The organism is Variovorax sp. EBFNA2 (assembly GCF_033802765.1).
Lineage (GTDB): Bacteria > Pseudomonadota > Gammaproteobacteria > Burkholderiales > Burkholderiaceae_C > Variovorax > Variovorax paradoxus_H.
Genome location: NZ_CP138497.1, coordinates 1 through 56,472 on the forward strand (window position 1 = coordinate 1; position 56,472 = coordinate 56,472).

Annotated in this window: 52 protein-coding genes (1 of these 52 only partly in view); 29 read left to right on the forward strand and 23 right to left on the reverse strand. The window is 65.2% G+C overall.

Annotation, left to right across the window (positions count from 1 at the left end; all coding sequences use genetic code 11):
* Positions 1-795, forward strand: a complete 795-nt coding sequence (locus RZE79_RS30445; protein WP_319361972.1) for a LuxR C-terminal-related transcriptional regulator — start codon at positions 1-3, stop codon at positions 793-795.
* A gap of 152 nt (positions 796-947) precedes the next feature.
* Here the strand turns inward: RZE79_RS30445 and RZE79_RS30450 are convergent, their stop codons facing one another.
* The 4 genes from RZE79_RS30450 to RZE79_RS30465 all read right to left on the reverse strand — a co-directional run bounded on the left by RZE79_RS30450 (position 948) and on the right by RZE79_RS30465 (position 5,902).
* Complete coding sequence (locus RZE79_RS30450) at positions 948-1,601, reverse strand: glutathione S-transferase (RefSeq protein WP_319361973.1); 654 nt, start codon at positions 1,599-1,601, stop codon at positions 948-950.
* 121 nt (positions 1,602-1,722) lie between these two features.
* Complete coding sequence (locus tag RZE79_RS30455; RefSeq protein WP_319361974.1) at positions 1,723-2,766, reverse strand: hypothetical protein; 1,044 nt, start codon at positions 2,764-2,766, stop codon at positions 1,723-1,725.
* Positions 2,767-3,223: 457 nt separating this feature from the next.
* Positions 3,224-4,234: a helix-turn-helix domain-containing protein gene (locus tag RZE79_RS30460; protein WP_319361975.1), complete on the reverse strand. Its 1,011-nt coding sequence runs from the start codon at positions 4,232-4,234 to the stop codon at positions 3,224-3,226.
* Positions 4,235-4,969: 735 nt separating this feature from the next.
* Positions 4,970-5,902: a LysR family transcriptional regulator gene (locus RZE79_RS30465; protein ID WP_319361976.1), complete on the reverse strand. Its 933-nt coding sequence runs from the start codon at positions 5,900-5,902 to the stop codon at positions 4,970-4,972.
* Positions 5,903-6,042: 140 nt separating this feature from the next.
* On the opposite strand from RZE79_RS30465, the gene RZE79_RS30470 reads away from it, so the two are divergent.
* From RZE79_RS30470 to RZE79_RS30495, 6 genes are all read left to right on the forward strand, one after another.
* Positions 6,043-7,038, forward strand: a complete 996-nt coding sequence (locus RZE79_RS30470; protein ID WP_319361977.1) for a tripartite tricarboxylate transporter substrate binding protein — start codon at positions 6,043-6,045, stop codon at positions 7,036-7,038.
* A 64-nt stretch (positions 7,039-7,102) separates the two neighbouring features.
* Positions 7,103-8,626, forward strand: a complete 1,524-nt coding sequence (locus tag RZE79_RS30475) for an altronate dehydratase family protein (protein ID WP_319361978.1) — start codon at positions 7,103-7,105, stop codon at positions 8,624-8,626.
* Between the two features lie 34 nt (positions 8,627-8,660).
* Positions 8,661-10,133 carry an NAD-dependent succinate-semialdehyde dehydrogenase gene (locus RZE79_RS30480; RefSeq protein WP_319361979.1) on the forward strand — a complete coding sequence of 491 codons (1,473 nt, stop codon included), beginning with the start codon at positions 8,661-8,663 and terminating at the stop codon, positions 10,131-10,133.
* A gap of 37 nt (positions 10,134-10,170) precedes the next feature.
* Entirely contained in the window at positions 10,171-10,983 is an 813-nt protein-coding gene (gene hpaI, locus RZE79_RS30485) for a 4-hydroxy-2-oxoheptanedioate aldolase (RefSeq protein ID WP_319361980.1), read from the forward strand.
* 3 nt (positions 10,984-10,986) lie between these two features.
* Positions 10,987-12,435, forward strand: coding sequence for an FAD-binding oxidoreductase (locus RZE79_RS30490; RefSeq protein ID WP_319361981.1), 1,449 nt, complete (start codon positions 10,987-10,989; stop codon positions 12,433-12,435).
* 457 nt (positions 12,436-12,892) lie between these two features.
* The gene (locus RZE79_RS30495) at positions 12,893-13,150 is read left to right on the forward strand and encodes a type II toxin-antitoxin system Phd/YefM family antitoxin (RefSeq protein ID WP_319361982.1); all 258 of its coding nucleotides are present in this window, start codon (positions 12,893-12,895) and stop codon (positions 13,148-13,150) included.
* 276 nt (positions 13,151-13,426) lie between these two features.
* Here RZE79_RS30495 and RZE79_RS30500 read toward each other — a convergent pair whose 3' ends face one another.
* The 6 genes from RZE79_RS30500 to RZE79_RS30525 form a co-directional block, all read right to left on the reverse strand.
* Positions 13,427-13,777 carry an RNA-binding protein gene (locus tag RZE79_RS30500; RefSeq protein WP_319361983.1) on the reverse strand — a complete coding sequence of 117 codons (351 nt, stop codon included), beginning with the start codon at positions 13,775-13,777 and terminating at the stop codon, positions 13,427-13,429.
* A 102-nt stretch (positions 13,778-13,879) separates the two neighbouring features.
* Positions 13,880-14,104 carry a hypothetical protein gene (locus RZE79_RS30505; protein ID WP_319361984.1) on the reverse strand — a complete coding sequence of 75 codons (225 nt, stop codon included), beginning with the start codon at positions 14,102-14,104 and terminating at the stop codon, positions 13,880-13,882.
* Positions 14,105-14,551: 447 nt separating this feature from the next.
* Positions 14,552-14,863 (reverse strand): type II toxin-antitoxin system RelE/ParE family toxin, encoded by a 312-nt coding sequence (locus tag RZE79_RS30510; RefSeq protein ID WP_319361985.1) that lies wholly within the window; start codon positions 14,861-14,863, stop codon positions 14,552-14,554.
* A complete protein-coding gene (locus tag RZE79_RS30515) occupies positions 14,860-15,162 on the reverse strand; it encodes a YlcI/YnfO family protein (protein ID WP_319361986.1) in 303 nt (100 codons plus the stop codon). Before RZE79_RS30515 ends, RZE79_RS30510 begins: the two co-directional genes overlap by 4 nt.
* Positions 15,163-15,823: 661 nt before the next feature.
* The gene (locus RZE79_RS30520) at positions 15,824-16,606 is read right to left on the reverse strand and encodes an SDR family oxidoreductase (RefSeq protein WP_319361987.1); all 783 of its coding nucleotides are present in this window, start codon (positions 16,604-16,606) and stop codon (positions 15,824-15,826) included.
* A complete protein-coding gene (locus RZE79_RS30525; protein WP_319361988.1) occupies positions 16,603-16,932 on the reverse strand; it encodes a nuclear transport factor 2 family protein in 330 nt (109 codons plus the stop codon). Before RZE79_RS30525 ends, RZE79_RS30520 begins: the two co-directional genes overlap by 4 nt.
* Before the next feature lie 99 nt (positions 16,933-17,031).
* On the opposite strand from RZE79_RS30525, the gene RZE79_RS30530 reads away from it, so the two are divergent.
* Entirely contained in the window at positions 17,032-17,931 is a 900-nt protein-coding gene (locus RZE79_RS30530; RefSeq protein ID WP_319361989.1) for a LysR family transcriptional regulator, read from the forward strand.
* A 401-nt stretch (positions 17,932-18,332) separates the two neighbouring features.
* The gene (locus RZE79_RS30535; protein ID WP_319361990.1) at positions 18,333-18,602 is read left to right on the forward strand and encodes a hypothetical protein; all 270 of its coding nucleotides are present in this window, start codon (positions 18,333-18,335) and stop codon (positions 18,600-18,602) included.
* A gap of 290 nt (positions 18,603-18,892) precedes the next feature.
* Here the strand turns inward: RZE79_RS30535 and RZE79_RS30540 are convergent, their stop codons facing one another.
* Together RZE79_RS30540 and RZE79_RS30545 are read right to left on the reverse strand one after the other, a co-directional pair.
* Complete coding sequence (locus RZE79_RS30540; protein WP_319361991.1) at positions 18,893-20,158, reverse strand: HAMP domain-containing sensor histidine kinase; 1,266 nt, start codon at positions 20,156-20,158, stop codon at positions 18,893-18,895.
* Positions 20,155-21,720, reverse strand: coding sequence for an ATPase domain-containing protein (locus RZE79_RS30545; protein WP_319361992.1), 1,566 nt, complete (start codon positions 21,718-21,720; stop codon positions 20,155-20,157). The genes RZE79_RS30540 and RZE79_RS30545 overlap by 4 nt, the downstream gene beginning before the upstream one ends.
* 121 nt (positions 21,721-21,841) lie before the next feature.
* Here RZE79_RS30545 and RZE79_RS30550 point away from each other — a divergent pair, with 121 nt between their 5' ends.
* Both RZE79_RS30550 and RZE79_RS30555 read left to right on the forward strand, forming a co-directional pair.
* Positions 21,842-22,204 carry a hypothetical protein gene (locus RZE79_RS30550; protein WP_319361993.1) on the forward strand — a complete coding sequence of 121 codons (363 nt, stop codon included), beginning with the start codon at positions 21,842-21,844 and terminating at the stop codon, positions 22,202-22,204.
* A 290-nt stretch (positions 22,205-22,494) separates the two neighbouring features.
* Positions 22,495-22,773, forward strand: coding sequence for a hypothetical protein (locus tag RZE79_RS30555; protein WP_319361994.1), 279 nt, complete (start codon positions 22,495-22,497; stop codon positions 22,771-22,773).
* Positions 22,774-23,075: 302 nt separating this feature from the next.
* Here RZE79_RS30555 and RZE79_RS30560 read toward each other — a convergent pair whose 3' ends face one another.
* From RZE79_RS30560 to RZE79_RS30570, 3 genes are all read right to left on the reverse strand, one after another.
* Positions 23,076-23,936: a prephenate dehydratase gene (locus RZE79_RS30560; protein WP_373696595.1), complete on the reverse strand. Its 861-nt coding sequence runs from the start codon at positions 23,934-23,936 to the stop codon at positions 23,076-23,078.
* Positions 23,937-24,224: 288 nt separating this feature from the next.
* Positions 24,225-25,175: a zincin-like metallopeptidase domain-containing protein gene (locus RZE79_RS30565; RefSeq protein ID WP_319361995.1), complete on the reverse strand. Its 951-nt coding sequence runs from the start codon at positions 25,173-25,175 to the stop codon at positions 24,225-24,227.
* Positions 25,176-26,126: 951 nt separating this feature from the next.
* The gene (locus RZE79_RS30570) at positions 26,127-26,429 is read right to left on the reverse strand and encodes a YlcI/YnfO family protein (RefSeq protein WP_319361996.1); all 303 of its coding nucleotides are present in this window, start codon (positions 26,427-26,429) and stop codon (positions 26,127-26,129) included.
* Positions 26,430-26,555: 126 nt separating this feature from the next.
* Here RZE79_RS30570 and RZE79_RS30575 point away from each other — a divergent pair, with 126 nt between their 5' ends.
* Entirely contained in the window at positions 26,556-27,017 is a 462-nt protein-coding gene (locus RZE79_RS30575) for a carboxymuconolactone decarboxylase family protein (protein WP_319361997.1), read from the forward strand.
* 75 nt (positions 27,018-27,092) lie between these two features.
* On the opposite strand, the gene RZE79_RS30580 is transcribed toward RZE79_RS30575, so the two are convergent.
* Both RZE79_RS30580 and acs read right to left on the reverse strand, forming a co-directional pair.
* Positions 27,093-27,290: a hypothetical protein gene (locus RZE79_RS30580; protein WP_319361998.1), complete on the reverse strand. Its 198-nt coding sequence runs from the start codon at positions 27,288-27,290 to the stop codon at positions 27,093-27,095.
* 163 nt (positions 27,291-27,453) lie between these two features.
* Positions 27,454-29,454, reverse strand: coding sequence for an acetate--CoA ligase (gene acs / locus RZE79_RS30585; protein ID WP_319361999.1), 2,001 nt, complete (start codon positions 29,452-29,454; stop codon positions 27,454-27,456).
* A gap of 298 nt (positions 29,455-29,752) precedes the next feature.
* On the opposite strand from acs, the gene adh reads away from it, so the two are divergent.
* The gene (gene adh / locus RZE79_RS30590; RefSeq protein ID WP_319362000.1) at positions 29,753-31,273 is read left to right on the forward strand and encodes an aldehyde dehydrogenase; all 1,521 of its coding nucleotides are present in this window, start codon (positions 29,753-29,755) and stop codon (positions 31,271-31,273) included.
* 11 nt (positions 31,274-31,284) lie between these two features.
* Positions 31,285-31,692, forward strand: a complete 408-nt coding sequence (locus RZE79_RS30595) for a DUF779 domain-containing protein (RefSeq protein WP_319362001.1) — start codon at positions 31,285-31,287, stop codon at positions 31,690-31,692.
* A gap of 19 nt (positions 31,693-31,711) precedes the next feature.
* On the opposite strand, the gene RZE79_RS30600 is transcribed toward RZE79_RS30595, so the two are convergent.
* A complete protein-coding gene (locus tag RZE79_RS30600; RefSeq protein ID WP_319362002.1) occupies positions 31,712-32,557 on the reverse strand; it encodes a transporter substrate-binding domain-containing protein in 846 nt (281 codons plus the stop codon).
* A 27-nt stretch (positions 32,558-32,584) separates the two neighbouring features.
* Positions 32,585-33,124: a cytochrome c-550 PedF gene (gene pedF, locus RZE79_RS30605; protein ID WP_319362003.1), complete on the reverse strand. Its 540-nt coding sequence runs from the start codon at positions 33,122-33,124 to the stop codon at positions 32,585-32,587.
* Positions 33,125-33,366: 242 nt separating this feature from the next.
* On the opposite strand from pedF, the gene RZE79_RS30610 reads away from it, so the two are divergent.
* The 13 genes from RZE79_RS30610 (at position 33,367) to RZE79_RS30665 (ending at position 46,972) form a co-directional block, all read left to right on the forward strand.
* Entirely contained in the window at positions 33,367-35,499 is a 2,133-nt protein-coding gene (locus tag RZE79_RS30610) for a sigma-54-dependent Fis family transcriptional regulator (protein WP_319362004.1), read from the forward strand.
* 266 nt (positions 35,500-35,765) lie between these two features.
* On the forward strand, positions 35,766-35,840 hold the full coding sequence (gene pqqA / locus RZE79_RS34790) for a pyrroloquinoline quinone precursor peptide PqqA (protein ID WP_081781751.1): 75 nt from the start codon (positions 35,766-35,768) through the stop codon (positions 35,838-35,840).
* A 56-nt stretch (positions 35,841-35,896) separates the two neighbouring features.
* Positions 35,897-36,829 carry a pyrroloquinoline quinone biosynthesis protein PqqB gene (gene pqqB / locus RZE79_RS30615; protein WP_319362005.1) on the forward strand — a complete coding sequence of 311 codons (933 nt, stop codon included), beginning with the start codon at positions 35,897-35,899 and terminating at the stop codon, positions 36,827-36,829.
* A 62-nt stretch (positions 36,830-36,891) separates the two neighbouring features.
* Positions 36,892-37,608, forward strand: a complete 717-nt coding sequence (gene pqqC, locus RZE79_RS30620) for a pyrroloquinoline-quinone synthase PqqC (protein WP_319362367.1) — start codon at positions 36,892-36,894, stop codon at positions 37,606-37,608.
* Positions 37,605-37,868 (forward strand): pyrroloquinoline quinone biosynthesis peptide chaperone PqqD, encoded by a 264-nt coding sequence (gene pqqD, locus RZE79_RS30625; RefSeq protein ID WP_319362006.1) that lies wholly within the window; start codon positions 37,605-37,607, stop codon positions 37,866-37,868. The genes pqqC and pqqD overlap by 4 nt, the downstream gene beginning before the upstream one ends.
* A gap of 8 nt (positions 37,869-37,876) precedes the next feature.
* The gene (pqqE, locus tag RZE79_RS30630; RefSeq protein WP_319362007.1) at positions 37,877-39,082 is read left to right on the forward strand and encodes a pyrroloquinoline quinone biosynthesis protein PqqE; all 1,206 of its coding nucleotides are present in this window, start codon (positions 37,877-37,879) and stop codon (positions 39,080-39,082) included.
* A complete protein-coding gene (locus tag RZE79_RS30635) occupies positions 39,076-39,789 on the forward strand; it encodes an ATP-binding cassette domain-containing protein (protein WP_319362008.1) in 714 nt (237 codons plus the stop codon). The genes pqqE and RZE79_RS30635 overlap by 7 nt, the downstream gene beginning before the upstream one ends.
* 59 nt (positions 39,790-39,848) lie before the next feature.
* Positions 39,849-40,826, forward strand: coding sequence for a PQQ-dependent catabolism-associated beta-propeller protein (locus RZE79_RS30640; protein WP_319362009.1), 978 nt, complete (start codon positions 39,849-39,851; stop codon positions 40,824-40,826).
* Positions 40,819-42,021, forward strand: coding sequence for a branched-chain amino acid ABC transporter substrate-binding protein (locus tag RZE79_RS30645; protein ID WP_319362010.1), 1,203 nt, complete (start codon positions 40,819-40,821; stop codon positions 42,019-42,021). The genes RZE79_RS30640 and RZE79_RS30645 overlap by 8 nt, the downstream gene beginning before the upstream one ends.
* Positions 42,018-42,857, forward strand: coding sequence for an ABC transporter permease (locus RZE79_RS30650; RefSeq protein ID WP_319362011.1), 840 nt, complete (start codon positions 42,018-42,020; stop codon positions 42,855-42,857). The genes RZE79_RS30645 and RZE79_RS30650 overlap by 4 nt, the downstream gene beginning before the upstream one ends.
* A 10-nt stretch (positions 42,858-42,867) precedes the next feature.
* Entirely contained in the window at positions 42,868-43,842 is a 975-nt protein-coding gene (locus RZE79_RS30655) for a tripartite tricarboxylate transporter substrate binding protein (protein ID WP_319362012.1), read from the forward strand.
* Complete coding sequence (locus RZE79_RS30660; RefSeq protein WP_319362013.1) at positions 43,842-45,947, forward strand: 4Fe-4S binding protein; 2,106 nt, start codon at positions 43,842-43,844, stop codon at positions 45,945-45,947. The genes RZE79_RS30655 and RZE79_RS30660 overlap by 1 nt, the downstream gene beginning before the upstream one ends.
* Positions 45,944-46,972 carry an FAD:protein FMN transferase gene (locus tag RZE79_RS30665; RefSeq protein WP_319362014.1) on the forward strand — a complete coding sequence of 343 codons (1,029 nt, stop codon included), beginning with the start codon at positions 45,944-45,946 and terminating at the stop codon, positions 46,970-46,972. The genes RZE79_RS30660 and RZE79_RS30665 overlap by 4 nt, the downstream gene beginning before the upstream one ends.
* On the opposite strand, the gene RZE79_RS30670 is transcribed toward RZE79_RS30665, so the two are convergent.
* The 4 genes from RZE79_RS30670 to RZE79_RS30685 all read right to left on the reverse strand — a co-directional run bounded on the left by RZE79_RS30670 (position 46,954) and on the right by RZE79_RS30685 (position 53,481).
* Positions 46,954-49,482, reverse strand: a complete 2,529-nt coding sequence (locus RZE79_RS30670) for a TonB-dependent receptor domain-containing protein (RefSeq protein WP_319362015.1) — start codon at positions 49,480-49,482, stop codon at positions 46,954-46,956. The two genes, RZE79_RS30665 and RZE79_RS30670, sit on opposite strands and share 19 nt — an antisense overlap.
* Positions 49,483-49,855: 373 nt before the next feature.
* Positions 49,856-50,197: a high-potential iron-sulfur protein gene (locus RZE79_RS30675; RefSeq protein ID WP_319362016.1), complete on the reverse strand. Its 342-nt coding sequence runs from the start codon at positions 50,195-50,197 to the stop codon at positions 49,856-49,858.
* Positions 50,198-50,206: 9 nt separating this feature from the next.
* Entirely contained in the window at positions 50,207-51,997 is a 1,791-nt protein-coding gene (locus tag RZE79_RS30680; protein ID WP_319362017.1) for a PQQ-dependent methanol/ethanol family dehydrogenase, read from the reverse strand.
* A 962-nt stretch (positions 51,998-52,959) separates the two neighbouring features.
* Positions 52,960-53,481, reverse strand: a complete 522-nt coding sequence (locus RZE79_RS30685) for an XRE family transcriptional regulator (RefSeq protein ID WP_319362018.1) — start codon at positions 53,479-53,481, stop codon at positions 52,960-52,962.
* Positions 53,482-54,048: 567 nt separating this feature from the next.
* Here RZE79_RS30685 and RZE79_RS30690 point away from each other — a divergent pair.
* The gene (locus RZE79_RS30690) at positions 54,049-55,086 is read left to right on the forward strand and encodes a PQQ-binding-like beta-propeller repeat protein (protein ID WP_319362019.1); all 1,038 of its coding nucleotides are present in this window, start codon (positions 54,049-54,051) and stop codon (positions 55,084-55,086) included.
* A gap of 798 nt (positions 55,087-55,884) precedes the next feature.
* On the forward strand, positions 55,885-56,472 hold the 5' portion of the coding sequence (locus RZE79_RS30695; RefSeq protein WP_319362020.1) for an acyloxyacyl hydrolase. 12 nt of this gene lie beyond the right edge of the window; 588 of the gene's 600 nt are visible here — the first part of the coding sequence; it begins with the start codon at positions 55,885-55,887; its stop codon lies beyond the right edge, outside the window.

Consider the following 56,472-nt stretch of genomic DNA (forward strand, 5'->3'; position numbering starts at 1 on the left):
ATGCACCTTTCCACGACACAGACGCGCGCCCTGGGTGACGTCATGCGGCTGCTGGCCGAAGCGAGCGACCCGGACGCCTTGCGCGCCGACCTGGCGTTGCCCATGCTCGACCTGCTGCATGCCGACACCTACGCGTCCTTCACCTGGGATACGGCCGCGCACTGCTTCGCGCGCGTGAAGGCGCTGAACATGTCGGAGGACAACCTGCGCAGCTGGGACGAGCACTACCGCTTCGTCGACCCGCTGACCTTTCCGATGATGGAACGGCGCCATCCCACGCTGGCCACGCAGATCCTCTGCCAGCAGGACCTGTCGCGCACGGAGTTCTTCAACGACTTCCTCAAGCGCGACCGCATGCACTGGGGCGTGAACGTCTATGTTTTCGCGGATGGCGAATGCACCGGCGACATGCGCATCTGGCGCCACCGCGAGCGCGGCAACTTCGATGTCAACGAGCTGGAGGTGCTGCGCCTGGTCGAACCCGCGTTCGCGGCAGCGCTTGCGCGTTTTCGGTGGGAAGCCAAGCCGGCCTCGTTGCCTCGTGCGCGCGAAGGGGTGAGCGAGCTGCTGCAGCGCAGGTCCGCGCTGAGCCAACGCGAAGCCGAGGCCGCGGCGCTCATCCTCTCGGGATGCCCCGACAAGCTCATTGCCAAGCGCATGGAAGTGGGACTCGCCACCGTCCGCTTCCATCTGACCAATGCGTTTCGCAAGCTGCACGTGGACAACCGGACCCAACTCGCCGCGCGGGTGCAGGCGCTGGTCAACGCCGAGGCCTCAGCGCTGGGCACGCAATGACGACGCATCGAACACACATGCTTGCCGCGTCTGCCGTTGCGACATGGGCCTGCCCTCGGGACCCCGCGAGTCCTTGAACGAGTTCCTGCGTGTCGTGTGCCACACCGGCAGCCCTCACCAACGAGCGTGCCCCTGAAGAAGGTGCAGGAGCTCTACGACGGGCCGTGACCGTGAGGATCCACTTTCTCGACAGCGAGCGCCTTCACCACCGAAGGCCGGCTTGCAAGGGTGCGTCCCAGGGCGGCGAACTTCGGATAGACCTGATCCATGTCCATGCCGATGCCGTTACCCCATCGATAGAAAACGTAGAGATATGCGTCGGCCGCGCTGAACGCCTCTCCGATGGCAAACGGGCCGATGATCCGCCGTTCGATGGTGGCAAAACAGTCCACGACAGTCTGCCGGCCCTTCTTGACGATGCCGGCGGACGCTGCCGGGTCGTCTGAGTAACGCTGAGGGCGCCAGATGCCCCCGAACCCGATGCCGTGCAGCGAAGTGGACAGCCAGACCATCCACTCATAGACCCTTGCGGTTTCGAGTGCGTCCCGCCCCATCAGAAATCGCTCGGGCGCCATGCCGGCAATGACGGTAGCGATCGCGGGCACCTCGGTGAAGACCTGCCCGTCGACCGATATGACCGGCACGCTCATTTTGGGATTGATGACTTCGAAACCATCGGGGAACCTTGCCCTTTCGGCGGTGATTTGCGCTTCGACACCCTCGAACTCGGCATTGATTTCGTGCAGCAGAACGTGGGGTGCAAGCGAGCACGCCCCTGCGGCGTACCAAAAGCGAATCTCTGACATGAGCCATCTCCAAATTGAGTTCTGTCGAGCCGCCGGACCGGTCCTTGCATTTTCCAGGTCCGGCCTTCAACGGGTGACAGTGAAAGCGGGCGTCGGCTCCGGCCGCAGGGCTGTCCACTGTTCAGGGTGTCGAGCGAGTCGGGCGCTTGGGAATCCGCACCGCTTCATAGATGTCCAGGCCACCTTTGCCACCGGGGCGGTCGGACGCGAAAGTCACAACCTTGCCATCGTGCGTGGGAGCCGGAACTTGATCTTCAAAGGCCGAGTTGATCGGCGCTGGCAACAACACCGGGTTTGTCCACTTGGTTGGATCGCGCTGTCTTTCTGAATTTTCGAACTTGTAGATGTCGCTGCCGCCCATGCTGTTGGGATAGGCTCCCCATACGTACCCGTGCACGGGATCGATGTGCGCATCCATGAAGGCTGTGCTGTTCGGCAGGGTCTTGCCCATCGATGCGCGTCCCGTTTTGACGTCGAAGGTGGTGCCCTTGAAGTCAATATTGGCAGGGTCGTCGTCCTTCGCCGAGGTCCAGTACAGGTTGCCCTTGTTGTCGAAATTCGGGCACGAGTCGATGCCGGGTCCGTTCGGGCCGCCATCTTTCTCGCAGCCGAGATTGCGCGGCTCGCCCCAAGCCATGTCGTCCTTGGTGTTCGCACGATGGCTCACGTAGATGTCCAGTCCGCCGCAGCCCCCGGGTCGATCGCTGGCAAAGAACAACCAATGACCGTCGTCAGACTGCAACGCACTGTGTTCACTCGACGTGCTGTTGACTCCTTTCGACAGCAGCTTGGGCTTGCCCCACGGGGACGATCGCTTGGCACGATGACTGACATAGATGTCGTAGCGGGTGGGCGTGCCATCTTTTCCGAGGTACCAACCGTCCTCGAGCTTCGCTTCCGAGAAGCCTCCGGGACGATTCGATGAAAAGTAGAGCGTCAAACCATCGCCAGTGATGGTGGCCCAGCCGTCCTGGTAGGCACTGTTGATCGTCGCGCCCATGTTCTTGACTTTCCACTCCGGTTGCGCATCAGCGGCGAAGACCAAGTTCGAGGTGGCGAATCCTGCGCACAGGACAAAGGCCCACGTCATGCAACGGTGGGCGATCCTGACGAAGCTCATCTGAAGAAGAGGCGGGAGTGAAGGTCTATCGGCAATCAAGCGCATGGCAGCGTCCAATCCTGGTGATTTTTTCTTAAGCTGCCCCTTTGGAAGATGACAGGCCAATCCCATGCCGGCGCAACGAAGACCTTGCAAGGCCATTCGACGCATGGATTGCCATGGGATGGCGTAATTTATGACGCTGCGACTCAGATCTCTTGCCCCGGACTCTCGCTGCTCTTGTCTCGGATTCCCCTGTTCGTGCGCCTTGCTGCGCGAGCACTTCGTACTGCATCGGATCAGTACATGCTCGCGTTCCGGCAACGCCTTTCACGCGCCCCTGGATGGGTCTGCCTGCAGCGCAATGCGCATCATTGACTGGCCGCAGGGCGCTGCTGCGCGCATTTGACGGCGCCGCGACGGGCTCACCCTTTCCGCGCCGCTGGCCGGCGATCAGACAGCACTTGTCGAAGTCGCCACCGCGCGCCACGGCCACGCACTTCGTCGCGCTTCAGCTTCAGTTCTAGCAGTTGGCTTGCGCGCTCGCCGCGCCCGCATCACGCACTGTCTGTGATCCGTCAACGACCTGTGCATTGCGCCGCCAGTCAGTTGGCGTGCAGCCAAACCGGTCCCGGAAGGTCCGGCTGAAGTGCGCAGCGTCGCTGAAGCCCCAGCCATAGGCAATCTGCGCCACAGGAATTTTCTTCCTTCGCTCATCGAGAAGTTCGCGACTGCAGCCTTCGAGGCGCTCATTCCAGACGTATTGCGCCGGCGAGAGCGGCTCGGTCTTGAACAGTCGGTGCAGATGGCTGGTGGACATTTCGAGCTGGGAGGCAATGGATTCGAGCGTGAGCTCCGGGTCGCGCAGGCGTTCGTTGATACGGTGCTTGATGCGTGCGATGTGATACGCGCTCATGGACGACAACTCGGTATGTGCACACGCTGGAAGGGATTGAAGGCCGGCGACAACCAGATTCACGAAGCCGCTCGCAACCGCATAGGCGGAAGCAGGCTCCAGGGTGTCTATTTCGCCGCGCAGCGCCTGGGCCATGGCCACGAGCAGGCGACCCGCCCCGGTCCGACCAGAAATGGTGGTGGCTGTGAGATTTTCCGTGCCCTGCACCAGGGTCCTGAGCCGTTTGCCTGGAAGTTTCAGCACGAGTTCCTCGAAGTCGTTTTCAAAGGAAAGCGTGTAGGGCCGCGTGCTGTCGTACATGGTGAAGTCCCCGGGAGAAATCACTGCGTCGCGTCCGTCTTGCGAGACAAGGCCCTGTCCATGCGTTTGCACGCTCACGATGAAGAAATCCTCTGAGGCACAGGCAATTTTCCTGGGCGTGCGCATGACACGTTGCGCACGCGATCTGATCGTTGTCAGCTCCAGTCCGGCCAAGCACTGCTTTTCGATCGAGCCATTGAAATCGTGCCCGATCTGCGAGTCGCACTCGAGTTCGACGTACGTCGAGCAGATCATGTCGTTCCAGTACGCGATGCGCTGGTTCGGTGCAACCGATGTCGTTGTCAAAGTTTGCTTCAAACACGCCTCCTGACTGGCAAGACCCGATCACTGGCCGCTTGCATCGTGCATCGACGCAGCAGCACAGACGGCGCCATGAAACATCTGCATTGAGCTCGACCCGTCTACGAATGGCTTGTCGTGATGCTCGTGTGAATTCACACCCGCCCCCATAGGCCCTTCGATGCGATCTCAGCGTGGAACGCGGTGAACTGCGTGCGCCTGCGGGTCGAAACTGTAGGCCTGTCACGACAAACACGCTGTCGACATCCGTGGCAATGCAATGGACTCTATGAGGCGGATGGACTGCGGCCCATCGGCGCCATCTCTATTACGCATTCACCGCATCAATGGCTCCAGCAGCAGATGATGCGCGTGGACCCATATGCGCGCCACTGCCCTATGCGGGATGTCGCCTCCCGGCTCTGCAACGAGCTTGCGCATCGACCAATGCGTCGAGCCGTTCGCGGGCTGTGTCTGGTTGGACGCCTATTTGCGTCAACTCGAAGGCGAGCATCGGGTGTTGCGCGCTCAGGAACTGCATCGCGCAACTCTCGTAGGCCTGCGACGGCGAGCCGCCTCAGCGAGATGCGCGCCAAGCTGGATGAGTTCGGCATCCGGGCCATGCCCATGGCGTCCGCTGCGTTCGCCAACTTCGCGCGCTCGCAGCAGAAGGTCTGCAGCGGCCTGACCAGCGCAGTCCATATCTGCCTCGAGCAGGGAGTGCGGCCTGGCGCGTGGCTTGGACAAGCCTTCCTAGCGCGATGTCGCCGTCTCTCGCAGGCAGTCCATCAGCAGTTGGCTGGCTGGCGTTTGCGCGCGCCCCCGCAAAGTGATGATGCCCACCGGAGGGAGTTCGATCGGCACCTTGATCTTCAGGATGCACAGCAGCCCTTGCCGGGCGAAGTGCTCCGCGACGCTTCGCGCCAGGAACCCGATGGCGGGTCGCTGGTGCACACCCGACAGCGTGACGAGGAACGACGCGGTCTCGACGATGTCTGCCGGCGGCACGAGCCGGTGCTTGTAGAACATCTGGGCCAGCTTCGAGCGCGATGAAGCCCATGGCGGGGGCACCACCCAGGGCAGCCCCGCCAGCATGGCCCAGCTCGGCCTTGGCGCCTGCGCCAACGGGTGCGCCGGGCTCACCACGATGCACATCGGCTCCGTGTAGAGCGCTTCGGTCTCCAGGTCCGGCGAGGCATAACCCGGCTCCAGCCGGCCGACGATCAGGTCGAGCTCCCCCACGCGAAGGCGCGGCAGCAGCCGCGTCAGATCCCCCTCCTCTACCATGACGGTGGTCAGCGCGGACCGCTCCTTGACCCGCTGCAGGGCCGGCATGAGCAGACTGGGCGTGGCCACCACCATGGCGCCCACGCTGGTTCGACCGCTACCGCCGCTGGCCACCGCGCTGATCTCGTCGCGCGTGCGCTGGTAGTCGGCCAGCACGGAGCGGGAAAAGCGCACCACCGTGACGCCGTGAGACGTAGGCTCGGTGCCACGCGTGGACCGAGTGAACAGCTGCAGCTCGAACATCTTCTCGATCTCCACCAGCATCTTGGAGACCGCCGGCTGCGTGATCGAGAGGAATTCCGAGACCCGCCCCAGGTGGCGAAACTCGTCCAGCGCCACCAGCAGTTGCAGGTGGCGCAGCTTCAGGTTGGAACGAAGCACGCGATCGATCTGGCTCATGGTGTCTGGACGTCGTGGTTGGGGGCATTCTTCTTCATAACCTTGAGCTCATGAAGAGAGTCCGCTATTTCATTGGATGGTAATCCTTGTCTCCGGAAGAATCCGCCTTGCCTGCCGAAAAACGATTTCTGGAGACAACGATGAAAACCCCTCGCAACGTGGCACGACGCCATCTCGTGCTGGGCGGCCTCGGCGCCGCCACGCTCGCCACCGCTCCCTTGCGCGCGCTGGCCGCCAGCTACCCCGAACGCCCCCTGACCTTCATCTGCCCGTGGCCCGCGGGCGGCACCGCGGACCGGTCGATGCGCATCATCTGCCAGATCGCCGCACGTGAACTCGGGCAACCCATCGCGCTGGAGAACCGCGCCGGCGCGTCCGGCATGATCGGCACCAAGACCCTGGCTTCGGCACGGCCCGACGGCTACACCATCGGCCAGATCCCGATCTCGGTCACGCGCTTCTCGCAGATCGGCACGGTCCAGCTCGATCCGCTCAAGGACCTCACGTACCTGGCGCGCACATCGGGCCAGACCTTCGGCATTGCGGTACCCGCACGCTCGCCCTTCAAGTCGCTGCGCGACGTGGTGGCGCAAGCCAAGGCCCAGCCCGGCACCGTGACCTACGCACACGCCGGCATCGGCGGCGCCACGCACGTGGGCATGGAGCAGTTCGCACAGGCTGCCGGCGTGAAGTTCAACGCCATCGCCTACAAAGGCGGTTCGGCAGCGCTGCAGGACGTGCTGGGCGAACAGGTCGACCTGCTGGCCGACAGCAGTTCGTGGGCCCCCCATGTGGAAGGCGGCAAGCTGCGCCTGCTCGCCACCTGGGGCGAGACGCGCACGCCGCGCTTCAAGGACACGCCCACGCTCAAGGAACTGGGCTTCGACGTGGTGGTGGAAGCGCCCAACGGCATCGGTGCGCCCAAGGGCCTGCCGCCGGCCATCGAGAAGCGGCTGCGCGATGCGTTCCGCACCGCCATCAACAGCGAAGAATTCCTCAAGATGGCGCAGAGCATCGACGCGCCTGTGATGTACCAGGATGGACCCGACTACCAGAAGTACGTCCAGACCGTGTACGGGCAGGAGACCGAGCTGATCCGCAAGCTCAACCTCAAGGAGCTGATGGCCAAGGGCTGATGCCCGCGCCTTCGTTCTGCCCCTTTCCATCCGCTTGCCGCCCTCGCGCAACTGCGCACCCCTCATGAACGACAGCCCCCTGCTTCGCCTGCATCCGAACGACAACGTGCTGGTCGCCAAGAGCGCCATCGCCCTGGGCGAGGCGATCGCCGAGTTCGGCGTGCGCGCCCGGGCGCAGATCCCCGCCGGGCACAAGATCGCCTCGCGTGCCATCGCGGCCGGCGAAGAGGTGAAGAAGTACGACACGGTGATCGGCGTGGCCTCGCGCGACCTGCAAGCCGGCGACTATGTGCACAGCCACAACCTCACGCTGGTCGACAGCTACCGCGATCCGGCCTTCTGCCAGGACGTGCGCCCGGTGGACTTCGTTCCCGTCACCGAACGCGCGACCTTCATGGGCTTCGAACGACCTGGCGGTGGCGTGGGCACGCGCAACTTCATCGGCATCCTGTCATCGGTGAACTGCTCGGCCACGGTCATCAAGCGCATCGCCGCGCACTTCACGCCCGAGCGCATGGCGGCCTTTCCCAACGTGGATGGCGTGGCCGCCTTCGCGCAGACCAGCGGCTGCGGCATGTCGTCGCCCAGCGAGCATTTCGATGTGCTGCGCCGCACCCTGGCAGGCTATGCGCGCCATCCGAACCTGGCCGGCGTGCTGATCGTGGGCCTGGGCTGCGAGCGCAACCAGGTCGATGCGCTGGTCGATTCGCAAGGGCTCAAGGCAGGTCGCCTGATGCGCACGATGGTGATGCAGGAGGTGGGCGGCACGCGCCAGACCATCGAGGCCGGCATCCGCGCCATCGAGGAGATGCTGCCCGAGGCCAATGCGGCGCGGCGCACGCGCGTCGGCGCGCACCACCTGAAGATCGGGCTCGAATGCGGCGGCTCCGACGGCTTCTCGGCCATCACGGCCAATCCCGCGCTCGGCGCCGCGATGGACGTGCTGGTGCGCCACGGCGGTACCGCCATCCTGTCGGAAACACCCGAAATCCACGGCGTGGAGTTCATGCTCACGCGCCGCGCCGCCACGCCGGAAGTCGGACAGAAGCTGCTCGACCGGCTGGCATGGTGGGAGCGCTACGCCGCCGGCCAGAACGCGCAGTTCAACGGCGTGGTGGGATACGGCAACCAGGCCGGCGGGCTGGCCAACATCTTCGAGAAATCGCTGGGCTCTGCCATGAAGGGCGGCACCACGCCGCTGCGCGCGGTGTACGAATATGCCGAGCCGATCGACGAGCCCGGCTTCGTCTTCATGGACTCGCCGGGCTACGACCCGGTGGCGGCGACGGGGCAGATCGCCAGCGGCGCACAGCTGATCTGCTTCACCACGGGACGCGGCTCGATGTTCGGCAGCAAGCCCGCGCCGACGATCAAGCTCGCGAGCAACACGCCGATGTTCCTCCGCCTCGAGGAAGACATGGACATCAACTGCGGCGTGGTGATCGACGGCGAACTCTCCGTGCCCGAACTCGGCCAGCAGATCTTCGAACAGATCCTGCGCCACGCATCCGGCGAGCCGACCAAGAGCGAGACGCTGGGCCTGGGCGACCACGAGTTCGTGCCCTGGCACCTGGGCATCGTGAGCTGACCCGCCTTTTTTCTTCCCCTTCATGTCTGTCCCCATGCCCCTGACCCTTTCGCGTCCCGAGCTGCAACGCGCGGCGAACTTCATCGCCGGCGAATGGCTGCGCGCCGCCCCTGGCCACACCTTCGACGTGACCGATCCGGCCACCGGCGCGCTGATCGCGCAGGTGCCCGATTCAGATGCAGCGGCCGCGCGCGCCGCCGTCGATGCAGCGCATGCTGCGTTTCCTGTCTGGCGCAAGACGCCGGCCAAGCAGCGCGCGCAGATCCTCAAGCGCTGGAACGACCTGGTCCTGGCGCACCAGGAAGACCTGGGCCGGCTCATCTCGCGCGAGCAGGGCAAGCCGCTGGCCGAAGGCCGTGGCGAGGTCGCCTACGCGGCCAGCTACATCGAGTGGTTTGCCCAAGAGGCCACGCGTGCCAACGGGGACGTGATTCCGGCACCTGTGCCCGGACGGCGCATGTTCGCGCTCAGGGAGCCCGTGGGCGTGGTCGCCGCCGTCACGCCGTGGAACTTTCCGGCCGCGATGATCGCGCGCAAGATCGCCCCGGCCCTGGCCGCTGGCTGCACCGTGGTCTGCAAGCCCGCCGAAGACACGCCCCTAACCTCGCTGGCCCTGGTGGCGCTGGCCGCCGAAGCCGGTGTGCCGCCGGGCGTGCTCAACATCGTGACCGCATCGCGCGAACGCACGCCCGAGGTGGTCGACGCCTGGCTCGACGATGCACGCGTGCGCAAGATCACCTTCACCGGATCGACTCCCGTGGGCAAGCACCTGGCCCGCCGCTCGGCCGACACGCTCAAGAAGCTCTCGCTCGAACTCGGCGGCAATGCGCCGTTCATCGTGTTCGAGGATGCCGACCTCGAGGCCGCGGTGGAAGGCCTGATGGCCGCCAAGTTCCGCAATGGCGGCCAGACCTGCGTGTGCCCCAACCGCGTGTTCGTGCATGAGACCGTGCACGAGCGCTTCGCCGCGTTGCTCGTGGCCCGCGTTGCCGCGCTTCAGGTCGGCCCGGCCAGCGATGCAGCCTCGCAGATCGGTCCGATGATCAATGCGCGCGCGGTCGAGAAGATCGAGCGCCATGTGCAGGACGCGGTGGCGCGCGGCGCGCGCGTGCTCACGGGCGGCACACGGCTGCCCGCGCTGGGTGCCAACTACTTTGCGCCCACCGTGCTCGCCGGCGCCGATGCCACCATGGCTTGCGCCTGCGAAGAGACCTTCGGCCCGGTCGCGCCGCTGACGAGCTTCACCGACGAGGCCGAGGTGATCGCACAGGCCAACGACACGCCCTTCGGCCTGGCCGCCTACTTCTATTCGCGCGACGCGCGCCGCATCTGGCGCGTGGCCGATGCACTGGAGACGGGCATCGTCGGCGTCAACGAGGGGGCGCTGGCCGCGGAGGCCGCGCCCTTCGGCGGCGTGAAGGACTCGGGCTACGGCCGTGAAGGCTCGGTGCACGGGCTGGACGACTACCTTCACACCAAGTACGTGTGCCAGGGGCAGCTCGACTGATCCCCGTATCGATTCACTGACATTCCCACACGACCCCATGCCCGCTCACAACCCCTTCAAGGCCGCACTGGCCGCCCGCCAGCCGCAGGTTGGTCTCTGGCTGTCCATGGCCGATCCGTACCTGGCGGAAGTCAGTGCAGGCACCGGTTTCGACTGGCTGCTGATCGACGGCGAACACGCCCCCAACGACTTGCGCTCCACGCTGGCCGCACTGCAGGCCGTGGCGCCCCACAAGGCACAGCCCGTGGTGCGCGCGGTGCAAGGCGACACGGCGCTGATCAAGCAGCTGCTCGACATCGGTGCCAAGACCCTGCTCGTGCCGATGGTCGATACGGCTGAACAGGCGCGCAGCCTGGTGTCGGCGACGCGCTATCCACCGCTCGGTATCCGGGGCGTGGGCAGCGCCGTCGGGCGGGCGTCGCAATGGAGCGCGCGCGCCGACTACCTCGACGCGGCCGACGACGAAGTCTGCCTGCTCGTGCAGGCCGAGACGGTGCAGGCGCTGGGCAACCTCGAAGCGATCTGCGCCGTCGATGGCGTGCATGGCGTCTTCATCGGCCCCGCAGATCTCGCCGCTTCCATGGGCCATCGGGGACGCCCTGGGCATCCCGAGGTGCAGGCGGCCATCGAAGGGGCCATGAGGACCATCGTGGCTTCGGGCAAGGCGGCCGGAACGCTGACCTCGGACCCCATGCTGGCGCGGCGCTACCTCGAGCTCGGCTGCACCTTCGTTGCCGTCGGCGTGGATGTCTTGCTTTATGCCAATGCCGCGCGCAAGCTGGCGGCCGATTTTCTCGGTGCGCCGGCTGCTGCAACAGCCCCGTCGTCCGAATCGCGCGCAGCGTACTGAGCCATGGCCGACACCGAAACCGACACCACCGTGATCAACGGCCTGCGCGCCATTGTTGGCCCGAAGGCCTGCCTGGAAGCCGCGGCCGACATGCAACCCTTCACCACCGACTACCGCAAGCTGTACCACGGCAAGGCGTTGGCGGTCGTGCTGCCGGCCTCCACGCAACAGGTCAGCGAGGTGCTCGCGCTGTGCGCGGAGCACGGCGTGCCCGTGGTGCCGCAGGGCGGCAACACCTCGCTCATGGGAGGCGCCGTGCCCGATGCGGCCGGCGACGCCGTGGTGCTCAACCTGCGGCGCATGAACCAGGTGCTGGAGATCGATGTCGTCAACGACACCATGACCTTGCAGGCCGGCGTGACGCTGCAGGCCGCGCGGGCCGCCGCCGAAACGGCCGGGCGGCTCTTCCCGCTGCGCATCGGCTCGGAGGGTTCGTGCCAGATCGGCGGCAATCTCTCGACCAACGCGGGCGGCACCGCCGTGCTGCGCTACGGCAACATGCGCGATCTCACGCTCGGCATCGAGGCCGTACTGCCCGATGGGCGCATCTACTCATCGCTGCGTGGCCTGCGCAAGGACAACACCGGCTACGACCTAAAGCAGCTTTTCATCGGTTCCGAAGGCACGCTGGGGATCATCACCGCGGCCGTGCTCAAGCTGATGCCGTTGCCCAGCGCAACTGCCGCAGCCTGGGTTGCCGTGAAAGACCCGCATGCGGCTGTGCAGCTGCTGACGCAAGCCAAGCGCACCGCGGGACAAGCCGTCACTGCCTTCGAGCTGATCTCAGCGCCGGCGCTGGCGCTGGTGCTGCAGTCGATGCCGCAACACAGTGCGCCGCTGCCCGGCATGCACGACTGGATGGTGCTGATCGAGCTGAGCTCGGGCGGCGACGCCGAAGGCCTGGACGCCACGTTGATGGCGATCCTCGAGCAAGGCATGGAAAGTGGCCTGATCGTTGATGCGGCAGTGGCCGCCAGCATGGCCGACGCACGCGCCTTCTGGCTGCTGCGCGAAGAGATTTCGGACGCCCAGACGCGCGAGGGAGGCAGCATCAAGTGCGATATTTCCATTCCGCTGTCCAAGATCGCCGACTTCATTGGCGATGCGTCGGCGCAGGTGCTCGCGCTGGCGCCCGACGCGCGCATGGTGATCTATGGGCACATGGGAGACGGCAACGTGCACTTCAATCCGTTGCGGCCCAAGGACACTCCTGCAGCAGAATTTCTGGCCGCGCACTACACGCGCGTTTCGCAGGCAGTGGACGCACTCGCGCACCAGCAAAACGGCTCCATCTCGGCCGAGCACGGCATCGGCGTCGCCAAGCGCGACGACCTCATGCACTGCAAGACGCCCGTGGAGCTGGCGTTGATGTGGCAGATCAAGCGCGCATTGGATCCGCAAAATCTGCTCAATCCCGCGAAGGTGCTGCCACTGCCGAACACAACGCAATAGCGCATTGGGGTTGTCGTAACGACCGGGACATCCCAGTGCGCGGCGAACACCCCATCTCTGTTGGATTTGTCCGATCTCTGGTCCCAGGTTTCCATCGAAGACGGACTCACCTGCTTTGTGAGCCTGAAGGCTTCACGGTGTGGACAAGCACTTGATGCTCACGCCCCCGCAATAGACGGAGTTCCAGTCGCGCTTGGGGTGACGTTCTTGATCGACAGACGAATCTCGAACATGAAGGCCAGCGTGCGTCCAGGCAGTGCGGCTTCAGTTCGGCAGCGCTTGCACGTCATCAGCGCCGGCGAGATATCGGGCCATCTGGTCGGTCGTTCAAGTCGAAACACCGTTCCTGAGAAAGATCGGCATTCTCGATCCTTGCGGGGGAAGCCACAGGAATGCAGGCAACGTAGACAGGTCCGAATTCTGTCTACGTTATATCCTTGGATCCCAAGGAGTCACCATGTCCCTCGCAGAACAAATCAGGCCCCTCAGCTACCTGAAATCAAGTGCGGCAGAAATCCTCAAGGAATTTGCCGTCAACCCTGAACCCATCATCATCACCCAGAACGGTGAAGCCAAGATGGTCGTCATGGACATTGGCGAATATGAGAAGCAGCAAGAAACATTGGCGTTGCTGAAGCTGCTGGCATTGGGCAAGAAGGAATTCAACGAAGGAAAGTTCAGCGATGCAGAAGCCTTCCTTGGTGAATTGGGATGACTGGCACGCAACGCGCCTGCTTTAACAAGAGGTGCGTCGTACGCCAGCGCTGTCAATACGACGCAAACGCGCCCTGCTCTTACAAGGCCTCTGCGCCTTTAAAACCGCTGATCTGCCGCGCGCAGAGGTCCGCAGCAGGCCCGCAACGCGCGCGCTTGCACAGCACTCATGGCGAAAACTGTCGGGCGAGCCGGAAAAGTATGGAGTCGGCGCTTGGCGAATGGACGAAAAAAAACCGGCTCAGGCAGGCCGGTCTTTCAGAAGGCGTTGCCCAAGTCAGTAACGACCACCACCAAAGCCGCCATTGCCGTAACCAACGTCCGAACGTTTTGCTGTGCTGTAGCCAGCTGCGCTATAGCCCCCCGAGCCGCCCCCCTCTTCGCGGGGACGGGCCAGGTTCACCACAATCGAGCGTCCATCGACGGACATCCCGTTCAGAGCCGTGATGGCGGCTTGAGCAACCTCGGCAGAGGCCATTTCTACAAATGCGAAGCCCTTAGAGCGGCCGCTTTCGCGGTCCATCATGACCTTCGCCGTAGAAACTCGGCCGAACTCGGCAAAGTTGCCCTCGAGGATGGAATCGGTCACGGAAAAGGGAAGGTTACCCACGTAAATTTTGACGCTCATGGAAAGAGCCTTTCTGAATGAAGGTGCGCGACGGTTGCCGCGACGGTGGAACTCGGATCTTCGGATCGGAAGTCCGCAGCAAATGGCAGGAGTGAGTGAGATTTATGCCGGCAGATTGCCGGCACTCAGCGGGTGCGGCATGCACGTTTGCAGCCAGGCCTGCGTGACTGCAAGAAGCCGGGCGGCTTCGCGTGAAGCAAAGGCTTTATCGAGCTGGAATACGCGGCATGCGCTGCCGTCACTCTGAGATCGATGGACCGAGAAAGAGGCGCGAAAACGGCCACAGTCGGTCGGGTGTGTCGAGGGCGAAACGACGAACTTGCCCATGGGAATGCCGATATTTGGAATCTAATTTATCCGGGATTCGCAGGTTTGAACCAACCTGCGTGAGCTAACGAGGTACTCGGTTGGCTGCAGCTCTACAGACAACAAGGCGACGAAGGTCGCAATACGGAGCCTGCATGGGGAGAGTTTCACCGCATGAACAGGAGTTGCGATACGGCACGAATAACCCACTGCCGCGACAACCGGCTCCATTATAACTTCGATCGACAATTAATTTCGATCATTAGTCTTTTTGATGCTAAGGGCCACTTCGGCACGCCCGCTCCACGTTGCAGCCTGTGCTCCAGTTTCACTTTCTTCGGCCGACGCGAGGCAAACAAAGTGGGATGGCACGCCTGAAACTCGCCGCCTCTCGGGCGATGTACCGGACAGTGACCGCGCACATGGGTAACAGGTTCTCAATGCCCGACGGCGTGGACGACCTCATGGTCAGTGATAGTCGTCCTCTCGCTGATGTCGGATGGCAGACACCACGATCTCGCGTTCACTGACGATATGGAACAAGGCAACGTAGCCCGAGGCACCGAATGGAATGACGAGTTCTCGCTCCAATCGGTCGTCGAAGGCAATTCGGCAGGTGAAAGGATTGGACTCCAGGATGCGGAACTCTCGCCGGATAGCCAAGAGTGCGCGATCGGGCAGTTCCCAGTCGCCGTGCTGGAGAGCAACCTCGAGAAGAAAGGCTTCAAGGCGCTGCAGATCCTCCAACGCGTCGCGCGTCAAGCGAACAACGTATTTCACGCGCGCCGTTTGGAGATGCCACCACGTCCCTTTTCGGCAGCCTTGCGCGCGATGTCGATCCGAGACTTCATCGCATCGAGCACATCGTCTGCCACATAGGACTCGCCTGATTCGAGTGCATGGGCAAGCGAGGCGCGTCCACGCGCCACGAAATCTTGCTGTGCCTTGCGGCGACGAGCAGCATCGGTCGCCGCCTGCTCGACAAAATGCGACAGCGTTTCGCCTTCGAGCAGCACGCCCTCTATCTGTTCTCGAACGGCAGCCGTCACACGAATCGGGGGAAGTTGAGCCGTCTTCATGACCGAATTGTATAGCAATTGCTATGCATCATCCAGTTGCAGCTTCACGGCAGACACGTGCTTCATTAATACGGTGCGTTCTCAAGCTGAAGCGTCGGCGAGTGCAAATGCCAGCCCCATAAACATCGCCCCAGTCAGCCTCTCCGCAAACTGCTAGATGTCAGAGTCGAAGATCGAACGCAGCCTGCGAGTGCCTGCTGGGGGTGCGCTTGGACCCGGGAACTTCATACCAATCGCGGTCAGTCTTGGGTCGGAAACCGCCCTGGGCCAAAGCCCATGTTTCGAGGCATTCCCAACGTCAGATATGCGCTGGTTAGGCAGACGCGGGTCGTCTACGAGTTCGACGAAAGCCTGGTGCTGATTCACATGCTCATCCACACCAGAAGGGATTTCAGAACCCACCTCTTCAAGCGACTGTTCAATCAGTAGTCGGCCCTGCAAAAATCACCAAGACGCGGTGCGGGTTGACTCGAGCACCATCGCGACGATTCCGTCCGTCGCGACTTGCCGCACGTCCATACGGTTGCGGCCCCGTGCAGCGATGACCGGGGATTCGGCAACACGAAGTGATCGAGCACCGGCACGCCATGAGCGCGCTAATCCCCTGTCAACGGGCGCGGGTGACGCATGATGCCGCCGTGTTGAATCCCCATCCCTCCACCTAGACCGTCGGCACAGTCCCCCCGTCGATCGAGTGCTCCGAGCCGCAGATCGAGCCTGCGCGCGGCGACACGAGGAACGTGATCAGATCGGCAACCTCTTGCGGCCTGGCCGGCCGGCCCAGCGGAATGCCACCGAGCGATTGCATGATGATTCGCTTGCCGCCCTCGTAGTCCGTGCCGGCCTGGTCCGCCAGCCGCTCGGCCAGCGCCACCGACGCCTCGGTCTCGACCCATCCGGGCGACACGCGCAGCACGCGCACGCCCTTGGGCGTCACTTCCTTCGACAACGCCTTGCTGTAGGTGGACAAGGCCGCCTTGGCCGCGGCATACGCGGTGGTGGATTCCGGCAATGGCAGCAGGCGCTGGATCGAGCTGACGTGGACGATGACGCCCGAACCTCGCGCGAGCATGGCCGGCAGCAGCGCGCGATCGAGTCGGACGGCCGGCATGAGGTTCTGGTTCAGTTCGGCGAACCACTGCGCATCGTCCAGGGCCGCGAAGCCGCCGCCCGGTGCGCTGGAGCCGCCGACCACGTGGACCAGGATGTCGAGGCCGCCCCAGTGCTCGAGCACCGAATGCGCCACCTTGGCGGCGCCTTCGGCCGTCGACACGTCGGCGGTGACGTGGATCACGCCCTGCGCCGCCCGCACAGGTTCTGAGCGGGCCGTGGTCATCACCTGTACACCGGCATCGAGCAGGGCCTGGACCACAGCGGCGCCCACACCTTTGGTGCCGCCGGTGACCAGCGCTCGCTGACCGTGGAGTTGAAGATCGAAGCTCATGCCGTGATCTCCAGCGACGCGATCAGGCCGCGTTCGAGGCCAAAACGATATTGAAGATCGACCGGACTGCCAGGGAAATCGCCGGCCACATGCGCGCTGACGACCTCCACGTCCTGCGCGTGGTCCAGCGCAAACGGCTCGACCGTGTAGACGTACTTCGTGGAGGCATCGCGCTTCCATGCCTGGATGGCCGGGCGACCGACATGGGTGTGGCCTTCGTCCTTCACGGTGGCCTGCGGCGTGAAGCAGCGGGCCACGGCCTCGGCACTGTGCTGGTCCGCAGCGAAGTAGGCGCTGATGGGCGCGGGAAGGATCAGGGTGCTCATGGTGACGACTCCTAGGATGAGAAGCCGTCAGGATGCGCGTGCGAGACCATGAAGTGAATCTCCTAGAATCTTCATGAGCTATGAAGAGGACGATACACAATGCGCGGATCGGATTTTGCCGAGCTCAAGGCTTTTGCCGCCGTGGTGGAGCGCGCGAGCTTTGCCCGGGCCGCTGAGCATCTGGGGCTGTCCGCTTCCGCGCTGAGCCAGACCATCCGGCAGCTCGAATCGCGGCTTGGTACGCGGCTGCTGAATCGCACCACCCGCAGCGTCGCGCCCACGGCGACCGGGGCGCAGCTGTACGGGCGCATCGCGCCGCTTTTTCAGGACATGGCCGATGCCGTGAACGAAGCCAGCGCCATGGCAGGGCAGGCGCGCGGCACCCTGCGCATCAACACCCTCGGGATGGCCGTCTGGCAGGTGGTCGGCCCGCGCCTGGGCCGCTTCCATAGCGCGCACCCGCAGGTCACGCTGGACATCGTGGTCGACAACGGCCTGAGCGACGTCGTCGCGGGCCGGTTCGATGCGGGTATCCGCGTCGGGGGCAAGCTGGAGAAGGACATGATCGCCGTGCGCTTGACGCCGGACGTGAAGATGGTGGCCGTGGCATCGCCGGACTACCTCGAGCGTCGCGGCACACCACGCGCACCGTCCGATCTGCACGAACACGCCTGCATCAACTGGCGGCTGCAGGACGACGGGAGTGCCTACCGCTGGGAGTTCGAGAAGAAGGGCAAGCGGATCGACGTGGCGGTGGAAGGACCCCTGGTCACCAATCATTCCGACACGGGCGTCGCCGCCGCCGTGCAAGGCCTGGGCATCGCCTATGCCTTCGATCGCGAACGTGTGGATGCACTGCTTGCCGAAGGGCAGCTGGTGCAGGTGCTTGCCGACTGGTCCGTCACGCGGCCCGGGCTGTTCCTGTACCACCCCAGCCGTCGCCACGTCCCTGCGGCGTTGCGCGCCTTCATCGACTGCATGCTGGACAAAGACGCCTGAGCGGATTTCTCCTCCCGGGGCGTTCGCACAGGGCCAGGATCCAAGTCGATCGCGCGAACGTCTGCAGCGGCCACCGAAACCCCCTTCGTGGACGGTCAGCAGCAGCGTGGTCTTGTCGCTCCGGCCTGCAAGGGCGCGAGGACGATCTGCGCATCCACGGCAGCGCTCACGGCATCACCGCTGGAGCGATCCGAGCAGCTGTCCCACAGGTCGACCCGGGCAAGGACCACCGATGAGCAAGCAGGAAGCCCTAACCTCGTCTACAACAGAAAGCTCAGGTTTTGCCGTGGCCCTCATCGCTTTCCTCGTGGAAGACAACAAGACGATACGTGATCAATTAATTCCAACGCTTGAGGAATTGACGATGGCGCGCGTGGTCGACACCGACCGAACTCGACGCCTTGCACTGGCTGGAAGAACACAACGGAACCTGGGATATTGCGGTTGTCGATCTCTTCCTGAAAACGGGGTCCGGTCTTGGTGTACTGCGGGGTTGCGAAGGCAGGAAGCCTCATCAGCGTGTTGTGGTCCTCTCGAACTATCCAACGGCGGAGATGCGAACGCAGTGTCTGGCTCTGGGCGCAGATGCCGTCTTCGACAAATCGACCGAGCTGGAAGGTCTTTTCAGTTTCATGGAAGACATGCGCGGCGGCCAAGCCGGCCCGTCATAGAAAGTGCTGCCATGCGCGCCGCGCATCAAAATGCCGATGCGCCGAGCAAGTACTCAATGAGCCTGCGCCATTCGCTTGCCTGAGGGACGTGCGCCTTGGAATACGGGCAAAACGCCCAATGGCGCATTCGCAGGCAAGGCTGAGCGGTGCAAGGGCCGCTCGATTCGTCTTCGCAGTGGAACAGCCTTCGCGCAGCGCAGTGCCTGAGCGTGACGCCGCTCACGTTCGCCGAGGAATCCACCGGTTTCCAGCTTCCTGTGCGACGGGCCGGTCCCGGCGCGCATCGCTGCCTATGGTGCGTCGGTTGCCGGCGGCAAATTCACTGGCAGCGTGACATGGAACGTGGCCCCAGCATGAGGGCCGGCACTTTCCACACGGATCGTCCCGCCGTGGTGCTCGACGATGTGGCGCGCGATCGAAAGTCCAAGGCCCAACCCTTGGGCGTTCGCCTTGAGCTGCTTCGTGAAGGGAGTGAACACGTGCGGGAGCAGCGCTGCTTCAATGCCGCTGCCCGTGTCCGCCACTGACACGGTGTACGTCTGCGCGTCGCGATGCAACCGCATTTCGATGCTTCCGGACGCCGGGGTGAACTTGACTGCATTGGACAGAAGATTCCAGAACACCTGTTGCAGACGATGCGGGTCGGCAATGAGTGGCAGCTGGCCAAGGTCGGCCAGCTCTGGCATTGCGAGGGAAATCTGCTTGGCCTCAGCATGCGCCGCCACGGCGGAGACCGCGGCCTTGAGGATGTCGCGAAGCGACGCAGGGTGCATGTCCATGCGCAACTGCCCGGTGCGCGTTCGCGCCGCCTCGATGAGATCTTCGATCAACCGTGCTTCGGTATTCACGTGGTGCTTCATGTTAATCAAAGAGGCCCTGATGGCCTCCGGATCGGCGAGCGCACCGCGCAGCAGGATATCGATTCGCATGCCAATCACCGACAACGGCGTGCGAAGCTCGTGCGACACACTGGCAAGAAAGACCTCGCGCAGTCGACTGAGCTCTTGAAGGCGCTCGACCGCCTCGGCATGGCGGACCGTGGACTCGATCATGGTCTCGAGCAGTTCGGTATACACCGTCATGCGCGACTCGGGAACGGGTGACTCCAGGCGCACCTCCCCCCAAAGTCGTGCACCGTTGACACCGAGCAGGCGCCCGATGCGCTCGCATCCCAGCGGCGTCCCGAAGGTGACGAACGCCCATCCATACACGATGACGCCACGCACCTGGCCCCCCACCAGCAACGGGACGGCCTTTAGGCGCAGCTCGTCGCCTGCACTGGCGCTCCCGGCTTCGCCCGTCGCAAGTACCTGCGCGGCGAGCTCCCGCTCGATCTTGTCGCCCAGGCGTCCCTCATCCCATATACCTGCGGTAGCCAGCAGGCGCGCGACTTTCGACGAGGCAAATGGCCCGGCCTGCCTTTCGCAGTCCAGGTCGTAGGCGCTGACGCAAAGCTCGGTCGCCGCAGCGAAACGCGCCAAGGCATGACGCCAGCCCTCCCAGTCCAACCCCGTGGGTCGGTTCTCAGGGCTCCTGGCGTCGGCGCTGACGTTCACTTGGTCGTCTCGGGCGGCAACTCCGGCGAATCCGGCAACGCCTTGCCATGCGCGACAGCGTCCTCGATCACCGGGCTCTTGCGCGACGGCGAACGCGCCAGCAGTCCGTAGTAAGAAGAGAACGGCAACTGCGGCACGGGCGCGGCGTCCTCTTCCTCGGCCGCCGATTCGTCGAGCAGGGAGATGCCCCCAGCTCCGATCACGTACTCGCGCGTCGTCTGGATGTTCTTGCTCCCGCGCACCTTCGGCACGGCGATCGCACGGCGCAGGCGCGTGGAGATTTCCACGTAGCTCAGCAAGATGATGTTGTCGACCAGGTGCGAACCCTTGAGCTCCTGACTGATCTGCGAGACGCCCAGGAGTTCGGGACTCTCGTAGTTGAAGAACGCCGTCGCGAGCCGGCCCTTGACGAAATCAGCCAGCGCATAGAGAAAGTCGGAGGCCTGGTCCGGACTCGCCATCTCGTAGACGGCCACCGAGTCGAAGACGATGCAGTCGATGCCTTCCTTCTCCACCAGTTTCGTCACCCGGTCGAAGTGCACGTCCAGCTCCAGCTCCAGGGGCGATTCGTAGTGGATGAAGAGCGAGCCCTGCTGCACGAGGCCCTCCAGGTCGAAGCCCAGGCTGGCCGCGTTGCGGACCAGTTGGCGCGGATGCTCGTCCAGGGTCACCAGCAGCGCCCGCCGTCCGGCCTGTACTGCCGTTGTGAGAAACTGCACGCCCAGAACCGTCTTACCGGTACCGGAGATGCCGGTGACCATGGTGATCGAGCCCTCGTAAAGCCCGCCGGCCATCATCACGTCGAGCGCGGCGCATCCCACGGACACGCGTTCGCTTGACGTGGGTTGGTCCTCATCGACCTTGGGCCGCGACTGGGCACGCCGATACACGTGAATACCGGCGTCGGCCTCGATGCGCATCGAATGGCTTCCGCTGATGAAGTCCTGGCCGCGCGACTTGACGACCGCCAGGGTCCTGTGAACCCGGCGACGCACTTCGCTGCGGGTCAGCGAGATGATGGTGTCGAAGACGAATCGCTCGTGTGCATGGGCCTCGAACTTCGTTTCCGCACGTTCTGCGGTAACGAGTGTCGTCACGCCGAGCCGGGCGAGACCTTCGACAAGCAAATGAACATCCTCGCGAAACGGCTTGTCATTGGCCTCGGCATAGAGCCGAAGCGGCGTCAGACCATCGATCATCAATCTGCGCGCACCGATGGCGGCCAGCTCTGCCGTGAAAGCGCCGTCGGCGGAGCGGAATTCATTGAGGAGAACGGCCGGCGAGGTCTGGATGATCTTGACCTTGCCCTCATCGATGAGCCGTTGCAGGTCCCAGTTGAACCCCTTGGCGTCCCGCAACAGCTTTTCGGGATCGAGTTCGAAGGAGACGATCACGCCGGGTTCGTCGTACAGGGCTGCCCCCGCGTGAATGAAGCCCAGTCCCAGGGTCGTCTTTCCGGCGCCAGGCGCGCCTTCCACCAAGATGTTGTTGTTGCGTTGAACACCGCCCAGAAGTACCTCGTCCAATCCTGGGATCCCGGTGCGCACGGGGTCTTGCTTCATCTCGTCCCTTCCTTGAATCTCCGTTTTTGAGAAGACAACTTTACCCTTAGGTACATCTTCCCTGGGTAGGACGTTGCGGATTTCGCAGACGCAGGGGGCGCCTTGCGGGCCGGATAGTGGCATGCATCAGATTGGGGCCATTGCAATCTTCAGTGCTGCTTTGAAGGCCACTGTGCAGGCGCGCCGTGTCACACTGCTTGGCTTTGCACGAAAGAGCATCATGTCCCAACTTGCGGTTCAGGAAGCGATCGCCACGCTCACAGGAGATGGCCGTGACGTGGGCGTTGAAGCGGTGGCAGTCACGCTGTACAACGGCATCGTTCTCAAGGGAATATTCAAGTACGCCGCCGAGCAGCGCACGGCCTGCGTGACCGGTTCGTCCACAGCCTTGGGCGATGCCAATACGCATGTCAGCACATTCTTCGATTTGGAAGACGTCGTGAGCTTCACCTATGCGGAGAAGAACCAGCGCATCGAGTACTGAAGGCGAGGGCTCTTCCAGACGATTGGTCTGAAGCTATCGACGTGGCTGCTGGGTCCTGTCGCGCCAACCGCGCCACGCCTGCATGCGTATTTCGCCCGATATGGAGTAGCCCGTTCCATCGGATCCGATCACGCGTTCCATTTCTACTCGGCCGCCGGTTCCGGTCGAAGCGAGTCACCGATCCCACCCACCGCTGTTTGCCTTGCGACTTCAACCTTGTATCTCTGTGTCCTTCCTCTCGTGAAGTAAAGTCAGATGTCCTCAACACGGAGCCCGCAAGGGAAGACGAAATGATCACACCGGAAGAGGAAACGGCAACGGCAACGGCTTCGGCTGCCAACGTTCTTGGGACGGAGATGGCGCTGACCGCAGCGTTGAGAGCGCTCATCAAGACGCACCCCCAACCCGCCCTGCTGGCGCAGGAACTGACGCAACAGCGGCAGTTTTCGCAGGCTCACCTGGAAGCGAGTCCAGTCCCGGAAAAAGCGCTGATGGGCTTCGAGCTGACATGGGCACTGATCCTCGATCAGGATCCGGCGCAAGAAGTGCGCCTTGTGCCCGCCCAGTAGACACAAGAAAACGACGCGGGGGCGCAGCCCCCGCGCCGCGTGTTTTCTCGCGCACGAATTCATCACAGCGCATCGCTCGACCGCGACTCTCATCGCGCAACTTCAGCGGGGCGAAGCGCGTTTGCGAAAGTCGTGCGGCCGCCCGGCACGCCCAGACCCTCTGGTACACCACGAGGTCGTCCAGGTCCTTTCACCTGGCCTGGGTCGAGCATCTGCAAAGCGCGAGAGATGACTGGCTCTCTTTCGAGCGCAACTCGATCCGCTGCGTGAATCGAGCGCCCTGCGTGTGCCTCAATGGCGTATCAATATCTTCGAGGATAGGAGCCGAGAAGTCGGAACTCCGAATGGCCCGCCAGCAGCCGCACGATCTTCGGCTGCGAGGCATGGCCCACGACGTCGACGACATACCGGTGCCCGTCCAGTGATTTCTTTCCCGGGCGTTCGTAGAGGGCCAGGACCTGGACCGATCGCGTGAGCGCCTGCAGCGACCGCTGCAAACCTGCCTCATCCACGGTCAGCAGCAGCGTGGTCTTGTCGTTGCCGCTGGGTGCAGGCAGCCCTCGCCCCAGCACCCACCAGCGCGTCGTGTTGTGGGGTCCCTCCTCGATGCCGTCGACGATCGGGGCAAGGCCGTAGAGCCTTGCCGCGCTCGGCGGCCCCATCGCTGCGATGTCCGACGTCGTCCCCTCCGCCACCGATTTCGCGGCGGCGCCGCCGCTTGTCGCGGGACGGCGTTCGACATCCGGCATCTGGCGGTCGAGCCAGGGCTTGACCTCCTCCAGCGCCACCGGATGCGCAAGCACGGCGCGGATGTCCTCCTTGCGGGTGCCCGGCTTGGCCAGCAGGCTGTAGCCCAGGGCCTTCGGATACTCGCCCACCACGTGCACGGCATCGAGCGCCAGCACGTCGTCGAGGTAGGGCGTTGCCCCGACCACCGAGGTCGTGACGGGCACGCAGGCCTTGTCCACGGTTTTCTCGTCCAGGGCCTTGAAGAGCGCCTGCCTGTCGAGCGCGACCAGGTTCGTGTCGCCGAACAGGTCCATGCAGGCTTGGTGGGTCCAGCTGCCCGCCGGACCCAGGTAGGCGATCTGGGCACTGGTGAGGCAGGACACACCCATGGTAAGCATGGCGATCGTGACGGCGCGCAGGGAAAAGGGTTTCATGCGTTTGAAGGTCCGGCAGCAAGAACAAGGAAGAAGCCAAACGCACCGACCGCCAGCGCGCACCACGATCGCATCGCGATCCCGGCGCTGGAAGTCCGCACGTCTTCACGACGGAAGGCGCGATGATCCGGACAGCTAACGCGCTGCGCAACGCTTGCGCCGCATGCACTTTTCCGAAGGCCGCCCCGCTCGGATTCCCGACGCAGGCAGCCCTCGCGTTGCATGACGCGCAACAAGCCTGCATCACGGCCGAATGTGCGGACAGGCTCTGGGAGGCTTCGGCGGCCTTCATGCATCCTTTGCACTCGCCGCGAACGCCTCGAGCGCCGGCATCTCCCGCGCCACGATGAACGCGAAGGCCTCCTGCGCCAGGCGCGCCGCGACGAAGATCGCCGTGCGGTCCCCACGCAACAGCTTCAGCCAAGCCTCGATGTAGGCCGCATGCCCCTGCACCGTGGCATCAACCAGCCCGCAGTGGCCCATCACGAAAGCACTGCCGAGCTCGGCCACGAGTTCCTCGAAGGCATATGCCGCGTCGCCGAAGCGCTTCCCGAAGCGCCGGTTCAGCCGCGCAGGATGACCGGTCCAATGCACCAGCTCGTGCAGCGCCGTCGCGCACTGTGCCTCGGCACTCCTAAACTGTCGTGGCCAGGGAAGCCGGATCTCATCGAGTGCCGGCAGGTACGCCGCTTGGTCGAAGCCGTACCGGATCGTCGCGTCGCAGCCCCCGAGCAAGCGCACCGCCCGCTCTACCGCGCCCAGCGAGCCCATCGGCGGAGCAATCCCCAGGTCCACGACCTCGAGCGGCAGCCCGTCGATTTGCGCCAGGTTGAAGAGCCAGAACGGACGGCACACCAGCAAGCCCGCACGCGCGCCGGAGCGTCCCGCCACAGCGTCCTCATCCGCACCACCTTGGGAGACGACTTCATCATCGGCCTCACGGCGACCTTCACGCGCCCTGCGCTCGAAGTGCGCGCACAGCACGCCGCGCTCGCCCTTGCGCACCTGGGCACCGAGGCTGTGCGCCTGCCGGTAGGTCATCCACACGTTGGACGCATAGCCCGCTTCGATCGCCGCCTCCCAGAGCAGCAGCACGTTCGCGCCGTGGTAGGCCGCCCCGGTCTTGCCGTTGCGCGGCACGCCACGCGCCGCCGCCCGCGTCCAGCGTTCACGGAACACATGGCCTCCCTGCCCCAGCATCGCGACGATGCGGTCCGTCACGACCTGCCGCACGTCCATGAGCTCGTGGCCCCGCGCAGCGATGCCTGCAGCGCCATCACCCCCGGCCATTGCTTGGGGTGCGTCAACAGGAGATACGGGCGAAGCGCGCGAAGCCATGGCGTTGCCCGGAGGATTCGGGCGGCCCGCAGCGCGCGGACTGGAACTGGACATCGAACGAGCATGCATGGCTGGGCCTTTCTGCGGCACGTGCCGCTGTGTGGTTGAACATCTGCTTTCGCAGCCGCCTCGACGCATGAACAGCGCGCGACCAGGGGCGATGTCCAGGGACCGCCCGCAAGCCGCAGCCGAGCGCAGCGAGGACCGGGTGAGGACGGTGGCGAAGCCCGCAGCCCTGGACAGCGGCCCGCGCGCGCTATGCGTCGGCCAAGAGGCGGCTTCGGATGCGGAAGCAACGTGCACAGGCCGCACACAGGGAAGCCATCATCCGCGGCGCGACTTGCAAAGGCGCGCCATCCAGGCCGCTGAGACGCGTAACCGTTGCACGCCACGAAGTGCCGCTCACACAATGGGAGGCCTGGCCGGTTCTGCTGTGAATGCACGGCCACCTGACGCACCCGATCGGGGGCTGACGATGACCCCAGCGATTCAGCAGCCAAGCCAACGCTTCGAGTCCGAGATTGAGTTCGCCACGCAAGCGAAGTTGCACGAGACCGTCGCGGGCAAACCGCGAGGCGGCCTTCAGCGAAGAGTACACAGCTGCGGGCCGCGGCTCAGTGTTGGGTGCGCAGAACTGGCCCGCTAGGACCGCGTGCCACGTTTCGTGTCGCAGCAAGCCCTACGCTGCGGCTTCATTTTTTCTCAGGCCCACGCGAGGCGAAACAAGATGGGATAGCACGCGTGACCCTCGCTGTCTCCCGGGCAATATATTGGACAGTGACTGTGCACGTAAGGTTCTCACACGGCGCTGCAGATCCTCCAACGTCTCGCGCGTCAAGCGAAAAACCTATGTCACGCGCGCCGCTTGGAGATGCCTCCACGTCCCTTTTCGGCAGCCTTGCGCGCGATGGCGATCCGAGACTTCATCGCATCGATCACCTCGTCTGCCGCATAGGACTCACTCGATTCGAGGGCATGGGCAAGCGAGGCGCGTCCACGCGCCATGAAAACTTTCTGTGCCTTGCGGCGACGAGCAGCATCAGTCGCCGCCTGCTCGACAAAATGCGACAGAGTTTCGCCTTCGAGCAGCACGCCCTCAATCTGTTCTTGAACGGCAACCGTCACCCGAATCGGTGGAAGTTGTGCAGTCTTCAACGCTCAACTGTATGGGGACTGTAGTGCGCCGCGCCAATGCGCCGATCCGATTTTCAGCAGTGCCTTGTCACAAACCGGCGGACCGCAACGTCTTGCCTGCCCTCAACACTGACGAAAGGATTCCAGATGTCTGCACCCCGATTCAACTACCACGCCCTCGCACCGAAGGCCGCCCGCGCCGGCACCCAGTTCTCCCAGGTTGCCGGCAGCACGCTGGACAGGCGCCTGCGCGAACTGGTGAACCTGCGCATCAGCCAGATCAACGGTTGCGCGTTCTGCATCGACATGCACTGGACCGACCTGCTCAAGCAGGGCGTGGAACCGCGCCATGTGAATGCCGTGGCCGGATGGCTCGAGGCATCGCGCTTTTTCAGCGATGCCGAGTGCGCGGCGCTCAACTGGGCGGAAGCCGTCAATGCCATCCCGCATCGCGCGCCCAGCGATGCGGACTTCGAGGCGGTACGACGCCACCTGAGCGACGCGCAGATCGCGGACCTCACGTTTCAGGTGGGCGCCATCCGATCCTGGAACATGCTCAATGCAAGCTTTCACACGCAAGTGCCCGAGACGCCCTATGCGGTCGAATGAGCCTGCGGGCGCAAGGTGCCGGCGGCCGACGGACGGCGCGCGTTCGGCGTCAGAGGCTCGGCACGACCAGGGCCATCACAGCGCCCGCCTGAAGTCGAGCGCAGCGCCGCGCAACCACTCGACGAAGCACTGCACCGGCCGACGCGGCGTCCCCGCCGCCCTTTTCTGCAGCAGGTGATAGCGGTACGGCCCGGTGACCGCGGCACACTGCGCCAGCGCGAGGGCCAGCGCACCTTGTGCAACGGCGTCGCATGCCAGTACGTCCGACGCCATCGCCACGCCACGCCCCCCGTCGATTGTTCCGGAATGCCTCGAACCCGTCGTGTGAAAGCACCATCGCAAGCACGTCGCGGCGTGCGCCGGGCGCACCGTGCTCGACCAGTACCTTCACCGGCCCCGCGCTTCGCGCTCACCGGTCTTGCGGCCGGCTCCTCAATCAGTTCGTCTCGGACAACTGATCCAGGATCGCCGGATTCTCCAGCGTTGACGTGTCCTGCGTGATCGCCTCGCCCTTGGCAATGCTGCGCAGCAGGCGCCGCATGATCTTGCCGCTGCGCGTCTTGGGCAGGTTGTCGCCGAAGCGGATGTCCTTGGGCTTGGCGATGGGGCCGATTTCCTTGGCGACCCAGGCACGCAGTTCGTTGGCGATCTGCTTGGCCTCTTCACCGGTCGGGCGCGAGCGCTTGAGCACGACGAAGGCGCAGACGGCCTCGCCGGTCACGTCGTCGGGACGGCCCACCACCGCGGCTTCGGCCACCAGGTCGGTCTTGGACACCAGCGCCGATTCGATTTCCATCGTGCCCAGGCGGTGGCCCGACACGTTGAGCACGTCGTCGATGCGGCCCGTGATGCGGAAGTAGCCGCGGTCGGCACTGCGCACCGCACCGTCGCCGGCCAGGTAGATCGTGCCGCCCATCTCTTCGGGGAAGTAGCTCTTCTTGAAGCGCTCGGGGTCGTTCCAGATGGTGCGGATCATCGAAGGCCACGGCCGCTTGATGACCAGCATGCCGCCCGCGCCGTTGGGCAGGTCCTTGCCGGTCTCGTCGACGATGGCCGCCATGATGCCCGGCAGCGGCAAGGTGCACGAGCCCGGCACCAGCGGCGTGGCGCCCGGCAGCGGTGTGATGACGTGGCCACCCGTTTCGGTCTGCCAGAAGGTGTCGACGATCGGGCAGCGCTCGCCGCCGATATTGCGGTGGTACCACATCCATGCTTCAGGATTGATCGGCTCGCCGACCGAACCGAGGATGCGCAGGCTGGTCAGGTCCCAGTTCTTCGGGTGCACTTTTTCGTCGCCTTCGGCCGCCTTGATGAGCGAGCGGATGGCCGTGGGGGCGGTGTAGAACACGCTGACCTTGTGCTTCTCGATCATTTCCCAGAAGCGGCCCGCATGCGGGAAGGTGGGGATGCCTTCGAACACGACCTGCGTGGCGCCGGCCGCGAGCGGGCCGTAGGCGACGTAGGTGTGGCCGGTGATCCAGCCGATGTCGGCGGTGCACCAGAACATGTCTTCGGGCTTGATGTCGAAGGTCCAGTCCATCGTGAGCTTGGCCCACAGCAGGTAACCGCCGGTGGCGTGCTGCACGCCCTTGGGCTTGCCGGTGGAGCCCGAGGTGTAGAGGATGAACAGCGGGTGCTCGGCATTGACCGGCACCGGCGCGCACTCGGTGCTCTGGCCTGCCTGCGCTTCGGTGAAGGTCTTGTCGCGGCCCTCGACGCGGTTCCACGCGGTGGGGGTGCGCTCGTACACGAGCACGGTCTTGAGGGTGTCGCAGCCGCCCAGCGCAATGCCGTCGTCCACGATGGCCTTCAGCGGCAGTTCCTTGCCGCCGCGCAGCTGGTAGTTGGCCGTGATGACGGCCACGGCGCCCGCGTCGATGATGCGTTCCTGCAGCGCCTTGGCCGAGAAGCCGCCGAACACCACGCTGTGGGTGGCGCCGATGCGCGCGCAGGCCTGCATGGCGACCACGCCTTCGATGGTCATCGGCATGTAGATGATGACGCGGTCGCCCTTCTGGATGCCCTGCGCCTTCAGCGCGTTGGCGAACTGGCTCACGCGGGCCAGCAGTTCCTTGTAGGTGACGCGGGTGACGGCGCCGTCGTCGGCTTCGAAGACGATGGCGGTCTTGTGCTCGACGGGGGTGCCGATGTGCTTGTCCAGGCAGTTGGCGCTGGCATTGAGCTCGCCGTCACCGAACCATTCGTAGAACGGCGCGTTCGATTCATCGAGGGTGCGGGTGAAAGGCTTGGTCCACTGGAGGTTGTCCTTGGCCAGCCGGGTCCAGAAGCCCTCGAAGTCCTGTTCGGCCTCCTTGCACAGCGCCTCGTAGGCGGCCATGCCGGCAATGCGGGCGCCTTCGGTGGCGCGGGCGTCGGGCGGGAACACACGGTTCTCGACGAGGACGGATTCGGCTGCCTTCGGTGTGGGGGTTGTCATCGCTCTGTATGCCTCTTTTGAGTTTGTGTGATGGCACATCAGCGGCAATTTCCGTGCCGTTCATGACGGGGAGTTTTCACCCAGACGAACACGATCGGGCTGATGCAATCTGGAGCAGTGCTCCGCGGAGGCACATCGCGTGCCTCGCGCCGGTCGGCCCGACCGAGTGCAGCTGGAACGCCAAAACTCCTTTCGCAGCAACCACTTGCGTGTGCGGTCATCCACAGCCTCGATGCTGGCCTGTCAATTGCGAAGAAGTTCGTGCGTTTTATCCCTCAACTGCAACGGAGACGAATTCATGGACATGGCTGAAATGCGCAACCTGGGTATCGCCAACCCCTTCAAGAAACAGTACGGCAACTACATCGGAGGCCAGTGGCTGCCTCCGGTCGATGGCCAGTACTTCGACAACCTGACCCCTGTCACGGGCCAGGCGTTCACCAGCATTCCGCGCTCCAACGCGAAGGACATCGAAGCCGCACTCGACGCGGCGCACAAAGCCAAGAACGCATGGGGCCGCACGTCGACGACGGAGCGCGCCAACATCCTGCTGAAGATCGCGGACCGGATGGAGCAGAACCTGCAAACATTGGCCGTGGCCGAGACACTGGACAACGGCAAGCCGCTGCGCGAGACGATGGCGGCCGACATGCCACTGGCCATCGATCACTTCCGCTACTTCGCTTCGTGCATCCGCTCGCAGGAAGGCGGGATCAGCGAGATCGATCACGAGACCTATGCCTACCACTTCCACGAACCGCTCGGCGTCGTCGGTCAGATCATTCCGTGGAACTTCCCGATCCTCATGGCCGTGTGGAAGCTCGCGCCGGCGCTGGCTGCGGGCAACTGCGTGGTACTGAAGCCGGCAGAGCAGACGCCCGCGTCGATCCTGGTGCTGGTCGAGATCATCGGCGACCTTCTGCCGCCGGGCGTACTCAACGTCGTCAACGGCTTCGGCCTGGAAGCCGGCAAACCGCTGGCCTCGAGCCCACGCATCGCCAAGATCGCGTTCACCGGCGAGACCACCACCGGCCGGCTGATCTCGCAGTATGCGAGCCAGAATCTGATCCCTGTCACGCTGGAACTCGGCGGCAAGTCGCCCAACATCTTTTTCGAGGATGTGCTCGCGGCCGACGACGCCTTCTTCGACAAGGCGCTCGAAGGCTTCACGATGTTCGCACTGAACCAGGGCGAAGTCTGTACCTGCCCGAGCCGCGCACTGATCCAGGAATCGATCTACGACCGCTTCATGGAACGCGCGATCCAGCGTGTCGAGGCGATCACGCAAGGCCACCCGCTGGACACGGCCACCATGCTCGGCGCGCAGGCGTCCCAGGAACAGATGGAAAAGATCCTCTCGTACATCGATCTGGGCAAGCAGGAAGGCGCGCAGTGCCTGACCGGCGGCGAGCGCAACGTGAAGCGGGGCGAGTTGGCAACTGGCTATTACATCAAGCCGACCGTGTTCAAGGGCCACAACAAGATGCGGATCTTCCAGGAAGAAATTTTCGGTCCCGTGTTGTCCGTCACCACCTTCAAGACCGAAGAAGAGGCACTCGAGATTGCCAACGACACGCTCTACGGCCTGGGCGCCGGCGTGTGGAGCCGCGACGCTAACCGCGCGTTCCGCATGGGCCGCGGCATCCAGGCCGGCCGCGTGTGGACCAACTGCTACCACCAATACCCGGCGCACGCGGCCTTCGGCGGCTACAAGCAGTCGGGCATCGGCCGCGAAAACCACAAGATGATGCTCGACCACTACCAGCAGACCAAGAACCTGCTCGTGAGCTACAGCCCGAACAAGCTGGGCTTCTTCTGAGCGAGCCCTCCATGCCGTCCGCTACGCCACTGCATGACACGGTCGCCGCCGTTGTCAGTCGCGTGTCCGTGACGCCGGCCGCGCAGGCGCTCATCGAGCGCCTGCGCGCGGAGCATGGTCCGTTGATGTTCCATCAATCGGGCGGCTGCTGCGACGGCAGCGCGCCGATGTGCTTTGCGCTGGGCGAGTTCATCACAGGCGATACCGATATCTGCCTCGGCGAAATTGCGGAAACGCCGTTCTACATGAGCCGGTCGCAGTTCGAGTATTGGGAGCACACGCACCTGATCATCGACGCGGTGAAGGGCAACGGCGGGATGTTCTCTCTCGAACGTCCGACCGGGCTGCGCTTTCTCACGCGCTCACGGCTGTACGACGACGCGGAGTGGCAAGCGCTGGAGGCACAAGGCCGGCCTTGAGGCCGGCTCTTGAGCCTTCTCAGGCCGCCTGCCAAGCGACGTTGGCGCGCTCGAAGATCTGGCCCAGGCGCCCGCTGGCAGCCAGGTCGCTGACGCCGGCCTGCAGGGCCTTCGCAAGCTCCGTCGCGTCCTTCTTGACCGCCAGTCCCACGGCCCAGCCATTGCGCGGCGCGCGCGGCGACGGAAGCGGCGCGATCGCGAAGCGCGCATCGCCGCGCAGCACCGACTCCACCTCCGATGCCAGGCCGGCCGCCGCGGCGACCTCGCCACGCTGCAACGCACGGGCGGCCTCCGCGCCATCCTTCCACTGGGTGTTGAGCTGGCCTCGGTACGCACCGCCGTCGGCACCGATCATCAGCCACCCTGCCAGGGTCTGCCCCGGCACGGCGACCTTCGCATCGCCCAATCCGGAAAGGCTCTCTAGTTGCGGCAGGCGGTCGAGGCGCCGCGCCAGCACCACGCGTTCGCGGTAGTACGGCGCGAAGATCGTTGCCTGCGGCGTGTCGTCAATCAGCGGCTTGTCGACAGGCACGTGCATCAGCACGTCGGCCGGTCCGAAGCCCAGGTAGTGCCCACGCCAGACCATGTTGCGCAGGTCGTCGCCCATGTTCTCGTCGGCATGGAAGGCCAGCATCGACAGCTTGAGGTTCAACGTGTCCGCCAGCGCCTGTGCCAGCTCGACGTCGATGCCCTTGCCATCGACATGGAACGGCGGCATCTCCTTGTACAGCGCCACGGTGAGCGTGCCGCGCTCGCGGATGCGCTCGAGCGACGCGGCGCCGCACGCGAGCGAGGCACCCGCCAGGGCAGTTGCGCCGAGCCAGCGCAGGCAGTCTCGGCGCGAAGACATGTCTTCGTAAGTCATGAGGGTGTTCCTTGGCCGTGGGCACCGTTACATCGGCTTGTCGCGACGGGTCTCGAGATAGGCCTTGATCGACCAGATCGCCTCCTGGCTCATCATTCCCTCGAACGGCGGCATGTAGACCGCGCCGTTGCGGGTGCGGCCATGGCGCACGGTGGTCAGGAAGAACTCGTCCATCTCCTTGATGCAGGCGGCCTTCTTCGCGGCGTCCTTCAGCGCAGCGCAGTCGTTGTCGAGCTTGCGCAGATCCGGGGCAATGCCTCCGGAGATCGCCTCGATGCCATGACAACGCGCGCAGTTCTGGTTGTAGCCGGAGGTGCCTATCCTGACCGCGGTCGCATTGCCCCGGTACGGGTTCTCGGCGCGCCACTCCTTGCCGAGCGAGGGCAGACCGGTGGTGTCCACCTTTTGCGGCGTCACGTCGCCATGGGCCCAGGCTAGCGAGGTGCCAACGATGCACGCAGCTGCGCCGAGCAGCACGCCCGCCCTGCGAACAAGCCGGGCCCGAGGTGCGACCGCGTGTTTCCAGGTGTTCAACGCCCGTCGCGCGCGTGGATGAAAAATCTTCATGTCAGTCTCCTGTTCATTTCAAAGTGAGAACGGGACGGACTGCGCAATCGCTGTGCCACCTGCCAGGTGTTTCAAGCGGGAACACAAATTGCGTGAAATACCTCGTCATGGCATCCTTCATAGTTGCCTCAGCCGGCAACGAAGAGACAGGGGCACCTTCCGATGTACCAAAACGGAACAGTGACACGACACGATGATTTCGAATAGAACACCTGCCCGATCAGAGGCAGAGGAGACAAACAATGATTGACTCCCACCGTGCGCCCGCCAAATCCTGGACAACGCCCGCGGCGCTGCCCATCACGCAGCAGCCCGCGCGCACAGAAAAGATCGAACAGTGGCATCAGCGCTGCTCGGCGCTCGGGTTGACCCGCGTCGAGCGACCCGACTTCGAACCCTTGTTGCGTACCGACCTCGCCGTGGCCCGCGAGCGCAACCAGCGCCTGTTCACCCATGCCGCACCTGTGATGGAAATGCTCTTCGAGCAGATCGTCGACACGGAAAGCATGATCGTGCTGGCCGATGTCTCGGGCACCATCCTTCACTCCGTGGGCGACGACAGATTCCTGCAGCGCGCCAACAAGGTGGCACTGACGCCCGGCGTCAACTGGGCCGAACACTCCAAGGGCACCAACGCCATCGGCACTGCCCTGTTCGAAGAGGCGCCCACCGTCGTTCACGGCGGCGAGCATTTCATTCACGCGAACAACTTCCTGACCTGTTCGGCCGCGCCGATCTTCGATCCGCGCGGCAACATGCTCGGTGTGCTCGACGTCACCGGTGACCAGCGCTCCTACCACCGGCACACCATGGGCTTGGTGCGGATGTCGGCGCGCATGATCGAAAACCAGTGGCTGTCGGACGACTATGGCAACCGCCTGAGGCTGCACTTCCACAGCCGTGTCGAGTTCATCGGCACGCTGCTCGAGGGCATCATCGTCGTAGGTGCTGACGGAAAAATCCTGGGCGCCAATCGCAGCGCGCTCGACCAGCTCGACATGAGCAGCGCAGCGTTGCGGATGCACAGCCTGGCCAGTCTGTTCGGCACCACCGCGCCGGCGGTCTTTGACCACTTCCGTGCCCCGCTGCCCACGCCGATGATGCTGTGTCTGTCCAACGGTCGGCAGTTTCATGTCAATGCACGATTCACCGGGTTGCAGCGTTCGATGGTCGTGGAGAGCTTTCCGCAGACGGCCATCGATGTGATCGTCAATCCCCGGGGAGCGCCCGCCGAAGGCGCGAAACGCTCCGGTTCGCTGGCCGTGGACGCGGCCCGATCCGCCGACGGCACGCTGTTCTCGGGGCTGCATTACCTGAATACCGGCGACCCTCAGATCGCAGTGTTGATCCAGAAGGTGCAGCGCGTGATCAACCGCGACATCCCTTTGCTCATCCTGGGTGAGACTGGAACTGGCAAGGAGCTGCTGGCGCGCGCGGTGCACCAGGACTCCGACCGCGCCAAGCAGCCCTTCGTTGCCGTCAACTGCGCGTCGATCCCCGAATCGCTGATCGAAGCCGAACTGTTCGGCTATGAAGAAGGCGCTTTCACGGGCGCGCGCCGCAAGGGCGCGATCGGACGCATCGTGCAGGCCAACGGCGGCACTCTGTTCCTCGATGAAATCGGCGACATGCCGCTGCCCCTGCAGGCACGCCTTCTGCGCGTGCTTCAGGAGCGCCGCGTCACGCCCCTGGGCAGCCTCAAGTCGATCGCGGTCGACATCGCGGTGATCGGCGCGACGCACCGCAAGCTGCGCGACATGATCGAGGCCGGCTCGTTCCGCGAAGACCTGTACTACCGCCTGAACGGCCTCGTCGTAAAACTTCCCGCGCTGCGCGAACGCCACGACCTCGACGTGGTGGCGCGCCGCATCCTGCTGGCCGAGTGCCCGCATGCCACCCCCGACATCAGCCCGCAGGTGATGTCGCTCTTCAAGTCCTATGCCTGGCCGGGCAACGTGCGGCAGCTCGCGAACGTGCTGCGCACGGCGTGCGTCATGGCCTCAGGCGAACGGCAGATCGTGGAGCACCATCTCTCGGATGACTTCCTGGAAGACGTGCGCAGCACGCGCCATGTCCACCAGCGCGTCGACTCGCCATCGCTGCCCGTGGCGCAGGCCGAGGCGGCGCCGTTGCCCGCGTGGCCTGCTGCCCAGGCGCACACGGCGGCGATGGACGCGCCCACCATGGCGCCCGGCATCCCACCAGCGGCCCCCACAACCCCGCTCGAGGCGAGCGTTTCACGCACGCTCGGCGAGGCGGAAGTCGAGCTCATCCGCAATGCACTGGCGGCGGCTGACGGCAATATCTCCGTCGCATCCAAGCGCCTGGGCATCAGCCGCAACACGATCTACCGCAAGCTGCGCTGGGCCAAATAGCGCGCACCCGCGCGCGCCGCAGTAGCAAGGGTCATCCCTGTACCGCCATCGCACGGCGCTGTACCAACCTGGAGCACTGCACACCCGCACCCCGGCTGGGCGGGCTGCGCCATGTCGCTTCCGGGTCCTGCAGGGCCATCGGCATCAGGGCTTCCACCAGTCTTCGAGCGCTTGCGACGTCCCACCGTCACGGGCATGCGATTTGCGGAAGGGAACGAACCACCAGGCAATCCCGCCGGGCCGGTTCTGCTCCAAGGAGACTTCCCATGCAATGGTCGCAACCCGCGTTTGAAGACATGCGCTTCGGCTTCGAAATCACGATGTACATCTCGCATCGCTGAGCACCTCAGCCGGCGGCGCTGTGCCGCAGCGCCGCCGGCTCAACCTTGTTCTTCACATGAAAATACTTGTGCTCGGATCCGGCGCGGGTGGCGGTTTTCCGCAATGGAACTGCAATTGCCGCCAGTGCGCCGGCCAGCGCCAGGGAGAACTCACCGCGCATGCACGCACGCAGAGTTCCATCGCGGTGTCGGCCGACGGTCAAGCCTGGGCGCTGCTCAACGCCTCGCCTGACATCGGGCAGCAGCTGCGCCGCTATCCGCAACTGCATCCGCGCCAAGGCCTGCGCGACACGCCGATCAAGGCGGTGGTCCTGATGGATGCCCAGATCGACCACGTCACGGGGCTGCTCGGCATGCGTGAAGGGCCCTGCATCGATGTCTACGCCACGCCCTGCGTCTTCGAGGACCTGACCACGGTTTTTCCCATCCTCGGCGTGCTCGAACACTACTGCGGCACGCGCTGGCACATGCTGCCGGTGGCCGGCAGCACGACAAGCGCGAGCTTCATGATCGATGGCTTCGCGTCCCTGCGCTTCACTGCCGTGGCCATTCCCGGCAAAGCGCCACCGTATTCGCCGCACCGCCGGGACCACACGGTGGGCGACAACATCGCCCTGTTCATCGAGGACTTTCACGAGGGCAGCACCTTGTTCTATTCGCCGGGACTGGCGCACGTCGGCGCGGAGGAACTGAAGTGGATGCACGACGCGGACTGCCTCCTGGTCGATGGCACGTTCTGGGCCGAGGACGAAATGCAGCAAGCCGGCCTCGGCCGCAAGACGGCCAGCGACATGGGCCACCTGCCGCAAACCGGAGACCCGACACGCCCGGGCATGGTCGACGTGATGGCCGCCACCGCCGCGCGCCGCAAGGTATTGATCCACATCAACAACAGCAATCCGATCCTGGACGAAACCAGCGAGCAGCGACGCTTGCTCGACGGCCATGGCATCGAAGTCGCATACGACGGCATGGAGATCACGCTGTGAACACATTCGTGCCCACAGGTCCCGCCAGTGCGCGTACCGCGGCGCGCGAAGCGCTCCAGCGCCTGTGGACCTTCGAGGAGTTCGAGTCGCGCCTGCGCGCCTGCGAGTCGCGCTATCACATCCATCACCGGTTCAACCAGCGATTGAATCTCGGCGAACTGCAACCTTTCCAGGTGCGCGCCTGGGTTGCCAACCGCTTCTACTATCAAGTCAACATCCCGCGCAAGGACGCCGCCGTGATGTCCAACTGCGACGATCGCGCCGAACGGCGGCGCTGGATCCTGCGCATGCTCGACCACGATGGCCACGGCGACTTCGAAGGTGACGCCGCAGGGGGCATCGAGGCCTGGGCCCGGCTCGGCGAAGCCGTCGGCCTGGACCCGGCCGACCTCTGGTCGCATCGCCATGTGCAGCCGGGCGTGCGCTTCGCGGTCGATGCCTATGTCAATTTCGCGCGGCAGCAATCGTGGCAGGAGGCAGCCATCTCGTCGTTGACCGAGATGTTCGCGCCGAAGATCCACGCGGATCGCCTTGCGGCCTGGCCCGTGCTGTACCCATGGATCGACATCGAGGGGCTGGCCTACTTTCGAAGCCGCATTCCGCTGGCCACGCGTGACGTCGAGCATGGCCTGGACGTGGCGCGCCGCTGGTGCACCACGCGCAGCCGCCAGGAGCGCGCATTGGCGATCCTGCGGTTCAAGCTCGACATCCTGTGGTCGATGCTCGACGCCATCGAGCGTGGCTTTCCCGACGACATGCCACTGGCCCAACGACCATGATCGCACCCGACGCCCGCCCGCGCATCTCGCCTCTGTATCGCATGCAGTTCGAGCCGACGCAGGACAGCTGGGTCCTGCTATATCCCGAGGGCATGGTGCGCCTGAACGCGCCTGCCGCGGAGATACTCCAGCGCTGCGATGGCAAGCGCACGGTAGATGAGATCGTCGCTGAACTCGAGATCGTGTTCGCACAGTCGCCGCTGCACGACGATGTGGTCCTCTTCCTGAACCAGGCGCTGCAGCGCAGCTGGCTTCAGTAGGCAAGCCAATGGCCGCGCAAACTGGACGCACGACAAGGCCACCGCTGTGGCTGCTGGCGGAGCTGACCTACCGGTGCCCGCTGCACTGCGTGTTCTGCTCGAATCCGGTCGACTACGCGCGCCATGGCGAGGAGCTGGACACCGCCAGCTGGAAGCGCGTGCTGGCCGAGGCGCGTGCGCTCGGCGCGGTGCAACTGGGCTTCTCGGGCGGCGAGCCGCTGCTGCGCCCGGACCTGGAGGAACTCGTGGCGCATGCGCGCGGCCTGGGCTTCTACACCAACCTCATCACCTCGGGCGTTGGCCTGACCCGTGCACGCGCCAAGGCCCTGCGCGCAGCCGGCCTCGATCACGTGCAGCTGTCGTTCCAGGACTCCACGCGCGAACTCAACGACTTTCTCAGCTCCACGAAGACCTTCGAGCTGAAGTCCAGAGTCGCAGCCCTCATCAAGGCCGAGGGCTATCCCATGGTGCTGAACTGCGTGATGCACCGCTTCAACCTGGAGCATGTCGACCGGATCATCGGGATGGCCGAAGAGATGGGTGCGGATTTTCTCGAGCTCGCGAACACACAGTACTACGGCTGGGCCTGGCTCAACCGCGCCGCACTGATGCCGACGCCGGCCGAGCTGCGCGAGGCCGAGGCCGTGGTCGATGCACACCGCGATCGCCTGACGGGGCGGATGAAGATCCTCTGGGTGTCGCCCGACTATGCGGATGCGAAGCCCAAGCCCTGCATGGCGGGGTGGGGGTCGGTGTTCATGGTGGTCGCACCGGACGGCCTGGCCATGCCCTGCCACAGCGCCCGCATGCTGCCGGGGCCGACATTGCCGAACCTGCGTGACGTGTCGGTGGGCGCAGCCTGGCATGACAGCGAGGCCTTCAATCGCTATCGGGGCGACGCCTGGATGGGCTCGACCTGCAGCAGCTGCGAGGAGCGGCACCGCGATTTCGGTGGCTGCCGTTGCCAGGCTTTCCTGGTCACCGGTGACGCGGCAGCCACCGACCCGGTGTGTCCGAAGAGCCCGGATCGCGCACGCATCGACGACATGCTCGATGCCGCCGCCACGCGGCACGCAACCGGCGCGTCGGTGCAGCCGCTGCGCTTCGTGCCGGGCGCGCGGCGCGGCGCCGACATGCTGTTTCGCAGCGACGGGAACTCGCGGGATTGCAGCATGGCGGACTCGGCGAATGCGGCGGACGAGGCGCCATGCTGAAGATCCAGAGTCTCACGCAGCGCTACGGCCAGCGCGTTGCGCTGGATGCGCTGACCCTGTCCATCGCACGCGGCGGCTTCGTCGTCCTGCTCGGGCCGAACGGCGCGGGCAAGTCGACCTTGTTCCAGGTGTTGGCAGGGCTCTTCGCAGCGGACGAAGGCGATGTGGAGATCGCCGGACTGTCGATGCGCACCGATGCACGCCGCGCGCTCGCGCACATCGGTGTGGTCTTCCAGCAGCAGTCGCTCGACCTCGACCTGAGCGTGGTGCGCAACCTCCAGTTCCACGCCGACCTGCAAGGCTTGCCATTGCACCGCGCACGCGAGCGCATCACGTTGGAGGCCGCGCGCTTCGGGCTCCTGGCCGACATGCAGCGCAGCGTGCGGGAGCTCTCGGGGGGCAACCGGCGCAAGGTTGAACTGGTGCGCGCTCTGCTGCACCGTCCCGATCTGCTGCTGATGGACGAAGCCACGGTCGGCCTCGACCCTCAATCGCGCCGCGACCTGATCGATGGCCTGCAGCAAGAGGTGCTCGAACGCGGCGTGACAGTGCTGTGGGCCACGCACCTGGTGTCCGAAGCCGAGCATGCCGACCGTGTGCTGGTCCTGCACCGGGGCCGGTTGCTGGCCCAAGGACCGCCGGCCGAGGTCACGGCCACCCTCGGCGGCGAAACGCTGGAGGCGGCCTTCCTGAACGCAACCCGCTAGGGCACACCGCGTCGAAAGGCAGCACCGAGAACCCCAACGAACCACGAGACACAGACAGCATGATCCGATCCTCCCTCCTCCTGCTCGGCCTTGCCGCGGCCATGGGCGCGCCCCTGGCCTCGGCCAAAGACAGCGGTCTTGCCTTCGTCTCCAGCGAGAAAGACAACGCCATCGCCGTGGTCGACCTGAAGACGCTGGCCGTCGTCGGCAGCATGCCGACCTGCAAGCGCCCGCGCCACATGCAGCGCCTGAACGGCGACACGCAGCTGATGGTGGCCTGCAGCGACTCCGGCCGCGCGGAGATCTTCGACCTGACAACGCGCAAGTCGCTGGGCAGCGTGCCGCTCGGCGACGACCCCGAGGTGTTTGACCTGTCGGCCGACGGCCGGACCGCCTATGTGTCAGCAGAGGACGACGGCGCGCTCCACGTGTTCGACCTGTCGACGAAGAAGCTGCTGAAGTCCGTGCCCGTAGGCAAGGAACCCGAGGGCGTGAAGGTGTCGCCCGACGGCAAACGCGTGTACGTCACCTCGGAGGTGGCGAACCTGGTGCACGTGGTCGACACGGCCACGCTCAAGGTGATGAAGAACATCCCCGTCGGGAAGCGCCCGCGGCGCTTCGCGTTCTCGGCGGATGGCAGCGAACTCTGGGTTACCAACGAACTGGGCAGCAGCGTCAGCGTGATCGCCACCGCCGACCTGCAGGTGATTGCGACGGTGGTGTTCGAAGTCAAGGGCATGCGGCCGGACGACATCACGCCCGTGGGCATCACCGCATCACCCGACGGCAAGACGATGTACGTCGGGCTGGGCCGCGCCAACCATGTCGCCTTCGTGGACGTCGCATCGCGCAAGACCAGGACCCTGGCGCTGGTGGGCAAACGGGCCTGGGGCGTGGCGACCAACCGTGACGGCTCCAGGCTCTTCGTGGCCAACGGCCTGTCGGACGACATGACCGTGGTCGACTCCGCGACCGCACGGCCGATCCGCACGATCGCGGTGGGCCGTGTACCGCACACTGTTGTCGTCGATGACTAGCCGCCTGTTCGCCCGGCGGCGCCGCGGCATCTGCGCAGGGGCCGTGCTCGCCGCGGCAATGGCGTGCCATGCCGACGCCGCCACCTTGACGATCGGCATCGTGCAGCGCGCCGATGACGACCGGCTGGCCCCTGCACGCGTGGCGCTGGCCTACCCCGGGCAGCCCGGTGGGCGGGCACGCGACGCGGTCGACCTGGCAGTTCAGGAAAGCCAGTTTGAACTCGAGGCGGCCGGCCTGCAGGTTGCCGTGAGCGTGCGCGACGCGAAGTCGGCGGAGGACGCAGCCGCGCAATTGCGCCAGCTCGACAAGGCCGGTGCGAACGCCGCAGTGCTCGACCTTCCCGCCGCATGGATCGCTGCCGCATCGGCCGTCACCGCGATGCCCGTTCTCAACGTGGGCGATAGCGCCGAGACGCCGCGCCAAGGCTGCCGCGGCAACCTCTTTCACACGCTGCCGAGCGACCGCATGCGTACGGATGCGCTTGCGCAGGCCCTGCTCTGGCGTAAGTGGATGCGTGTGCTGCTGCTCGCCGGCCCAAGCGCCGAAGACGCGACCCGGCTCTCCCTGGCACAGGCAGCCTTGAAGCGATACGGCCTGCGGCAGGTCGCCGCGAAGCACTTCAAACTGTCCGCTGACCCTCGCGAACGCGATCTGGCCAACCCCCTGCTGCTGACCGGCACGGCGGCCGTGGGCGGCGACTACGACGTGGTGTGGGTGGTCGACAGCGACGGCGAGTTCGCCCGAACCCTGCCCTATCGCATCGCGCTGCCCCGTCCCGTGGTCGGCGATGCCGGCATGACAGCGCAAGCCTGGGCACCGAACTTCGAGCGCTACGGGGCGCCGCAGCTTGCCCGCCGCTTCGCCCGTGCCGCGCGCCGCCCAATGACCGGCCACGACTGGGCCGCCTACGTGGCGGCGAAGGCCGTGCTCCAGGCCGCCTTGACGCGACCGGCCCCCATCACTGCCGCGGGCCTGAACGCCGCCCTCGGCAAGCCCGACTTCGCGCTCGACGGCGTGAAGGGCGTACGCCTGAGCTTCCGTGCCTGGGACCATCAACTGCGCCAGCCGATGCTGCTGAGCGACGGCGTCGCGGTGATCGGCACCGCGCCCGTGGACGGCGTCATGCATGCGAAGAACGTGCTGGACACGCTCGGCACCGACGCGCCGGAGTCGCCCTGCAAGGCCGCGCCATGACCCCCGATGTGCGCCACGGCGAGGCCAGGCATGCCATGCAGGCGCTGCGTGCGATCGTCATGCGCGAACTGGTCAAGTTCTGGCAGCAGAAGGCACGCCTCGTGTCTGCGCTGGTGCGGCCGGTGCTGTGGCTCGCGGTGTTCGCGGCGGGGTTCCGCAACGTCTTCGGCATGGCGATCGCGCAGCCCTACGACACCTACATCCCCTACGACATCTATATCGCGCCCGGCCTGATCGGCATGGTCCTGCTGTTCAACGGCATGCAGTCGTCCCTGGCGATGGTGTACGACCGCGAGATGGGCCTCATGCGCCTCCTGCTGACCGCGCCGCTGCCGCGCTGGTGGCTCCTGTTCTCGAAGATGCTGGCAACGGCGCTGCTGAGCCTGGTGCAGGTGCTGGCGTTCGTCGCGGTGGCGGCACTGCTCGGCACCACGTTGCCGATGCAGCCGCTCGCGTTGCTGCATGCGCTGGTCGCCACGCTCGCCTGCGCACTGATGCTCGCATCGATCGGGCTGCTGCTGTCTGTCTACGTCAGACAGCTGGAGAACTTCGCCGGCACGATGAATTTCGTGATCTTCCCGATGTACTTCCTGTCCACAGCGCTCTATCCGCTGTGGAAGCTGGAGGAATCGGGCGCGACCTGGGTGTACCGAGTGGCGCAGTTCAATCCGTTCACGCATGCGGTCGAGTGGATTCGCTTTGCGCTCTACGGCAAGGACCCGGACGTCGCTCCGCTCATCGTGCTGGCCACGCTGACCGTGTGCTTCACGCTGGCCTGCTGGGGCTACGACCCCCGGCGCGGCTTCGGCGGCCTGACGCAGCGAGGCGCCGCATGAAGGTACTTCAATGACCACGCGGCGCGGCCTGCTTCTCTCTGCGGCGTCCGTGGCAGCACTCTCGGCGGGGCGCACGCGTGCGCAACCGGACGAGGCGCCGTTTCCGCGCCGCCCCCTGTCGCTCTGGGTGCCATGGGCTGCGGGCGGCGGCACCGACCTCACCCTGCGCCTGCTGGCCGAGCTGGCCGGCCAGCAATTGGGACAGCGCATCGTCATCGAGAACCGCGGCGGTGCCGGCGGCACGCTGGCGATGCCGGTGCTGCAACAGGCGCTGCCCGATGGCTACACGCTGGCGCAGATGCCGCAGCCGGTGTTTCGCGCACCGTTCACGCAGAAGGTGACGTGGGACCCGATCCGCGACACCACGCCGATCCTGCAGGTGAGCGGCGTGACCTTCGGCCTGTTGGTGCCTGCGGCCAGTCCCCTGCGCAGCGTGGCCGATCTGCTGTCCCTTGCCACGGCACGTCCGGGCGAGCTGACCCTGGCGACCAACGGCGTGGGCACCACGCCGCACGTCGTCATGGACGAGTTGTTCGCAAGACACGGGCTGAGCTTCATCCACGTGCCGTACAAGGGTGCGGCCGAGCAGATGATCGCGTTGTCGGCGGGCCAGGTCGCGGCGGGCGTCAACGCCAACGGCTTCGTACCGTACGTCGACTCGGGCCGCTTGCGCCTGCTGGCCACCTTCGGCGCGAACCGTTCGAAGCGGTGGCCCGAGGTGCCGACGATGAATGAGCTCGGCCATGGAATCGTGGCCATGTCGCCCTACGGCCTGGCGGGGCCGCGCGGCATGCCCGAGCCGGTCGTACGGCGGTTGCACGACGCGTTCAAGCGCGCGCTGTTCGATCCGCGGCACATCGCCGAACTAGGGCGTTACGACCAGGACGTGGCCTACCTAGACAGCGCCGACTACGGCCGCAGCATGCGCGAGGCCTACGCTGGCGAGAAGCGCACGGTCGAGCGGCTGGGCCTGGGTTCGGTCTGATGCCGATACGCGGCCTGTTGTCTTGGCTGATGGCGACGCTGGTCGGCTTCGCGTGTGCCGCGCACGCCGGCGTGATGACACGCACAGACATGCTCAAGGCCTTTCCCCCACCATTGGCGGTCGGCGAGAAGGATGCGCAACTGCCCGTGTGGCCCATCTTCAAGCAGGACGTGACCACGCCCGTCCTGGCCGGCTACGTCTTCGAGTCGATCGACTTCGCGCCGATCCCGGGCTTCTCGGGCGTGCCGTTCAACCTGCTCGTGGCGCTCGATCCCAAGGGCACTTTTCTCGACGTGCGCGTGCTGTCGCACCACGAGCCCGTTTTTCTTGAAGGACTGGGCGAGGCACCATTGTTCCGCTTTGCCGACCAATACAAGGGCCTTTCGCTTCAGCAGGCCATCAAGATCGGCTCCAACGCCAACCGCGGCGAGGAGCGCGGCAGCGCCAACGTCTACATCGACGGCGTGGCGAAGGCCACCGCCTCGGTGCGCATCCTGAACCAGAGCCTGCTCTCGTCGGCGCTGCGGGTGGCGCGCGCCAGGCTCGGCTTTGCCGCGGGCCGTGATCCCGATCTTGTCGCACGCGTGCGCAAGGACACCTACGCGCCGATGGCTTGGGACGCGCTGCTCGAGGCCGGCCTGGTGCAGCATCTGCGCATCACACAAGGCATGGTGGAGAAGGCCTTCGACGGCAGCGGCGTCGAGCAGCCCGTTGCCGGCCGGGAAAGCAGCACCTTCTGCGACCTCTACATCACCTACCTCAACATGCCGGCCATCGGGCGCAACCTGCTGTCCGAATTCGGCTGGAACCACCTGCTCGAGCGCATGGACGGCGGTGACCATGCGCTGCTCGTGATCGCCGCGGGCCCCCACACCTTCGTCGGCGACAACTTCGTGCGCGGCGCGGTGCCCGACCGGCTGACGCTCAGGCAAGGCGAGCTGCCGCTCGAACTGCGCGACCTGGACCTGGACGACCCGCTGCAGTTGCCGGCGAGCCTGCGCGGCGCCGACGCCAAGGTCTTCCGCGTCATCGGTCCCGCCGGGCTCGACCCCGCTCGCACGATGGACTTCGCGCTGCGCGTGACGCGCGACAAGGGCATGGTCTACCCCGAGCGCATCAGCCGCAGCTTCGGCATTCCCTACACCCTCCCGGCCGACCAGGTCACGCGGCCCGAATCGGACAACAAGGGCTGGCAGGACATCTGGCGTTCGCGCGCGTGGGAGCTCGCGGTGCTGGCCGGCGCACTGGCGCTGCTGGCGGTGGTGCTGGCCCGACCCAAGTGGATCGTTGCCCGTCCGGCGCGACTCGCGCGCTTTCGCACCGGCTATCTCCTCTTCACGCTGATCTTCATCGGCTGGTTCGCGCAGGGGCAGCTGTCGATCGTCAACATCACCGCGCTGATCCAGGCGCTCGTCGCCGGGCGCGACCTGGGCTTCTTTCTCTACGACCCGATGACGGTCGCGTTGTGGGCCTTCGTTGCCGTGACGCTGGTCGTGTGGGGGCGCGGCACCTTCTGCGGATGGCTCTGTCCTTTCGGTGCGATGCAGGAACTTGTGGCGCAAGCGGCGCGGTTCGCGGGCATCCGCCGCATCAAGCTGCACCGCGACCTCGATGCCCGGCTCAAGCTTGTCAAGTACGCGGTCCTCGCGGTGGTTGTCGGGCTGGCCGTGGCCTGGCCCGCGTGGACCGACCATGCGGTGGAGATCGAGCCGTTCAAGACCACCATCACGCTCGCGTTCGTGCGTTCGTGGCCGTTCGTCGCATGGGCGGCGGCGCTGCTGCTGGTGAACGTGTTCATCTACAAGGGCTTTTGTCGCTACCTGTGTCCGCTGGGCGCGGGCCTGGGCCTGCTCGGACGCACGCGCTTGCTGCGCTGGATTCCACGCCGCAAGGAGTGCGGCACGCCCTGCCAGACATGCCGCCATCGCTGCGAGTACCAGGCCATCCAGCCCAGCGGCGCCATTGTTTACGAGGAATGCTTCCAGTGCCTGGACTGCGTGGCGATCCACGACAGCCCGACGCGCTGCGCGCCCCTGATCGCCAAGGGGCGCGACCGGCATATCGCCATCCGGCCGTTGCCGGTGGTACAGGGGCGCGGCGCATGAAGCGGCGGCAGTGGCTGCGCGCGACCTTGGGCCTGGGCGCGCTCGCCGCCTTCTCCGACCTGTCCCCGGCCGTGACGTCGTTGCACTGGCGACAACGTTCGATGCTGGGCTTCGGCACCACACTGTCGTTGAAGGCCGGGCATGGGAATGCCGCAACGCTGGAGCGCGCGCTCGATGCGGGCGTGCAGGCGCTGCAGCGCATCGAAAGCCAGATGAGCCTTTTCCGGCCCGACAGCGCACTCTCGCGACTGAACCGCGATGGCATGCTGCGCTCGCCGCCGGCCGAGCTGGTCGAGATCCTGGACATCGCCCACAACATCTCGCGCGACAGCGATGGTGCATTCGATGTCACGGTACAGCCGCTGTGGCTCGCCTTCGATGCGGCAAGGCGGGCAGGACGCCTGCCCGGCCCGCAGGAAGTGCGGGCGGCACGCGCCCGCGTCGACTGGCGGGCCATCGACGTCACCTCCCGTCTTGTCCGCTTCGACGCGCCCTCAATGGCCGCCACGCTCAACGGCATCGCGCAGGGCTACGCAGCCGACAACGTCCGTATAGTCCTCGCATCCCATGGCATCCGCCATGCGCTGGTTGATGCGGGCGAGTTCGCACCGCTGGGGCACAACAGCCAGGCGCGCCCGTGGACGCTCGGCATTGCCGATCCGCACGACGAATCGGCCCTGATTGCGCGGCTGCTGGCCGACGGCCGGTGCGTCGCCACCTCGGCCGACAACCTCACGGTGTTCAGCGCCGACCATCGCCACCACCACATCTTCGACCCGCACACCGGCTACTCGCCGCCCGCGCTTTCGGCCGTGACCGTCGCGGCCGACTCCGCAGCCATCGCCGATGCGTTGACCAAGGTCTTCTTCGTGGCAGGCCCCGCGCGCGCAAAGCTGCTGGCGCACCAGTGGAAGGTGGATGCGCTGTGGGTCGACAAGATGGGCCGATGGGAAGCGACAGCCGGCCTGCAGATCGACCGTGTCGGCCCGGACGAGAGGGCGGCACGTCAGCTGCCGAAGGTGTAGCGCACGCCCACCCATGCCGCACGCGGCGCACCGGGCGACATCAAGCTTGCACTGCTCACCGGATGGTCACCGTTGGCGTTGCGCGGCAGGCCGCGTGCCACATACGCGCCGGTGGCCGTGAAGCCATTGGTGCCCAATTGCCCGCCGGTCGTGTATTTGCGGCCGAACAGGTTGGTGACCTGGAGGAAGAACTTCAGCCCGGCCCGCGGCTTGTAGTCGACACCCAGGTTGAACACCGCGTAACCCGCGCTGCGGCCCGGGCCGGCGTAGTACAAGCCGTCGGCGGCGTGCATTCCGTTCTCGTTGCCGCGCAGGCTGGCACCGCTCGACGCGAGCATGTCCACGCCGATGCGCCATTGCGCATTCGGCGCGTAGTCCGCATACAGCTTGAGCACACGGCGCGGCAACATCGGGATGCGATCCCCGGGGCGGATCCGGACCGTGCCTTCGGTGCCCGGGAATCCGGCGAGCGCCTGGTCGTTGCTGCTGTTGCCCGAGCCACCCACGGTCTCCGCGCTGCGGTAGGTCGCACCGAGCAGCATCAGGTTGCCGCCCACGGTCAGCCCGTGGGCAGGCTTGGCGCTCAGTCCCATCTCGACGCCCCGGCGGCGTGTCTTGCCGAAGTTCTTGAAGTAGCCGAATCCGCTCGAATCGTCGGCGACGAACAGCAGGTCGTTGCGGTTGTCGGAGCGGAACACGCCGAAGTTCCAGGCCAGGTTCTGCCGCATCACGCCGCGCAGCCCGGCCTCGAAGGTCGTGGTGACCACCTGCTTGAGCGGCGGGTCGCCGGCGAACGAGTTGGGTAGCTTGCACGGGCTCGCGGGATCGGCGCAGCCCAGTTCGATGGCTGTCGGTGCACGGCTTCCCTGGTTGACGCCGGCATACAGCGTGACGGCCTCGCTCGGCGAAAAGGTCAGCCCAACTGCCGGATTGAAGCGGCTGAAGGTGTAGCGGCCGTCGAGCGAGCCCCGTCCGCCACCGGGTGTGAGGCCGTCGGTGTTGCGCACCGTCGTTCGGTTGAAGCGGCCGGACAGCGTGAGATGCGTGCGTGCGTTCAGCGCAATGGTGTCGGAGGCATACAGGCTGGTGGTGTTGGAACGGCTCGACAGATCCACGCGTGCATCGAAGGCGTTCTCCGACTCCTGCGTGCCGTCGGCAAAGGCACCGGGGCCGAACACCGGCGCGACGGTGCGGTCGGGGTTGAGGTAGCCGAACTGCGTGCTCTGGCCGAAGCGCACGCGACTGGCGTCGTAGGCGGCGCCGATCACGATCGCATGGTCGATGCTGCCGGTCCCGGCCTGGGCGGAAAGCTGCGCGGCAAGTCCGTGGTTCGTTTGCCGCGTTTCGGTGCGATTGACGAGCCCGTTGCACTTTTCGTCAGGCTCGGTGTTCAGCAGGGCATTGGCAATGCAGCGCCACTTCGGGAACGGCGTGTTCGATGCGGTGGCGCCGCTCGCTGGGTAGCCTGCGAGGCCCGCGGCAGCCAGCGCCGAGCGCTCGGACGTGCTCGGCTCGTAGATCGATTCGGTGAAGGCCTCGTCGTTGATGTCGCCGTTGAAGGTGCTTGTCCTGATGTTGCGGTAGTAGGCGTTGCCCGACAGTGTCCAGGTGTCGTTCAGCGCCTGCGTCATCGCCAGGTTGAGAAAGGCCGACCTGTTCTTCGTGCTGTCGGGAATGGTGCGCACGCTGGCCCAGTCACGCTGCAGTGCCCCCAGTTCCTGCGCGCCATTGCCGGTCAGGTCGTTGTCGGCGAGCGCAGCGCTCAACGAGAAGCTGCCGTCGCGCGTCTTGCGGCCGACCTTGGCGAACAGCTGGCTCACGTCGGAAGGCGAGCTCACGCGCCAGCCCTTCTCGTGGAAACGGTTGCCTGTGACGAACCAGTTCCAGCCGCTGACGCTGCCGCCGGTTTCGAACTCGGCCGCGATACGCCCCCACGAGCCACCCATCAGCTGCACCGAAGTGCCCGGATGGCTCAAGCCGTCCTTCGTCTGGATCGCCAACGCGCCGCCCAGCGTGTTCAGGCCGAACAGCGGATTGCTGCCGGGCATCAGCGTGACCGTCGAGATCGCGGAGCGGGGAATAAGGTCCCAGCTCACCACATCGCCGAAGGGCTGATTCAGGCGCACGCCGTCCATGAACACCGACAGGCCCTGCGGCGTGCCGAGCAGCGGCGATGCCGTGAAACCGCGGTAGTTGATGTCGGGCTGGAACGGATTGCCCTGTGTTTCGTTCACCGTCACGCTGCCGATCGCGCGCACCAGATGGCTGGACACGTCGAGCGCGTGTGTGCGTTCCAGATCGGCACCGGTGACCGCCTGCACGTTGGCCGGCACGTCGTCGCGCGGCACATCCAGTCCGGGAAGCGGCGCCGGGGCGACGACGGTGACGGTAGGCAGGTCACGCACGGGCGCGGATTCTTGTGCGGCGGCGACGATCGACTGGCACAGCAGCAGGCCCGCGGCCGCCAGCGGCGCCAAGGAAAAGACGGGAAAGCGCGCGCGACGAATCATGGGTTGTCTCCTGGGGCGATGGTTGTCGTTGGCATCGGGCGCGTGTGCGCCCATCGTCCAAGGTATGCGGTGCGCGGCCGCCGCGACAGGGGAAACTTCCCGCCGTGCGCGCAGGTCAGCAGGCTTGCGGCTGGATCAGTCCGTGGCGGATCGCTGGGTGCACCATCGCCGCCGTGGTGCACAGGCCGAGCTTGTCCTTGATGAGGCGCAAATAAGGCGACGGCGAGGGTGACGGCCACCACCCAGGCCAGGTCCGTACGCCAGGCGGTTGAACCGGCCCGCGCGAAGCGACGCGCGGGCCGTGTCGTTGCCACGATTGCGAGGCCCAACGGCTCGGGTGCCGCCACCCCGGACCGCCGCTCGAAGGACAGGCTCAGCCCGGCTTTTTGGCCCACGCCAGACACCAGCCCTGCGCGGCGATGTGCTTGCGGCCGAACATCGCACAGCCCGCCCAGGGGTCGGCCGCCGCGCCCTGCCACATCGCGCAGTTCACGCAGCGCTGCGACACGTCGTGCTTCGGGTACTTCTTCTTGTCGACGTTCTTCGTGTCGTGTTTGTAGCCCAGCGCGACTGAGGTCTCGTCGGACTCCTCTGCATGCACTGCTGCCCATGCGGCCGCCGGAACGATGGCGATGACGCAGGTGCCGACCACCGCGCGACCGGCGAACGCCCTTCGCGTGAGCCCTGCGGCCACGCTCTTGTTGATCTTGCTCATGGCGGCGCCTCAGTTGGAGGCGACTTTCGCCGCACCACCGGCCTGGGCCGTGCGCGTGCCACCCGCGCCGGGAATCTTGAAGACCCACACCATGCCGCCCTGCTCAAGCAGGTTGACCTTCTTGGCCACCTCGCCGCCCCACAGCGGCACCGCGCCGCCCCAGCCCGAGACCACGCTCACGTACTGCTCCCCGCCCTGCATCCAGGTGACAGGCGGCGCAACCACACCCGAGCCGGTCTGGAATTCCCAGACCACCTTGCCCGTCCTGGCGTCGGCTGCCTTCAGGTAACCCTCTGGCGTGCCCCAGAACACGAGGTTGCCGCCGGTGGTCAACACACCACCCCAGAGCGGCGCGCCATTCTTCACTTCCCAGGCCATCTTTCCGGTCTTCGGGTCGATGGCGCGGAGCGAGCCGATGTAGTCCTCGTTGAGCGGCTTGATCGTGAAGCCCGCGCCCAGGTAGGCCGCACCCTTCTTGTAGGCCACCGGTTCGTTCCAGATGTCCATGCCCCATTCGTTGGCCGGCACGTAGAACAACTTGGTATCGGGGCTGTAGGCCATGGGCATCTGGTTCTTGCCGCCGAGGAAGCCCGGTGCGGCGAACACGGCGCTGCCCTTCTTGCCGTCGGCGCCCGCCGTCGGGTCACCCGGGCGGTTCTCGGGAATGAAGTTGGGCCGGCCGGTCTTCAGGTCGATGCCGCTGGCCCAGGTGATTTTCTTGACGAACGGAAAGGCATTGATCAGCTTCCCGGTGCTGGCGTCGTTCACGTAGAAGAAGCCGTTGCGGTCGGCCTTGCCACCGACGCGCTTGCCGTCCATGTCGAACGTCACGAACTCGTTGACGCCGTCGAAGTCCCAGCTGTCGTTGGGCGTGCTCTGGTAGCTCCACTTGATCTGCCCGGTCTTTACGTCGATGGCCACCGTGGAGCACGAGAAGAGGTTGTCACCCTGGCGCAGATGGCTGTTCCATGGGGCCGGGTTGCCGGTGCCGAAGTAGGCCAGCCCTGTCTTGGCATCGTAGGTACCACCTAGCCAGGTGGCGGCCCCGCCGGTCTTCCACAGGTCGCCGGGCCAGCTCTTGTTGACGGTGCCGGAAATGCCGTTTTCCTTCTTGTTGCCATCCTTGTCGTAGGTGTAGCCCATGTGGCCTTCCACGGTAGGCCGCATCCACAGCAGCTTGCCCGTCTTCGGGTCGCGCGCCTCGACGCGGCCCACCACGCCGAACTCGCCGCCCGAGACACCCGTGAGCAATACCCCATTGGCGACGATGGGTGCGGCGGTGGCCGAGTAGCCGGCGGCATAGTCGTCGATCTTCTCCTTCCACACCACGTCACCGGAATTCTGGTCCAGCGCCACGAGTTGGGCATCGAGCGTCGCGAAGATCACCAGGTTGTCGTAGAGCGCTGCGCCGCGATTCACCACGTCGCAGCAGGGCATGATTCCCTCGGGGAGCCGATGCTCATACTTCCACAGCTTCTTGCCCGTGGTGGCATCGAGCGCAAAGATGCGCGAGTAAGACGCCGTGACAAACATCTTCCCGTTCATGATGACCGGTTGGGCCTCCTGTCCGCGCTGCTTCTCTCCGCCGAACGAGAAGGCCCATACCGGGGCCAGCTTGGCGGCGTTGCCGACATTGACCTGCTTGAGTGGCGAATAGCGCTGGCCTTGGGTGTTGATGCCCCAGGTCAGGATGTTGCCGCTCGCGGTGGCTTCGGACTGGATCATCTTGTCGGTCACCTGGGCGTGAGCGGCGCCAGCCAGGCCAAAGGAAATCAAAACGGTCAAAAGCTTCATCTGCATGGTGTCTCCTCGAGGGGGTGGAATTTGAGTCTTGGATGCGCCCGGCAGGCACTGTCTCCATGGATGAAAGGGCAAATGCCGTGCCATGCGCCGCGAGCGCTGCTGACAGGAGCGCAGGCCGGTCGCGGGGCGCTGGCGTGCGGGTTTTCCCGCTGCATTGCTGCAAGGTTGAACACTCTCAGTGCCCACCAGCGTGGCATCGCGTCACACTTCCCACTCGCATGTCAGGGAGCTACAGCGGAAGGTCGTCTCGGGCAAAGACCTTCTTCATGTGCTCGCAAGGCACGATTGCTGTCGGGAGAATCGTCCCGGTGTACGCAGAAAGGGCCCGGAGCTTGCGCAACATGCGCTTGCGAAGCGGATGCCGGCGTAGCAACTCTGTCCTCCCAGCGGCAGCCCATGGCAGCAACGATGTCGTCCGAGTCCTGCGTGGACACGCCAAGATCCAGGTCGATCGCTAGCGAAATCACCGCATCGTCCAAGCGGCTGCGCCGACGCTCACCCGTGTGGATCTGGACTGCCCCTCGGATGACGCGGCGTGGATGGCCACGTGAGAGAAGCTCTCGTTCGACGCAGCACCCAGTGGCGCCGCCGATCACCTCCACCACACGCGGTACGGCAGGCACCTGATCGCGGCGAACGATCGAGCGCACTCGTCCTAGCTCCTATGAGAAAGGCCTCGCGACCCAGCGCTCGTGATAGCACGGCGTCGAGTGCACCTCGTCGGGGGATTGCGGGACTGCGAGCCGCGGGGCACTCGGTGGGGAGCCCTCGCGCTGCAGCAGACGAAGCGGCGACTTCAGGGGGCACGAAGCGCATACATCTCGCATTTGAAGCGTGATGTCCAGTCGAAAGAAAAACGGTGACGCTCCGGACCTCGGCATACGCCAGCGGCATTGCCGGCAGAGCGGATGGAATGGGCGATCGCGCCGCAGCGCCACAGAGGCGGGAAGCACCCACCGCTATTCGCGCAGGGTGAGCACCACCGAAAGATAGGACACCGGGCCACCCGCGATGGCCTCGATCCCGTGCAGCGCCGTCGCCTCGAACAGCAGCGAGTCACCTGCCTTCACCTGGACCACCTTGCCGCCATAGCGGTAGGACACTTCCCCGGAAAGGAAGTAGAGGAACTTGAGACCCGGATGCTGGAATGTCACGTAGGGATCGGCTCCCGGCAGCAGCGTGACCAGGTAGGGCTCGACGAAGAGATTGCCCGACAGCAGGTGCCCCAGCAGTTCGTAGCGGTAGTCAGAAACAGCGCCGATGCGATCGACGACGACACCCTGTCCGGCACGCACATGGCAGAAGTCCGTGCGCCGCGCCTGGTCGCTGAAGAAGCGCGACGTCGGAACATGGAGCGCCTGCGCGAGGCGCTCCAAGGTCTCCACCGACGGCGAAACCAGACCGCGTTCGATGCGCGACAGCATCGAGGCAGAAATCCCTGAGGTCTTTGCGAGCTCGCCGCCGGACAGCTCAGCGGCCATGCGAAGTGCCCTCACCTGCGCGCCGATGCGCGCCGTGGACAGGCTGCGCACAACGGGCGCCGGCTGTCGGGGCCGCACCCGCGTGATCGATGCCGGCAGCTTCGGCGCGTGCGCTGTGGGGAATGGGGACGGTGACCGGACCTTTCGCATGAGCACAAACCCTTCGCAGAAGCAGCAAGTCTGGCCATTGTGAGACAAACATGGCTGACCTGAAAACGACCTTCCGCGCAACTGCTTGCGTTGGGCACTATCCGGCGGCGCGGAAAGGGGCGTGCGCCCCTGAGGCATTGCGCTTCGAGGCATGAAGCCGCGGAACACCGTCGATCGCGTGGACGGTCAAGTTCGCAAACGCCTCGCTGGGCAACCTGGAAGGTCTCGCATGGGCATTGGGACTCGGGGCCCACGGCTTCGTTTATCGTTGCGAAAGGTGGTAGCCGCCGATGGCATCTGCGCTCGGCGGCGGCGACAGACACCCATGCATGGCCCCTGCGACATGGCCCGGATCGTCGATCTGGGAAGGGCGCGTACCGGGGACCTTCTTCTGGATGCAATTGTGGAAATACGTGTATGAAACCGATCTGGACTTTCAGGCTGCCGAAGGAACGCGAGGTCGGCGCCCGCAACCCAGTCGCAGGCGAGGACACAGTGCTCGTCGCCTTCCATTACGACAAGGCCGATTTCTACGAGAGCGCGCTCGTCGCGCTCGATCGCGTCACGGGCCAGGAGCGCTGGCGAAGGGCCATCCCCCATGTCGTCAACGAGCCTGTGCTTGCCTCGGACGGATCGGTGTATGTCAGCAGCTTCAGCGGAACCGTTCACGCTTACGACAGCGATGGGAAAGAGCTTTGGGATGGCAGATGCGGAGATAGCAACATGGGGAAGCCGTGCCTTGTTGCAAACGATCGCCTCGTGGTTGCAGAAACCGGAGGGCGCGCATCGAAGACATGGTGCCTCGATCGACGCACGGGTTCGATCGTGTGGACCTTCGAGAACCATGGGCATAGCTATGGCATCGCGACGAACAACGAACGCATCGTCCACGCAACAGTGCTCCCAAAGGATGCAGGGGTCCGCCTCCATTGCCTGGAGGCGTCGAGTGGCCGGTCGCTCTGGGCCGTGGACAGTCGGGAGTGGATGTTTCATCCGCTTGTCGGAGAGCAGACGGTTGTGATCGGTGCCCGCGGATCACTCAGAGCCTATTCCTTGCAGACGGGTGTTCAGCTTTCGAAGCTGGAGCTGCAGGAACAGGAGGCGATCGATGGGCACATGTTGCTCTCGGGCGATCGCATCTATTTCGCCACGGATTGCGGACGTGTGGGCTGTGCCTCGATCCAGCGCGTGCGATCCTTCTTCAAGAGCAAGCTTTCGCTCAAGAGCGAGTGGCACTGCGCCCTCGAGGGCGGTATCCGCGGGCGACCAGCCATGATGGGTAGTGCACTGGGCGTGCTTTGCGAAGAAGAAGGCCTCGTGCTTTTGGATCCGGCCACCGGGCAACGGCTTTCAGCGTTCAGGACGGGAAAGGGCAATGGCGGTGGCCTGGTGTACGACCGTGGGTGGCTTTATGGAACGCTGGGGCGCGAAGCCCGAGCCTTTGGCCCTGAGTGATCTCTGCCTGTGCCCCGGCGTCGCGATCGGTCTGAGCGCCTCGCTGAAAGAAGCTGAGGTCAGTTGCATCTAAATCTGAGCAAGGGCTGACAACTCCTTCAACCAGAAAGATCACCGCTGCGCAGTTATTGGTCGATTGACTCGTCAACGCGGCATTCAGATGCGTCGATCGCCTTGGCCGTTTCACTGGCTCAGGCACGTGACATCGCTCCAGCACGGGCCGGCATGCCTTTGCTCCCACAGCGCTCGCGCGCCAACGAGCGCACCGCCGACTGTTCATCGGGTGTCACCGCGACCATCGTGCGCTCGTACGCCAAACAGCCGGCGCCCATGCGGTCCGGCACCCCTCTCAACACGCTGCCGATGACTTGTATTCGTCGCGCACCAACCCGCCGCGCCGACCTCATCGCTGCCCGCTTGACCGAGGTAAGCGATGAGAAATTGCGCGTCCCGCCCGACGCAAAAGTTGTAGATCAGGTCCAACATTGCATCGAGGGCGCCACTGAGCATAGGCCCAGACATAGGTGCCTCTGGTCTTGTCTGCACTTGGGTGGAGCATCGCTTTCGGCGTCTTGTCGGCATGCAAGACGCGCAGCGAACACGAAGCGCTTGTGGGTTTCGTACAGTGATTCCTCGGCCGCATCGGCTTGTCAGCGAACAAGGCGTGTGCACAGTGGGTCCGGTGCCAAGCACGTGCGGGGTGAGGTCTGCATCCACACCTTCGCACAACCATGGAGAGGACCCCGGCTCTCTCTTTTGGCGCATGCAATCCGGTTCGGTTTTTTCTACGCTTGGGCGATGTCAAACGCCCTCACCTTTCCCCACCTCACTGCGCCTTGGCGCCGCGCACTCCAGGCCAGCGCATGGCTGGGCCTCGGACTGTGTCTCCTTCACGCCGGCGATGCCGCTGCCCAGGCATGGACCGCTCCCACCTCCGCCTTCGTGCAGACCGGATCGGCCGACAGCACACGCACGCTGACTGTCGGCCTCGGTTGGGACCTCCCCTACCGGTGGCAACTGGGGTCGGGCGAACTCACAGGCTACCTGGAAGCCTCGTACGCGTACTGGCGGATCCAGTCGGAAGACCGCGCCGGGCTGTCGCACCTGTCGCAGCTCGCGCTGGTGCCCGTGCTGCGCTACCGCCCTGACGAAGGCGCCTCGCCGTGGTTCTTCGAATCCGGCGTGGGGCTGACCGCCACCTCGTCGCGCTACAGGACCCGGCAGAAGAGCTTCTCGACCAGCGTCAACTTCAGCACGCACTTGGCGGTCGGCCACAGCTTCGGCGCGAAGCGAGAACACGAGATCGCGCTGCGCCTGGAGCATTTCTCGAACGCAGGCATCAAGCACCCCAACCCCGGCGAGAACTTCCTGCAGCTGCGCTACGCG

Bases quoted from the DNA above. Each gene is read 5' to 3' on its own strand.
- RZE79_RS30445 (WP_319361972.1), top strand. From the start codon at position 1: ATGCACCTTTCCACGACACAGACGCGCGCCCTGGGTGACGTCATGCGG.
- RZE79_RS30450 (WP_319361973.1), bottom strand. From the start codon at position 1,601: ATGTCAGAGATTCGCTTTTGGTACGCCGCAGGGGCGTGCTCGCTTGCA.
- RZE79_RS30455 (WP_319361974.1), bottom strand. From the start codon at position 2,766: ATGCGCTTGATTGCCGATAGACCTTCACTCCCGCCTCTTCTTCAGATG.
- RZE79_RS30465 (WP_319361976.1), bottom strand. From the start codon at position 5,902: ATGAGCCAGATCGATCGCGTGCTTCGTTCCAACCTGAAGCTGCGCCAC.
- RZE79_RS30470 (WP_319361977.1), top strand. From the start codon at position 6,043: ATGAAAACCCCTCGCAACGTGGCACGACGCCATCTCGTGCTGGGCGGC.
- RZE79_RS30475 (WP_319361978.1), top strand. From the start codon at position 7,103: ATGAACGACAGCCCCCTGCTTCGCCTGCATCCGAACGACAACGTGCTG.
- RZE79_RS30480 (WP_319361979.1), top strand. From the start codon at position 8,661: ATGCCCCTGACCCTTTCGCGTCCCGAGCTGCAACGCGCGGCGAACTTC.
- hpaI (WP_319361980.1), top strand. From the start codon at position 10,171: ATGCCCGCTCACAACCCCTTCAAGGCCGCACTGGCCGCCCGCCAGCCG.
- RZE79_RS30490 (WP_319361981.1), top strand. From the start codon at position 10,987: ATGGCCGACACCGAAACCGACACCACCGTGATCAACGGCCTGCGCGCC.
- RZE79_RS30495 (WP_319361982.1), top strand. From the start codon at position 12,893: ATGTCCCTCGCAGAACAAATCAGGCCCCTCAGCTACCTGAAATCAAGT.
- RZE79_RS30500 (WP_319361983.1), bottom strand. From the start codon at position 13,777: ATGAGCGTCAAAATTTACGTGGGTAACCTTCCCTTTTCCGTGACCGAT.
- RZE79_RS30505 (WP_319361984.1), bottom strand. From the start codon at position 14,104: ATGGGCAAGTTCGTCGTTTCGCCCTCGACACACCCGACCGACTGTGGC.
- RZE79_RS30515 (WP_319361986.1), bottom strand. From the start codon at position 15,162: ATGAAGACGGCTCAACTTCCCCCGATTCGTGTGACGGCTGCCGTTCGA.
- RZE79_RS30520 (WP_319361987.1), bottom strand. From the start codon at position 16,606: ATGAGCTTCGATCTTCAACTCCACGGTCAGCGAGCGCTGGTCACCGGC.
- RZE79_RS30525 (WP_319361988.1), bottom strand. From the start codon at position 16,932: ATGAGCACCCTGATCCTTCCCGCGCCCATCAGCGCCTACTTCGCTGCG.
- RZE79_RS30530 (WP_319361989.1), top strand. From the start codon at position 17,032: ATGCGCGGATCGGATTTTGCCGAGCTCAAGGCTTTTGCCGCCGTGGTG.
- RZE79_RS30545 (WP_319361992.1), bottom strand. From the start codon at position 21,720: ATGAAGCAAGACCCCGTGCGCACCGGGATCCCAGGATTGGACGAGGTA.
- RZE79_RS30550 (WP_319361993.1), top strand. From the start codon at position 21,842: ATGCATCAGATTGGGGCCATTGCAATCTTCAGTGCTGCTTTGAAGGCC.
- RZE79_RS30555 (WP_319361994.1), top strand. From the start codon at position 22,495: ATGATCACACCGGAAGAGGAAACGGCAACGGCAACGGCTTCGGCTGCC.
- RZE79_RS30560 (WP_373696595.1), bottom strand. From the start codon at position 23,936: ATGAAACCCTTTTCCCTGCGCGCCGTCACGATCGCCATGCTTACCATG.
- RZE79_RS30565 (WP_319361995.1), bottom strand. From the start codon at position 25,175: ATGGACGTGCGGCAGGTCGTGACGGACCGCATCGTCGCGATGCTGGGG.
- RZE79_RS30575 (WP_319361997.1), top strand. From the start codon at position 26,556: ATGTCTGCACCCCGATTCAACTACCACGCCCTCGCACCGAAGGCCGCC.
- RZE79_RS30580 (WP_319361998.1), bottom strand. From the start codon at position 27,290: ATGGCGTCGGACGTACTGGCATGCGACGCCGTTGCACAAGGTGCGCTG.
- acs (WP_319361999.1), bottom strand. From the start codon at position 29,454: ATGACAACCCCCACACCGAAGGCAGCCGAATCCGTCCTCGTCGAGAAC.
- adh (WP_319362000.1), top strand. From the start codon at position 29,753: ATGGACATGGCTGAAATGCGCAACCTGGGTATCGCCAACCCCTTCAAG.
- RZE79_RS30595 (WP_319362001.1), top strand. From the start codon at position 31,285: ATGCCGTCCGCTACGCCACTGCATGACACGGTCGCCGCCGTTGTCAGT.
- RZE79_RS30600 (WP_319362002.1), bottom strand. From the start codon at position 32,557: ATGACTTACGAAGACATGTCTTCGCGCCGAGACTGCCTGCGCTGGCTC.
- pedF (WP_319362003.1), bottom strand. From the start codon at position 33,124: ATGAAGATTTTTCATCCACGCGCGCGACGGGCGTTGAACACCTGGAAA.
- RZE79_RS30610 (WP_319362004.1), top strand. From the start codon at position 33,367: ATGATTGACTCCCACCGTGCGCCCGCCAAATCCTGGACAACGCCCGCG.
- pqqB (WP_319362005.1), top strand. From the start codon at position 35,897: ATGAAAATACTTGTGCTCGGATCCGGCGCGGGTGGCGGTTTTCCGCAA.
- pqqD (WP_319362006.1), top strand. From the start codon at position 37,605: ATGATCGCACCCGACGCCCGCCCGCGCATCTCGCCTCTGTATCGCATG.
- pqqE (WP_319362007.1), top strand. From the start codon at position 37,877: ATGGCCGCGCAAACTGGACGCACGACAAGGCCACCGCTGTGGCTGCTG.
- RZE79_RS30635 (WP_319362008.1), top strand. From the start codon at position 39,076: ATGCTGAAGATCCAGAGTCTCACGCAGCGCTACGGCCAGCGCGTTGCG.
- RZE79_RS30640 (WP_319362009.1), top strand. From the start codon at position 39,849: ATGATCCGATCCTCCCTCCTCCTGCTCGGCCTTGCCGCGGCCATGGGC.
- RZE79_RS30645 (WP_319362010.1), top strand. From the start codon at position 40,819: ATGACTAGCCGCCTGTTCGCCCGGCGGCGCCGCGGCATCTGCGCAGGG.
- RZE79_RS30650 (WP_319362011.1), top strand. From the start codon at position 42,018: ATGACCCCCGATGTGCGCCACGGCGAGGCCAGGCATGCCATGCAGGCG.
- RZE79_RS30655 (WP_319362012.1), top strand. From the start codon at position 42,868: ATGACCACGCGGCGCGGCCTGCTTCTCTCTGCGGCGTCCGTGGCAGCA.
- RZE79_RS30660 (WP_319362013.1), top strand. From the start codon at position 43,842: ATGCCGATACGCGGCCTGTTGTCTTGGCTGATGGCGACGCTGGTCGGC.
- RZE79_RS30665 (WP_319362014.1), top strand. From the start codon at position 45,944: ATGAAGCGGCGGCAGTGGCTGCGCGCGACCTTGGGCCTGGGCGCGCTC.
- RZE79_RS30670 (WP_319362015.1), bottom strand. From the start codon at position 49,482: ATGATTCGTCGCGCGCGCTTTCCCGTCTTTTCCTTGGCGCCGCTGGCG.
- RZE79_RS30675 (WP_319362016.1), bottom strand. From the start codon at position 50,197: ATGAGCAAGATCAACAAGAGCGTGGCCGCAGGGCTCACGCGAAGGGCG.
- RZE79_RS30680 (WP_319362017.1), bottom strand. From the start codon at position 51,997: ATGCAGATGAAGCTTTTGACCGTTTTGATTTCCTTTGGCCTGGCTGGC.
- RZE79_RS30685 (WP_319362018.1), bottom strand. From the start codon at position 53,481: ATGGCCGCTGAGCTGTCCGGCGGCGAGCTCGCAAAGACCTCAGGGATT.
- RZE79_RS30690 (WP_319362019.1), top strand. From the start codon at position 54,049: ATGAAACCGATCTGGACTTTCAGGCTGCCGAAGGAACGCGAGGTCGGC.